The organism is Mesorhizobium tamadayense, from assembly GCF_003863365.1.
GTDB lineage: Bacteria > Pseudomonadota > Alphaproteobacteria > Rhizobiales > Rhizobiaceae > Mesorhizobium > Mesorhizobium tamadayense.
Genome location: NZ_RQXT01000034.1, coordinates 1 through 57671, shown reverse-complemented (window position 1 = coordinate 57671; position 57671 = coordinate 1). Strand labels below are relative to the sequence as shown.

The 57671-nt window shown below is 63.9% G+C and carries 48 protein-coding genes and 5 pseudogenes (1 of these 53 running past the window's edge); 29 read left to right on the top strand and 24 right to left on the bottom strand.

Annotation, left to right across the window (positions count from 1 at the left end):
• A protein-coding gene (mmsB, locus tag EH240_RS24050; protein ID WP_125003256.1) for a 3-hydroxyisobutyrate dehydrogenase crosses the window boundary here: on the top strand, positions 1 to 502 show its 3' portion. It extends 383 nt beyond the left edge of the window; 502 of the gene's 885 nt are visible here — the last part of the coding sequence; the start codon falls outside the window, past its left edge; its stop codon occupies positions 500 to 502.
• Between the two features lie 327 nt (positions 503 to 829).
• Here mmsB and EH240_RS24045 read toward each other — a convergent pair whose 3' ends face one another.
• The 3 genes from EH240_RS24045 to EH240_RS24035 are packed head-to-tail and all read right to left on the bottom strand — an operon-like array spanning position 830 to position 4543.
• Positions 830 to 2209, bottom strand: coding sequence for an aspartate aminotransferase family protein (locus tag EH240_RS24045; RefSeq protein WP_125003254.1), 1380 nt, complete (start codon positions 2207 to 2209; stop codon positions 830 to 832).
• A 51-nt stretch (positions 2210 to 2260) separates the two neighbouring features.
• Entirely contained in the window at positions 2261 to 2383 is a 123-nt protein-coding gene (locus EH240_RS24040; protein ID WP_066999731.1) for a capsid protein, read from the bottom strand.
• Between the two features lie 51 nt (positions 2384 to 2434).
• Positions 2435 to 4543, bottom strand: a complete 2109-nt coding sequence (locus tag EH240_RS24035) for a prolyl oligopeptidase family serine peptidase (RefSeq protein WP_125003251.1) — start codon at positions 4541 to 4543, stop codon at positions 2435 to 2437.
• A 134-nt stretch (positions 4544 to 4677) separates the two neighbouring features.
• Between EH240_RS24035 and EH240_RS24030 the strand changes: the two genes are divergently transcribed.
• Positions 4678 to 5214: a hypothetical protein gene (locus tag EH240_RS24030; protein WP_125003249.1), complete on the top strand. Its 537-nt coding sequence runs from the start codon at positions 4678 to 4680 to the stop codon at positions 5212 to 5214.
• Positions 5215 to 5223: 9 nt separating this feature from the next.
• Here the strand turns inward: EH240_RS24030 and EH240_RS24025 are convergent, their stop codons facing one another.
• Positions 5224 to 6384 carry an MFS transporter gene (locus EH240_RS24025; protein ID WP_125003247.1) on the bottom strand — a complete coding sequence of 387 codons (1161 nt, stop codon included), beginning with the start codon at positions 6382 to 6384 and terminating at the stop codon, positions 5224 to 5226.
• Between the two features lie 296 nt (positions 6385 to 6680).
• Here EH240_RS24025 and EH240_RS24020 point away from each other — a divergent pair, with 296 nt between their 5' ends.
• The 4 genes from EH240_RS24020 to EH240_RS24000 all read left to right on the top strand — a co-directional run bounded on the left by EH240_RS24020 (position 6681) and on the right by EH240_RS24000 (position 14002).
• A complete protein-coding gene (locus EH240_RS24020) occupies positions 6681 to 8258 on the top strand; it encodes a trimethylamine methyltransferase family protein (RefSeq protein WP_125003245.1) in 1578 nt (525 codons plus the stop codon).
• 160 nt (positions 8259 to 8418) lie between these two features.
• Entirely contained in the window at positions 8419 to 10989 is a 2571-nt protein-coding gene (locus EH240_RS24010) for a GcvT family protein (RefSeq protein ID WP_125003243.1), read from the top strand.
• 253 nt (positions 10990 to 11242) lie between these two features.
• Positions 11243 to 12646: an ArnT family glycosyltransferase gene (locus EH240_RS24005; RefSeq protein ID WP_245436329.1), complete on the top strand. Its 1404-nt coding sequence runs from the start codon at positions 11243 to 11245 to the stop codon at positions 12644 to 12646.
• Positions 12647 to 12655: 9 nt separating this feature from the next.
• Positions 12656 to 14002, top strand: a complete 1347-nt coding sequence (locus EH240_RS24000) for a M24 family metallopeptidase (protein ID WP_125003239.1) — start codon at positions 12656 to 12658, stop codon at positions 14000 to 14002.
• On the opposite strand, the gene EH240_RS23995 is transcribed toward EH240_RS24000, so the two are convergent.
• On the bottom strand, positions 13964 to 14791 hold the full coding sequence (locus EH240_RS23995; protein ID WP_125003237.1) for a phosphate/phosphite/phosphonate ABC transporter substrate-binding protein: 828 nt from the start codon (positions 14789 to 14791) through the stop codon (positions 13964 to 13966). The genes EH240_RS24000 and EH240_RS23995 overlap by 39 nt on opposite strands.
• Positions 14792 to 14866: 75 nt before the next feature.
• A complete protein-coding gene (locus EH240_RS23990) occupies positions 14867 to 15877 on the bottom strand; it encodes a fatty acid desaturase (RefSeq protein ID WP_125003235.1) in 1011 nt (336 codons plus the stop codon).
• Between the two features lie 228 nt (positions 15878 to 16105).
• Here EH240_RS23990 and EH240_RS23985 point away from each other — a divergent pair, with 228 nt between their 5' ends.
• The 3 genes from EH240_RS23985 to bmt all read left to right on the top strand — a co-directional run bounded on the left by EH240_RS23985 (position 16106) and on the right by bmt (position 18748).
• The gene (locus EH240_RS23985; protein WP_125003233.1) at positions 16106 to 16963 is read left to right on the top strand and encodes a helix-turn-helix domain-containing protein; all 858 of its coding nucleotides are present in this window, start codon (positions 16106 to 16108) and stop codon (positions 16961 to 16963) included.
• 66 nt (positions 16964 to 17029) lie between these two features.
• The gene (locus EH240_RS23980; RefSeq protein WP_125003231.1) at positions 17030 to 17626 is read left to right on the top strand and encodes a DUF1989 domain-containing protein; all 597 of its coding nucleotides are present in this window, start codon (positions 17030 to 17032) and stop codon (positions 17624 to 17626) included.
• A gap of 99 nt (positions 17627 to 17725) precedes the next feature.
• On the top strand, positions 17726 to 18748 hold the full coding sequence (bmt, locus tag EH240_RS23975; RefSeq protein ID WP_125003229.1) for a betaine--homocysteine S-methyltransferase: 1023 nt from the start codon (positions 17726 to 17728) through the stop codon (positions 18746 to 18748).
• Between the two features lie 11 nt (positions 18749 to 18759).
• Here the strand turns inward: bmt and EH240_RS23970 are convergent, their stop codons facing one another.
• The 6 genes and pseudogenes from EH240_RS23970 to EH240_RS23945 all read right to left on the bottom strand — a co-directional run bounded on the left by EH240_RS23970 (position 18760) and on the right by EH240_RS23945 (position 25357).
• Positions 18760 to 19047 carry a hypothetical protein gene (locus EH240_RS23970; RefSeq protein ID WP_125003227.1) on the bottom strand — a complete coding sequence of 96 codons (288 nt, stop codon included), beginning with the start codon at positions 19045 to 19047 and terminating at the stop codon, positions 18760 to 18762.
• A gap of 134 nt (positions 19048 to 19181) precedes the next feature.
• Positions 19182 to 21320, bottom strand: coding sequence for a vWA domain-containing protein (locus EH240_RS23965; RefSeq protein ID WP_125003225.1), 2139 nt, complete (start codon positions 21318 to 21320; stop codon positions 19182 to 19184).
• Between the two features lie 2 nt (positions 21321 to 21322).
• On the bottom strand, positions 21323 to 21877 hold the full coding sequence (locus EH240_RS23960; protein ID WP_125003223.1) for an RNA polymerase sigma factor: 555 nt from the start codon (positions 21875 to 21877) through the stop codon (positions 21323 to 21325).
• A 294-nt stretch (positions 21878 to 22171) separates the two neighbouring features.
• Positions 22172 to 22902 (bottom strand): annotated as a pseudogene (locus tag EH240_RS23955) (dienelactone hydrolase family protein).
• A 101-nt stretch (positions 22903 to 23003) separates the two neighbouring features.
• Positions 23004 to 23693 (bottom strand): hypothetical protein, encoded by a 690-nt coding sequence (locus tag EH240_RS23950; protein WP_125003221.1) that lies wholly within the window; start codon positions 23691 to 23693, stop codon positions 23004 to 23006.
• Between the two features lie 89 nt (positions 23694 to 23782).
• Positions 23783 to 25357, bottom strand: a complete 1575-nt coding sequence (locus EH240_RS23945) for a trimethylamine methyltransferase family protein (protein WP_125003219.1) — start codon at positions 25355 to 25357, stop codon at positions 23783 to 23785.
• Between the two features lie 274 nt (positions 25358 to 25631).
• On the opposite strand from EH240_RS23945, the gene EH240_RS23940 reads away from it, so the two are divergent.
• A complete protein-coding gene (locus tag EH240_RS23940; RefSeq protein ID WP_125003217.1) occupies positions 25632 to 26330 on the top strand; it encodes a corrinoid protein in 699 nt (232 codons plus the stop codon).
• Positions 26331 to 26420: 90 nt separating this feature from the next.
• Here EH240_RS23940 and EH240_RS23935 read toward each other — a convergent pair whose 3' ends face one another.
• On the bottom strand, positions 26421 to 26561 hold the full coding sequence (locus EH240_RS23935) for an entericidin A/B family lipoprotein (protein WP_125003215.1): 141 nt from the start codon (positions 26559 to 26561) through the stop codon (positions 26421 to 26423).
• A 56-nt stretch (positions 26562 to 26617) separates the two neighbouring features.
• Between EH240_RS23935 and EH240_RS23930 the strand changes: the two genes are divergently transcribed.
• The 10 genes and pseudogenes from EH240_RS23930 to EH240_RS23880 all read left to right on the top strand — a co-directional run bounded on the left by EH240_RS23930 (position 26618) and on the right by EH240_RS23880 (position 35904).
• Complete coding sequence (locus tag EH240_RS23930) at positions 26618 to 27244, top strand: DUF1638 domain-containing protein (protein ID WP_125003214.1); 627 nt, start codon at positions 26618 to 26620, stop codon at positions 27242 to 27244.
• Between the two features lie 24 nt (positions 27245 to 27268).
• A pseudogene (locus tag EH240_RS23925) lies at positions 27269 to 27846 on the top strand (DUF4893 domain-containing protein).
• A gap of 64 nt (positions 27847 to 27910) precedes the next feature.
• Positions 27911 to 28693: a formyl transferase gene (locus EH240_RS23920; RefSeq protein ID WP_125003212.1), complete on the top strand. Its 783-nt coding sequence runs from the start codon at positions 27911 to 27913 to the stop codon at positions 28691 to 28693.
• Between the two features lie 505 nt (positions 28694 to 29198).
• Entirely contained in the window at positions 29199 to 29501 is a 303-nt protein-coding gene (locus tag EH240_RS23910) for a virulence factor (RefSeq protein WP_125003211.1), read from the top strand.
• Positions 29494 to 30093 (top strand): methylenetetrahydrofolate reductase C-terminal domain-containing protein, encoded by a 600-nt coding sequence (locus tag EH240_RS23905; RefSeq protein WP_125003209.1) that lies wholly within the window; start codon positions 29494 to 29496, stop codon positions 30091 to 30093. Before EH240_RS23910 ends, EH240_RS23905 begins: the two co-directional genes overlap by 8 nt.
• On the top strand, positions 30090 to 31181 hold the full coding sequence (locus tag EH240_RS23900) for a methylenetetrahydrofolate reductase (RefSeq protein WP_125003207.1): 1092 nt from the start codon (positions 30090 to 30092) through the stop codon (positions 31179 to 31181). Before EH240_RS23905 ends, EH240_RS23900 begins: the two co-directional genes overlap by 4 nt.
• 79 nt (positions 31182 to 31260) lie before the next feature.
• Complete coding sequence (locus tag EH240_RS23895) at positions 31261 to 32235, top strand: methyltetrahydrofolate cobalamin methyltransferase (protein WP_125003204.1); 975 nt, start codon at positions 31261 to 31263, stop codon at positions 32233 to 32235.
• Positions 32186 to 34347 (top strand): annotated as a pseudogene (locus EH240_RS23890) (ASKHA domain-containing protein). Before EH240_RS23895 ends, EH240_RS23890 begins: the two are co-directional and overlap by 50 nt.
• Positions 34348 to 34525: 178 nt before the next feature.
• The gene (locus EH240_RS39175) at positions 34526 to 34711 is read left to right on the top strand and encodes a hypothetical protein (protein ID WP_245436327.1); all 186 of its coding nucleotides are present in this window, start codon (positions 34526 to 34528) and stop codon (positions 34709 to 34711) included.
• 227 nt (positions 34712 to 34938) lie between these two features.
• Complete coding sequence (locus EH240_RS23880) at positions 34939 to 35904, top strand: alpha/beta hydrolase (RefSeq protein WP_125003198.1); 966 nt, start codon at positions 34939 to 34941, stop codon at positions 35902 to 35904.
• A 1-nt stretch (position 35905) separates the two neighbouring features.
• Here EH240_RS23880 and EH240_RS23875 read toward each other — a convergent pair whose 3' ends face one another.
• Positions 35906 to 36805: a LysR substrate-binding domain-containing protein gene (locus EH240_RS23875; protein WP_125003195.1), complete on the bottom strand. Its 900-nt coding sequence runs from the start codon at positions 36803 to 36805 to the stop codon at positions 35906 to 35908.
• Positions 36806 to 37023: 218 nt separating this feature from the next.
• Between EH240_RS23875 and EH240_RS23870 the strand changes: the two genes are divergently transcribed.
• From EH240_RS23870 to EH240_RS23860, 3 genes are all read left to right on the top strand, one after another.
• Complete coding sequence (locus tag EH240_RS23870; RefSeq protein ID WP_125003192.1) at positions 37024 to 37209, top strand: hypothetical protein; 186 nt, start codon at positions 37024 to 37026, stop codon at positions 37207 to 37209.
• Between the two features lie 331 nt (positions 37210 to 37540).
• Positions 37541 to 37675, top strand: a complete 135-nt coding sequence (locus EH240_RS39695; protein WP_082980636.1) for a hypothetical protein — start codon at positions 37541 to 37543, stop codon at positions 37673 to 37675.
• Positions 37676 to 38005: 330 nt separating this feature from the next.
• Positions 38006 to 38944 carry a GlxA family transcriptional regulator gene (locus EH240_RS23860; protein WP_425374827.1) on the top strand — a complete coding sequence of 313 codons (939 nt, stop codon included), beginning with the start codon at positions 38006 to 38008 and terminating at the stop codon, positions 38942 to 38944.
• 12 nt (positions 38945 to 38956) lie between these two features.
• On the opposite strand, the gene EH240_RS23855 is transcribed toward EH240_RS23860, so the two are convergent.
• The 10 genes and pseudogenes from EH240_RS23855 to EH240_RS23810 form a co-directional block, all read right to left on the bottom strand.
• The gene (locus EH240_RS23855; RefSeq protein ID WP_125003187.1) at positions 38957 to 39748 is read right to left on the bottom strand and encodes an ABC transporter ATP-binding protein; all 792 of its coding nucleotides are present in this window, start codon (positions 39746 to 39748) and stop codon (positions 38957 to 38959) included.
• Complete coding sequence (locus EH240_RS23850; RefSeq protein ID WP_167484132.1) at positions 39745 to 40521, bottom strand: ABC transporter permease; 777 nt, start codon at positions 40519 to 40521, stop codon at positions 39745 to 39747. Before EH240_RS23850 ends, EH240_RS23855 begins: the two co-directional genes overlap by 4 nt.
• Before the next feature lie 64 nt (positions 40522 to 40585).
• A complete protein-coding gene (locus tag EH240_RS23845; RefSeq protein ID WP_125003185.1) occupies positions 40586 to 41536 on the bottom strand; it encodes an ABC transporter substrate-binding protein in 951 nt (316 codons plus the stop codon).
• Between the two features lie 158 nt (positions 41537 to 41694).
• The gene (locus tag EH240_RS23840) at positions 41695 to 42036 is read right to left on the bottom strand and encodes a beta/gamma crystallin family protein (RefSeq protein WP_125003183.1); all 342 of its coding nucleotides are present in this window, start codon (positions 42034 to 42036) and stop codon (positions 41695 to 41697) included.
• A 189-nt stretch (positions 42037 to 42225) separates the two neighbouring features.
• A complete protein-coding gene (locus EH240_RS23835; RefSeq protein WP_125003181.1) occupies positions 42226 to 43074 on the bottom strand; it encodes a DUF1194 domain-containing protein in 849 nt (282 codons plus the stop codon).
• Positions 43075 to 43169: 95 nt separating this feature from the next.
• Positions 43170 to 45731 (bottom strand): GcvT family protein, encoded by a 2562-nt coding sequence (locus EH240_RS23830; RefSeq protein WP_125003179.1) that lies wholly within the window; start codon positions 45729 to 45731, stop codon positions 43170 to 43172.
• A 156-nt stretch (positions 45732 to 45887) separates the two neighbouring features.
• A pseudogene (locus EH240_RS39920) lies at positions 45888 to 46646 on the bottom strand (FkbM family methyltransferase).
• An 8-nt stretch (positions 46647 to 46654) separates the two neighbouring features.
• Positions 46655 to 47414: pseudogene (locus tag EH240_RS23820) on the bottom strand (haloacid dehalogenase-like hydrolase); the annotation flags it as partial.
• Between the two features lie 202 nt (positions 47415 to 47616).
• Positions 47617 to 47880, bottom strand: a complete 264-nt coding sequence (locus EH240_RS23815; RefSeq protein WP_125003178.1) for a hypothetical protein — start codon at positions 47878 to 47880, stop codon at positions 47617 to 47619.
• 270 nt (positions 47881 to 48150) lie between these two features.
• Complete coding sequence (locus EH240_RS23810) at positions 48151 to 50640, bottom strand: mechanosensitive ion channel family protein (protein WP_125003176.1); 2490 nt, start codon at positions 50638 to 50640, stop codon at positions 48151 to 48153.
• Between the two features lie 206 nt (positions 50641 to 50846).
• Between EH240_RS23810 and EH240_RS23805 the strand changes: the two genes are divergently transcribed.
• The 6 genes from EH240_RS23805 to EH240_RS23785 form a co-directional block, all read left to right on the top strand.
• Positions 50847 to 52106 (top strand): sarcosine oxidase subunit beta, encoded by a 1260-nt coding sequence (locus EH240_RS23805; protein ID WP_125003174.1) that lies wholly within the window; start codon positions 50847 to 50849, stop codon positions 52104 to 52106.
• Between the two features lie 68 nt (positions 52107 to 52174).
• Positions 52175 to 52468 (top strand): sarcosine oxidase subunit delta, encoded by a 294-nt coding sequence (locus EH240_RS23800; protein WP_125003172.1) that lies wholly within the window; start codon positions 52175 to 52177, stop codon positions 52466 to 52468.
• Positions 52465 to 55473, top strand: coding sequence for a sarcosine oxidase subunit alpha (locus EH240_RS23795; RefSeq protein ID WP_125003170.1), 3009 nt, complete (start codon positions 52465 to 52467; stop codon positions 55471 to 55473). The genes EH240_RS23800 and EH240_RS23795 overlap by 4 nt, the downstream gene beginning before the upstream one ends.
• A gap of 37 nt (positions 55474 to 55510) precedes the next feature.
• Positions 55511 to 56098 (top strand): sarcosine oxidase subunit gamma family protein, encoded by a 588-nt coding sequence (gene soxG, locus EH240_RS23790; RefSeq protein ID WP_125003301.1) that lies wholly within the window; start codon positions 55511 to 55513, stop codon positions 56096 to 56098.
• Between the two features lie 160 nt (positions 56099 to 56258).
• Positions 56259 to 56792, top strand: coding sequence for an MFS transporter (locus EH240_RS39690; RefSeq protein WP_281035151.1), 534 nt, complete (start codon positions 56259 to 56261; stop codon positions 56790 to 56792).
• Positions 56762 to 57671: MFS transporter (locus EH240_RS23785; RefSeq protein ID WP_281035152.1), on the top strand; the 910-nt coding region annotated here is incomplete at its 3' end. The genes EH240_RS39690 and EH240_RS23785, both read left to right, overlap by 31 nt.

Sequence of the window (57671 nt, the reverse complement as noted above, 5' to 3'; positions counted from 1 at the left end):
CACGCTCACCTTCATGGCCGGCGGCTCGGACGCGGCTTTCGCCGCCGCCGAGCCGATCCTGAAGCCGATGGCCGGCCGCATCGTTCATTGCGGCGGCGACGGCGCCGGCCAGGCCGCCAAGATCTGCAACAACATGATCCTCGGCATCTCGATGATCGGTGTCGCCGAAGCCTTCGTGCTCGCCGAGAAGCTCGGTCTCTCGCACCAGGCGCTCTTCGACGTCGCCTCCACCTCGTCGGGTCAATGCTGGTCGCTCACCACCTACTGCCCAGTGCCCGGACCCGTTCCGGCATCGCCCGCCAACCACGACTACAAGCCGGGATTTGCCGCGGCGCTGATGCTGAAGGACCTGAAACTGTCGCAGGAAGCCGCGCAAGGCGCCGGCGCCGTGACGCCTCTGGGCGCCGAGGCGACGCAGCTCTACGCGTTGTTCAACGCGCAGGGCAATGCCGGCGCCGATTTTTCCGGCATTATTAATTTCCTGCGCGGCGATAAAAACTAAGCGACTGCTTTAAAAGGATTATTAGCATATTTTTTCGGCGAAAGCCGGCAAATTTAGATTTGCTTAAGCTCTCGATAACGCACCGGTAACGATGTGCCTTTAAAACGGACTGCGAGGCGGACATCGCAACCGCCCGGCGCTCCGGATCAGGTCTCGCGTACCGGAGCCCGTAAGTTTCGCAAGTCTCTTGTAGCGAAGCGCCATGCGTATCTGGCAAAGCCGCGTTCCCGTTGGGACGCGGTTTTTGCGTTTACGCGACCATGATCCAAGCGTGACGGGTCGGTCGCCGGACATATCGCCAAACGAATGCCCGGCGACCCGCCTCGCTCAGCGCTTCCGCAAATCCGCCTCGGCAAGGTCGAGCGCCTTGGCGATGCGCTCGCAGGCCATGTCGATGGTGTCGCGCGTCCAGATCAGCGGCGGCGACAGGATCATCGTGTCGCCGGTGGCGCGCAGCATCATGCCCTGCGAGATCGCGTGGTCGCGCACGACGACCGCAGCGCTTCCCGACGGCAGGTAACGCTCCTTGGTCGCCTTGTCCTTGACGATCTCGATCGCCCCCATCAGGCCGATCGAACGCACCTCGCCGACCAGCCTGTGACCGGCGATGCGTTCCTGCAGCGCCTGCGCGAAATAGGGGCCGGTGTCGGTCCTGACGCGGTCGACCAGGCCTTCCCGTTCGATGATCTCGAGGTTCTTCAAAGCCACCGCGCAGGCCACCGGATGACCGGAATAGGTGTAGCCGTGGTAGAACTCGCCGCCCTTCTCGACCAGCGTCCTGCTGATGCGGTCGCCGACCAGCAGCGCCGACAGCGGCTGGTAGCCGGAGGTCAGCGCCTTGGCGGTGGTGATGGTGTCGGGCTCGACGTCGAACGTCTGCGCCGCGAACCACTCGCCGGTGCGGCCGTAGCCGGTGATCACCTCGTCCAGCATCAGCAGCACATCGTATTTGCGGCAGATGCGCTGCACCTCCGGCCAGTAGCTCATCGGCGGGATTTTCACCCCTCCGGCGCCCATCACCGGCTCGCCGATGAAGGCGGCGACCTTGTCGGCGCCGCCTTCAAGGATCGCATCCTCCACCGCCTTCGCCGCGCGGATGCCGAAATCATGGTCGCTTTCGCCCGGCAGCGCCAGCTCATAGGCATATGGCATCATCACATGGACGATGTTGGGCACCGCGCCGCCGAGTTGCTTGTGCATCGGCTCCATGCCGCCGAGCGAGGTGCCGGCGATGGTCGAGCCGTGATAGCCCATCTTGCGCGAAATGATCCGGTTCTTCTCCGGCTTGCCTTCCAGCGCCCAGTAGTGGCGCACGAGCCTGAGCGCCGTGTCGTTGGCCTCCGAGCCGGACGAGCCGTAGAAGACCTGGCCGACATGCTTCGGCGCCAGCTCCGCCAGCTTCTTCGACAGCAGCACCGGCGTCGGCGTCGAGCATTTGAAGAAGGAGTTGTAGTAAGGCAGCTCCTTCATCTGGGCATAGGCGGCGTCCGCAAGCTCGTCGCGGCCATAGCCGACATTGACGCACCAGAGGCCCGCCATGCCGTCGAGGATCTCCGATCCTTCCGAATCGTAGATGAACGGGCCGTCGGCGCGGGTGATGATGCGCGAGCCGATCTCTCGCAGTTCCTTGTGGTCGGTGAAGGGATGAAGGTGATGCGCGGCATCGATCTGCTGAAGCTGCTTCAGCGAATAGTTCTGATAGGTCATGGATTTGATCTTTCCTCTTGAACCAATCCGGCAGGAGCCGGGGCGGATTCGTCAGAGGAAGCGGGGCGGCGAGTAGCCGATGCGGGCGCAGAGCCGCAAAAGCTCGGCACGCAGCGTGCGCGGTGACGGCGTCACCGCGACCCCGAAGGCGCCAGAAGTGCTGATGCGGACCATGGCAGGCAGCTTATGCTGCCTGATGCCCCGAATTCAAGCCGTGCCGCGTTTTCAGTCGAGCACCGGATTGTCCGAAAACCGGCTTCCACTTTTCGGTCCAGTGCTCAGCGCCCGCTGCAGAAAGACATAGCGCATCGCCGTTTGCGCCGCTTGCGGCCGCCGATCGCCGCGCCCGCCGTGACCGCCCTCCGTTTCCTCGAAGAACAGCGTCCGGGCATGACCGGCAGCCTGCAGCCGCGCCGCCATCTTGCGCGCATGGCCGGGATGGACGCGGTCGTCGGCGGTCGAGGTCATCAGCAGCACCGGCGGATAGGCGGCATCGGCCGCGACATGCTGATAGGGCGAATAGGAAGCGAGCCAGGCGGCATCCTCCGGCTTCGACGGGTCGCCATATTCGGCGATCCAGGACGCGCCGGGCGGCAGATCGGTGTAGCGGAGCATGTCGAGCAGCGGCACGTCGATGATGACAGCGCCGAACAGCCCCGGCCGCTGCGTCAGCGACACGCCGGTGAGCAGGCCGCCATTCGAGCCGCCCTGAATGCCGAGCTGCGCCGCCGTGGTGATGCCGCGCCTGACCACATCCTCGGCCACCGCCGCGAAATCGTCGAAGGCCTTCTGGCGCTTGCCCTTGAGCGCGGCCTGGTGCCAGGCGGGGCCGAATTCGCCGCCGCCGCGGATGTTGGCCTGCACATAGGCGTTGCCCCTCTCCAGCCAGAGCCTGCCGCGGATGCCGGCATAACCCGGCAAGAGCGGCACTTCGAAACCACCATAGCCGTAGAGCAGCGCCGGCACCGGCCCTTCCTGGTCGCGCCGTCGTACGACGAAATAAGGGATCATCGTGCCGTCCTTCGAGCGCGCCTCGAACTGCTCCGAGACATAGGGCGAGGCGTCGAAGCGGGCCGGCTGCGATTTCGCCGTTTTAACCGTCACACCATCATCGTCCGACCAGATGATCGAGCTCGGCGTCAGGAAGTCGGTGAAGGAGAAGGAGACGCTTGAGCCGAAATGCTCGGCATGGCTGATGCCGACATTGCCATTGCCAGGCAGGCCGACCGGCTTCAGCGACCAGCCCTTGTCGGTGCGATCGCAAACGACCACCTTGCCGCGCACATTGTCCATCAGGTTGATGAACAGCCGGTCCTGCGTCCTGGCGAGACCCGCAATGGAAACGCGGCGCTCCGGTTTGAGCAGCGTCTCGATCGGTTCGAACGTGCCGGTTTCAATCCAACGGTCGAAATCGACGGAGTAGAGCCCGTCGGGCAGGCAGCGCGTGCCGTCGGGCGCCGTCCACGGGCTGCGCACGCCGAAGACGAGCTGTCCCTTGAAGATCGCCGTGTCGGTGGCATCGTCGGGCAGCGGAACACGCCGGTTCTCGCCCGAAGGGAGCCGCAGGAAGCTGTGCGAGGTGAAGAAGTCGATCGTCTTGCCAAGCAGAACATGCCGCTTGTCGCCGTCGAACTCCACGCCGCCGCCGACCGCGAGGTGATGCTTCTCGCCTTCGAAGATCGGCTCAGCATCCTCAAGCCTCGTGCCGCGCCGCCAGAGCTTGATAACGCGCGGATAGCCTGACTGTGTCTTGTCTTCTTCCGCGAAAGCCGCCGAGACGATCACCGTGTCCTTGTCCAGCCAGGAAAAGCCCGACTTCGAGGCCGGCGCACGAAAGCCGTCCGCGACGAAGGACTTCGTCACAATGTCGAACTCGCGCATCTCGCTGGCGTCGCCGCCGTCGGGCGACATGGAGAGCAGGCAGCGGTCGAAATCCGGATAGAGCCGGCTCGCCCCGCCGAACACCCATTTCACGCCCTCCTTTGCCGAGAGCTGGTCGAAGTCGATGATTGTTTCCCACTCCGGCTTTTCGGTCTTGTAGGAGGCGACCGTCGTGCGGCGCCAGAGACCCAGCGCATTGGTCTTGTCCTGCCAGAAATTATAGACATGGCCGGCAAGCGCGGCCCCCACCGGAATGTTGTCCTCGGCGGTCATCAGGTCGAGCGCGGTCTCGAATGCCGCCCGGTAGGAAGGATCGCCCTGCAGTTCGCCGACCGTCAAGGCATTCTGGCGATGAACCCATTCGAGCGCTTCCTTGCTGTTGCGGTCTTCCAGCCAGAGAAAGCGATCTTCGGCGGATGAACCTGGCTGCTTCTGTGCGATCGACTTGGTCATGGAGTCTCCGAAAAATTCGTCACGCTCGGTGCCACAAACATTGGCACGACGCTACCGACATTCAATTGGAACACGTAAATGCGAATGGTCGAATCGCTATGGTAAGGCTCTCGGCATGGACTGCGAGGAACCTCATGCAACGTCTGTACATTGCAACTGAGAAGTTTGATCCATCCCACGGCACGGGATGGGGCGAGTACATAGAGTGGTCGGGCCTCACCCAATTGACAGAGGTGGTCTCACTCGACGGCATCCTCTGTCCGACGGCACTTGCGGAGATAAGGGCTAGCTACTGGCCCCACATCGTGAACGAAGACTTCATGCTGAATTTCTTCGTGGATCTGGAGTTCCTGCTTTCGGAATTGACCGATACGAGCAAGCTCAACATCCTTGGCGTGATCCGAAGGCCTTCGGCAGACGTGCGCTCGTTCGGTTGGGAAGGGTTCACCTTCATGGGCTATGATCTGCTCGACAAGGATGTCGACATCAGTGCATTGACCAATTGCGGCGGCTTCCCCGACGTGTTTGCAAACGCAGAACTATCCCCTGTCGGGCTGATAGATGACTTTGATCGCGCTGTGGAGATTCGAGATTTGCTGTACAAAACACATCCCGAGGAACGGCACGCCGACTGTGACGTGTGGGCAATCTTCAGACGACAAGACAAGTAAGCGGTTACCTCACACCATCCGCCGTCGCGCAACGGTCGCCACCGCCAGCGCCAGGCAGATCGCGCCGAGCGTGACCGGCAGGCCGGACGCGCCGATCACATCCATGACACCGCCGGTAAGCGGCGCGACGAGGATGCCGCCGACGCCCCACATCAGCGAGAAGGTTGCATTGCCGGCGACCAGCGTCGAGCCGCTGAAGCGCTCGCCGAGCTCGATGATCGACATCGTATAGATGCCGTAGGACACCGCGCCCCAGATAAAGACGCAGGGCCAGATCAGCGGCGTCTCGATCAGCACCGGCAGCAGCACGCAGCCGAGGATCGTCACCGACACGCAGCCGAAGCGCACCAGGCGCGCCGTCAGCCGCTCCGCCAGCAGGCCGAGCGGCACCTGCATGGCGATGTTGCCGGCAATCATCATCGACAGCAGCGCCGACATGCGCGCCTCGGGAATGCCGTAGTGGGTGCCGTAGACGGGAAGCAGCGCCAGCACCGCTTGCTCGAAGCCGGCGGCCACGACGACCGTCGACAGTAGCAGCCAGGCCATCGGCATGAAACCCAACACCGAAACCCCGTGCCCGGCCTCGTCGACCCTGGGCAGGCGTCGAAGCACCAGCGCCAGGCAGGCGCCGCAAAAGACGAAGGCGAAGATGCCGACGAGAAACGGCGCCCAGCCTTCGGTGCCGACGGCAAGCAGGCAGAGGGGCCCGGCGGCGAAGCCGGCCGAAATGATCGTCGAATAGACGCCCATGACGCGGCCACGCCGCGACGGCGGCGCCAGCGCGATCACCCAGATTTCGCTGAGCACATAAAGCGGATTGGTGACCACGCCGATCAGGAAGCGCAGCGGGAACCAGAGATAGACGTCTTGCGTCCAGCCGATCAGCGCCAGCACCAGAGCGGAGAGCACAGCGCAGGTGAGCGCCGTGCGCCCTGCCCCGAACCGGCGCGCCAGCCCCGGGATCAGCGGCGAGGACAGGATGAAGCCGACCGGCGTCATCGCCGCCGACAGGCCGATCACAGCCGGCGACACGCCCTGGCGCTGCAGGATGAAGCTCAGCAGCGGATAGGAAAGCCCTTGCGCGATGGCGAAGACGGAAACGGTCGCGATCACGCCTGTGATCGCAGCCCACTGCACCGTCTCGCCGCTTCCTGAGTCCGCCAGAGCCATCATCCCTGCTCCAATCGCTCGAGGCTTATCCGTTGTGGGCGATGGCCGTAAGGCCCACCGCCGGCGAAAGCGCATGCTCCAGCCAATACCTGTCAGGAGCGCGGGCGCTGCGAAGAACGGCCACCAGCAGCGCGTGCAGTCCAGCAATCGCCCGGGTAGGAGCGGTGATTTGGCGAGCCAACCGTCTGCCCCTCCGTCATGTCGCTTCCCTCGCCCTAGTGGTCGCCGCCTCCTTACCGGCAGCATTGCCGCCGGTCCATTATGCCGGCCACTTTCAGATCCTGACGAGGCTTCTCATGACTGCCGCCCTTCATCCCGCCGAACCGGCATTGGCAACCGATCGCGCCCGCCGCGGCGGGCGCGCCGGAAAGCGTGCCGGTGGATCGGCCGCCTTCGAGCAGCCGCCGTTCCGGCAGTTGAAGAACCCGTTGACGCCGACGAAGCTGGTGTCCGACGACGAGCTGGAATCGATCCATGTCGCCTCGCTGCGGGTGCTGAGGGAAATCGGCGTCGACGTTCTGCATGACGAAGCCCGGCGCATCATGAAGGCGCATGGCGCCGACGTGCGCGAAGGCAGCGAGCGCGTGCGCTTCGACAGCGACATGATCCTCGAGCTCGTCGCGCACTGCCCGCCGGAATTCACGCTGCACGCCCGCAATCCGGCGCATAATCTGCGCTTCGGCGGCAACAACGTCATCCTTTCGATGATGGCCTCGGCGCCCAATTGCTCCGACCTCGATCGCGGCCGGCGGCCCGGCAACCAGGCCGACTACCGCAACTTCCTGCGCCTGGCGCAGATGCACAACATCCTGCAATGCACCGGCGGCTATCCGGTCGAGCCGATCGACATCCATCCTTCGGTCCGGCATCTGGAATGCATCCGCGATCTCGCCATGCTGACCGACAAGGTCTTCCACATCTATTCGCTCGGCAAGGAACGCAACGTCGACGGCATCGAGATCGCCCGCATCGCGCGCGGCGTCAGCCGCGAGCAACTCATGGAAGAGCCGTCGGTCTTCACCATCATCAACACCAATTCACCGCTCAAGCTCGACGTGCCGATGATGGAAGGCATCATCCAGATGTCGAGCATGGGCCAGGCTGTGATCGTGACGCCGTTCACGCTCTCCGGCGCCATGGCCCCCGTCACCGTCGCCGGCGCGCTGGTGCAGCAGAACGCCGAGGCGCTTTCCGGCATCGCCTTCGCGCAGATGGTGAAGAAGGGCGCGCCGGTCGGCTATGGCGGCTTCACCTCCAATGTCGACATGAAGTCGGGCGCGCCGGCCTTCGGCACGCCAGAATACATGAAGGCGCAGCTCGTCGGCGGCCAGCTTGCCCGCCGCTATCGAATCCCCTACCGCACTTCGAACACCTGCGCCGCCAACACGGTCGACGCGCAGGCCGCCTATGAAAGCGTGTTCTCGCTCTGGGGCGCGATCCAGGGCGGCGGCAATCTGATGATGCACGGTGCCGGCTGGCTGGAAGGCGGCCTGCGCTGCTCTTACGAAAAGACCATCCTCGACATCGACCTTTTGCAGATGGTGGCGGAATTCCTCACCCCGCTCGATCTGTCGGAGGACGCCCTCGGCTTCAACGCCATCCAGTCGGTCGGCCCGGGCGGGCATTTCTTTGGTACCCAGCACACGCAGGAACGCTACAAGACCGCCTTCTACTCGCCGATCGTCTCCGATTGGCGCAATTTCGAGACCTGGGCCGAGGCCGGCTCGCCGACGGCGCTGGAGCGGACGAACAAGGTGTGGAAGGAGCGCCTTGCTTCCTACGAGGAGCCCTACATGGATCCGGCCATCCGCGAGGAACTCAACGACTTCGTCGAGAAGCGCCGTGCCGAAGGCGGCGCGCCGACCGACTTCTGATCATCCGTATTCATTTGATGAACAGTAGACCCCCACTCCGTCGAGCTTCGCTTGCCGCGCTTGATGGCAGGCCGGCCGAAAACATCGCTGTATCCGATCTCCGCTTTGTCTTCACGCCACGCTCACTCGATTCACTCTCCCAAAAAACGGACCTATCTTCATGAAATCCCACGCAAAAGCGGTTGTCATCGGCGGCGGTGTCGTCGGCTGCTCGGTGCTCTACCATCTCGCCAAGGCCGGTTGGACCGACATCGTGCTGATCGAGCGTTCGGAGCTGACCTCCGGCTCATCCTGGCACGCGGCGGGCGGCTTCCATACTTTGAACGGCGACCCCAACGTCGCCAAGCTGCAGGCCTACACGGTGCAGCTCTACAAGGAGATCGAGGAGCTTTCCGGCCAGTCCTGCTCGCTGCATTTGACCGGCGGCGTGATGATGGCCGACACGCCCGAGCGCATGGACTTCCTGCGGCTGGCTCACGCCAAGGGCCGCTATCTCGGCATGGACACCGAGCTGATCACGCCTTCGGAAGCGAAGGCGATGTTCCCGCTGATGGATGAGACCAATTTTGTCGGCGCCATGTGGGATCCGGTCGAGGGCCATCTCGATCCGTCGGGCACGACGCACGCTTATGCCAAGGCCGCGCGAAAACTCGGCGCCGAGATCGTGTTGCGCAACCGCGTCGTCGAGCTGACGCAGGAGGTCGACGGCACCTGGAACGTCGTCACCGAGCAAGGCACGGTGAAGGCAGAGCATGTCGTCAACTGCGGCGGGCTGTGGGCGCGCGAGATCGGCCGCATGGTCGGCGTCGAGCTGCCGGTGCTGGCGATGGAGCATATGTACCTGCTCACTGAGCCGATGCCGGAGGTCGAGGAATTCAACAAGTCGACCGGCCGCGAGATGATCGGCGTGCTCGACTTCAAGGGCGAGATCTACACCCGCCAAGAGCGCAACGGCATCTTGCTCGGCACCTATGAGAAGGCCTGCAAGCCGTGGTCGCCGGTCAACACGCCGTGGGATTTCGGCCATGAATTGCTGCAGCCCGACATCGACCGCATCGCGCCGTCGCTAGAGATCGGCTTCAAGCATTTCCCGGGCATCGAGAAGGCCGGAATCAGGCAGATCATCAACGGTCCTTTCACCTTCGCGCTCGACGGCAATCCGCTGGTCGGCCCGGTGCAGGGCCTGACCAATTTCTGGTGCGCCTGCGCCGTCATGGCCGGCTTCAGCCAAGGCGGCGGCGTCGGCCTCGCGCTCTCCAACTGGATGGTCCACGGCGATCCCGGCTTCGACGTCTGGGGCATGGATGTCGCCCGCTTCGGCGAATGGGCGACGCTGCGCTACACCAACGCCAAGGTGCGCGAGAACTATTCGCGGCGCTTCTCGATTCGCTTCCCGAACGAGGAGCTGCCGGCCGCGCGGCCCGCGCAGACGACGCCGCTCTACGACACCATGCTCGCCAACAACGCCGTCATGGGTGACTCGTGGGGCCTCGAAACCCCGCTCTGGTTCGCGCCGAAGGGCATGGAGCCGAAGGACATCGTCTCTTTCCACCGCTCGAACGATTTCGGTCCGATCGGCGAGGAAGTACGCGCCACGCGTGAGCGGGTCGGTGTCACCGAGATCGCCAACTTCGCCAAATACGAGGTGTCGGGGCCGGCGGCCGAGGATTTCCTCACCCGGCTGATGACCAACCGTATGCCGAATACCGGTCGCATCGTGCTGACCCCCATGGTCAACGAATTCGGCAAGCTGATCGGCGACTTCACCATCGCCAAGACCGGTGAGGACCGCTTCATGATCTGGGGCTCGTCGGCGGCGCAGAAATATCATATGCGCTGGTTCGAGAAGCATCTGCCGAAGGATGGTTCGGTGCGCATCCACCGCTTCGACCAGACGCTGGTCGGGCTGTCCATCGCCGGGCCGAGCGCGCGGGATTTGCTCCAGAAACTGGTCGACGTCGACGTCTCGACCAAGGCCTTCCGCTTCATGGACTTCCGCGAGATGGCGGTCGGCGGCGCGCCCTGCATGGTCAACCGCATCACCTATACCGGCGACCTGGGTTATGAGATGTGGATGGCGCCCGCCTATCAGCGTCTCGTCTACAGGGCGATCAAGGAAGCCGGCGAGGAATTCGGTCTGGTCGATTTCGGCATGCGCGCGCTGCTGTCGATGCGTCTGGAAAAGAATTTTCCGACCTGGTTTCGCGAGTTGCGGCCGATCTACGGTCCTTTCGAAGGCTCGATGGACCGCTTCATCAAGCTGGAGAAGAACGACTTCATCGGCCGCGAAGCGTCAGCCAAGGAGCAGGCGCAAGGGCCGAAGCTGCGCCGCGTCTCCTTCATCGTCGATGCGGCGGATGCCGACGTGATGGGCGACGAGCCGATCTGGGCCAAGGTCAGCAAGGACTACGGCACGGTGGAAAAGCTGCATGGGTATGGCGCGCCGCGCTTCGATGAGACCGGCAAGGAAGTGCGTGGCTCCAAGGCCGCCGAAGGCGCTTCCGCCGTGCGCGGCATCGTCGACGGCGAGTGGCGCGTCGTCGGCTGGGTCACCTCGGGCGGCTATGCGCATTACGTGCAGAAGTCGATGGCGCAGGGCTATGTGCCGGCAGCCCTCGCGGAAGACGAGAGCGCCGGCCTGTTCGAGATCGAGATCCTCGGTCGCCGCCGTCCGGCCCGCATCAATGTCGAGCCGCCCTTCGACCCGAGCGGCGAGAAGATGCGAGCATAAAGCAATTCCAGGAAAAGTGTGTCGCGGTTTTCCGTCCGGAATTGCGAAAGGCAAAAAGCCAGAGCGGCAACGGCTCTTTGGATCGCGAGGGTGGCCGGCTATAAAGCAACCGGCCACCCATGCATCAGATGAGAAGACGACCCCCTTGCGGCTGCTAGAGAAATGGACCGACTGGCTCTGCGACGGACGGGTCGGCCCTTTCAGCGCCGCGGTCGCATTCGCCCTTGCATATTGCCTTGTGCAGATCGTGGCGATGACGCTCTTGTCCCACTTCGTGGGCACGAGCGTGGGCGTCGACGACTCCGAACAGTTGATGGCGATGCAGTTCCTCGCGGCTGGCTACGGCAGCTCGCAGCCGCCTTTATACACCTGGCTCGGCATCCTCGCGGCCTCGCTGGTTGGAACCAGCATCCTCGCGCTCAAGATCGTCAAATACGCTCTGCTGGCCGGCGGATTGATCGCCTGCTTCGCCGCGGTGCGCCGCCTGAGCTACTCAAACCGCGCGGCGACCGCCGCCATGTTCGGCCTGCTGCTGTTTCCGCAGATCGTGTGGGAGATGCAGCATGCCCTCACCCACTCGGTCGCGGTTTTTTGTTTTTCCTCACTGCTGCTGCTGGCGGTGGTCGAGCTGCAGAAACGGCGCTCGGCAGCCGCCTATGCGCTGCTTGGCCTGGCGGCGGCCGCCGCCATGCTGTCGAAATACAATGTGGTGATCTTTCTCGCCGCGCTGTTCCTTGCGGCGCTGTCGCTTCGCGAAACGCGTGAGGCGATCTTCGACCGTCGTTTCCTGATCAGCATGGTGGTGGCGATCCTTGCCTGCCTGCCGACATTTTACTGGAGCCTCACGCATCTGGGGGACCTGCTGGCGCACAGCGGGGGCTTGGGCGTCGCCGAGGGCGGCAGCGCAGCAAAGACCTTGTCTCGCGGCATCCTCGGGTTGGGCAATGCGATACTCAATTTCGCCGGGTTGCCGGTCGCGATCTTTGCGGTGGCGTTTTTCCTGGCACGCAAAGAACCCGCACCAACGCCCGAGGCCGCACCGTGGCCGGAGAAGCTGGTCTGGCGGGCGATCGCCTTCGCCTTGCTAATCACGCTCGTGGTGGTGCTGGCGGGCGGCGTGACGCAGTTTCGCGATCGCTGGATGCTTCCCGTATTTGTGCTGCTGCCGGCTGCCCTTGCCATGCGGCTGGATGCGATGGGGGAAAGGGGCAGGAAGACGCAAGCGACGATCGTTTTCGTCGGCGCCGTGATCGCCATATTGGCGCTGCCGGTAAGCTGGTACATGCACGTCCACGGCGGCGACAACCGCGGCAGCATCGTGCGGATTGACTACGCTTCGCTCCAGCGTCAGCTGACCGCCGAGGGGCCGGTCGGCACGGTGGTCTCAAACTGGTTCTGGATCGGCAATCTTCGCTTGGTCGATCCCGATCTCGTCGTGCTCGACGACGAGATACCCGATTTCGCCAAGTCGATCCGCGAGCCCGCAGTGCTGGTGCTGGCGGATGACGAAGAGGCGGCATCGGTCATTTTCGACAGGATCACCGAGGCCGGCTACGTCATGGACACCGTTCATCGGCACATCGCGGTGCCGCAGTTGTTCGGGGGCATGCCGCGCCAGGTGACCATAACGAGGCTGCACAAGATCGGGGCGCCGTAGGGGAACCGCATGGACAAGCAACGCTTTGGCCGGCATCGCAAGATCATGCCGTTCGAGCCGGCCTCGGTCGAGGCGCTGCGCGAGGCTTCCCGCGACAAGGCTGCCGCGCTCAACCAGCATGTGCTGGGCTATGGCGCGCAAGCGGAAACCGAATGGGCGGCGGCAGGCATTGCGGCGCCCGACCTGCCGGCTATGCGCAAATACCGGCTGGACCGAATCCGCGCCGAGCTCAAGCGCCGCGACTATGCCGGCGCCCTGCTCTACGACCCGGTCAACATCCGGTACGCGACAGATTCGACCAACATGCAGCTCTGGGTCGCGCACAATCCGACCCGCCATTGTTTTGTGGCGACAGACGGTCCGGTGGTGCTGTTCGACTATTTCTCCTGCGAGCATCTGTCCGACCATTCCGGCGTCGTCGACGAGGTGCGGCCGGCGGTGTCGTGGATATATCTCTACAGCGGCGAGCTGACCGACCGGAAGGTCCGGCGCTGGGCCGCCGGCATCGCCGACCTTGTTGCCGAGCACGGCGGCGGCAATCGCCGCATCGCGGTCGACCACATCGATCCGGAAGGCCTCGGGGAGCTCGCCCGCCGCGGCATCGCGGTCGGCAATGGCGAGGCGGTGATGGAGAATGCGCGCCTGACCAAGTCACCCGACGAGATCCTCTCCATGCGTCGCGCCATCGTCGCCTGTGAGGCGGCGATGGGCGAGATGGAAGCGGCCCTGAAGCCCGGCATTTCCGAGAACGAGCTGTGGGCGCAACTGCATCGCGGCAACATCGCGCGCGGCGGCGAATGGATCGAGACGCGGCTCTTGTCGTCGGGGCCGCGCACCAACCCGTGGTTCCAGGAATGCTCCTCGCGCATCGTCGAGGACGGCGATCTTGTCGCCTTCGACACCGACCTCATAGGCCCTTATGGCTTCTGCGCCGATCTCTCGCGCACCTGGCTCTGCGGCGACGGGAGGCCATCGAACGAGCAGCGCGACCTGTTCCGCATCGCTGCCGACCAGATCGCTTACAATACCGAGCTGTTGCGGCCGGGCATCTCCTTCCGCGACCTGGTCGAGCGTTCGGCGGTGCCGCCCGGCGATTATTTCCCGACCCGCTACGGCGTGCTCTATCATGGCATCGGACTGGCGGATGAGTATCCGACCCTGCCGCATGCCAGCGACTGGACGGACGACACGCCCGACGGCGTGCTCGAACCGGGCATGGTGCTGTGCGTGGAAAGCTATATCGGCCGGCTTGGCGGGCGCGAGGGCGTCAAGATCGAGGAGCAGGTCTTGATCACCGAGACCGGCAACGAAAAGCTCTCAGCCTACCCGCTGGACGAACGATTGCTTGGCGGTTGAGGCGACAGCCTCGCGCATGGACGCAATCACATCCGCCGGCGTTGTCCTGGCGGTGATGAAGGGCAACCCCTTCCGCCTTGCCGTCCAGCCGACCACTTTCACGCGCCGTGCGGCCGGCTCGAAACGCTGCGCCAACGCCCAGCTCTGGCAGTCGATCGCGGCGATATCGGCCCTGCCCTCGGCGATGGCGACGATCGATGAGCGGTGGCCGCCGCTTTCGCTGCGCGAGGCGAAGATGTCGAGGCTTTCGGCCATCGCCTCCAGGTCGCGCGTCAATCCGTGCAGTCCGGACATCGACTCCGGACTGTTGAAGATGAAGCGCTTGCCGCGGATGAGATCGAGCGGAACGACGGCTTTGCCATCTGCGGGCGACGCAAGCGAGGGCCCGCCATCGGCAAGCATGACCAGCGCGCTGGAATAGAGCTCGCCCTGGCCGCCCTCGAATTCGTCGTAGTTCGGCTGGGCAATCACCTGCACATGCCGGGCCAAACCCAGGTCCATCGGCCCCCAGCAGGTCTGTCCGAAGAGCAGCGCCGGGCTCAGCCAAAGCTGATGGAAATCGAACTCGTCCGGGGGCAATGTCGCCGGGTCCGGCGCGATCAGCTTTCCAGCGCCGTCGCGAATGCCGTCAGGCACCGACGGCAGGTCGCGATTGCTGCGCGCCACAGCTTCCGGCGCATCGATGCCCCTCTGCCGGAAGGCGTCGCGGAGCCGCGCCCATTGTGCGTCGACCTCGCCGCGCATCTCGGGCCAGTCATACATCGGCAAGGCCGCAACCAACTTACTCATGACGAACAGCTTCCAAAAACAGGCGCCCTTCGACGCCTGCGTCCCGCGGCGAAAAAGCAGTCGCGGAAAGTCGAATTATTCCTTGGGCGGCTCAGCCGGCACTGGAGCCGTTCCAAGTCCATTCACATTACGCGCTCTGATGCGCGGCTTGAAGGCGCGGCCGGGCTCGGGCGCGCGCCGCAGCACCGGATGCACAACCGGCTCCTTGGCCTTGAAGGCGTAGGATTTGATCAGCGCGAAATAATTCGGATAGACATAGCCGTTGTTCATCCGCAGCCATTCTTCGCGGCGATCGCGAAACATCTTCGGCAGTCTGTACCAGGCGACCGTCGGGCTCTTGTGGTGCACGAAATGCAGGTTGTTGTTGAGGAATAGGAGGGAGAGCGGCGACCGCTCGACAATGATCGTGCGGCCCTCCGGGTGTTCCGACCACTGATGCTCGGCATAGGTACGGACGGAGATCAGTGACTGGCCGAGCCACACCGGCACCAGAATGTAAAGCCAGAGCGGGATGCCGAAACCATAAGTCACGATCGGCACTAGCAAGGCAAGGCCGACGGCGTGCAGCAACCATGCCCGGCGGATGGCCTTGTCGCCGGCGGCGATCTGCTTCGCATCGTCGATGAAGAAGCCGATCGACGACAGCCATGGGCCGAGGATGAAGCGACCGGCCATGGTATTGTTGATCCTGAGCAGGAATTTCATTGCCGGCGGCAATTCCTCATGCATCCACAGCGCCTGATAATAGCTTTCCGGATCGTCCAGCGGATCGGTCAGCCGCTCGTCGGCATGATGGCGAAGATGGATCGTCTTGAAACGGCGGAACGGCCAGACCATGCCGATCGGCAGGAAAACGACGGCTTCGTTGATCCTGGCATTACGGGTTGGATGGCCATGCACCACTTCATGCATCAGCGAGGATTGCAGGGCCGCGATCAGGGCGAGCGCGCCAAGCGCCAGAAGCGGATAGGAAGGCCAGAGCAGGAAGCCGGTGGCGAGCCAGGCGCCGTAGCAGAAGAATGCGAGGAATACGGTCGGCCATTCCACGGCCGGTGCGCTGCTGCGTCTCTTGCTTATGCCAGTCATGCTATCGACCACTGCCTTCCAGTCGCCGGAACCGGTTTGATTCCTGACAATATTGTGTCAGGAGCCTTCCGTTGTCGCAACGCGACAAAGCGCACAAACTGTTGCGAATGCGCATTTCCAGCCGCATATGTTATATATTGTAAACAATCTTGGGGATTCATTTACGCCTGAGCTGCGATCGGAACGGCCTCGGCGCAAATTTTTCCTCTTCCGAACAGGAGCAGCGTGATGGACAAGCGCGATCTGTCGACGACCTTCCGGGAGCGTCTGAAATTGCTCTTGACACGTTCCGACTTGAACCAGTCGGCCTTCGCGGCCGCCGTCGGCATCGACCGTTCGGCGCTCTCGCAGCTCCTGTCGGGCGCCTCGACGCGCCTGCCCCGCGCCGAGACGCTCCTCAACATCGCGGCCGAGTTCAAGGTGTCGCTCGACTGGCTGCTGGGCTTGAGCCAGGACGAAGGCGTCACCGGCGAGATTCGCGAAAGCCTGGAGATCGAAGAGGCGCCGGACGGCTTCGACCGCACGCTGCTTGCCAAGTGGCATGCCGAGGCGGTCGGCACCAAGATCCGCTATGTGCCGGCGGGCATACCGGACCTCCTGCGCACCGAGGCGCTGGTCGAATACGAGGCCGGCATTGCCAACAAGAGCCGCGAGGCGCAGGCCGGCGAAACGCAGTACCGCATCGACTACAACAGGCGGCCGGAGACCGACATGGAGGTCTGCATGCCGCGCCACACGCTGGAGATCTTCGCGCGCGGTCTCGGCGTCTGGGACCGTTTTCCGGAAGCCGAGCGCCGCAGGCAATTGCTGCACATGGCAACGCTCCTCGACGACCTTTACCCGACCTTCCGGCTGTTCCTCTATGACGGCCGCATGCGCTATTCGATCCCCTACACGATCTTCGGACCCTATCGCGCCGCGATCTATGTCGGCGACATGTATCTGGTGTTGAACGCCACCCAACCGGTCCGCACCTTGACCAGCCATTTCGACAATCTGATCCGCGCCGCCGACGTCAACGCGCATGAGGCGGCGAGTTTCACGCAGAGGCTTGCCGGGATGTCCTTCCCCTCAGGCTCTGTCTGAAGGCTGCGATCATCGTCATGTTGGCATGCGGCCAGCCCGGCCGGCGTCGTCGTTTCAGGGAAACCCATGCAAGAACCACATCGTATCGTCGTTCCTCCGCAATCCGGCCGTTCCGTGCGCGTCAAACGCGGCGATCTGATCCGCATCATCGATCCCCAGGGCCAGCAGGTCTCCGACCTTTGGGCCTTCTCGACCGAAGGCGGGCTCGACTGGCTGAGCACCTCGCAGACCCGCGACATCACCGAGCGCTTGTTCCCGAAACCCGGCGACCATTTCTACAGCGCCGCGGGCAAGCCAATGCTCACCCTGATCGAGGATGCCTCGCCCGGCCCGCATGACATGCTCTACCCGGCTTGCGACAGCGCGCTCTACGAGCGTGCCGGATTGCCGAACCATCCGAACTGCCGCGACAATCTGATGAAGGCGCTCGGCACGGAAGGGATCGAACTGCCCTTCGCGCCCGACCCCGTCGACCTCTTCCAGAACTCCATGCCGCAGCCAGACGGCACGCTGGTGGTCGAAGCCTCGATCAATCCGCCGGGCAGCTATGTGATGCTGCGCGCCGAGCAGGACCTGCTGCTCGTCGTCACCGCCTGCTCGGTCGACCATCATCCGACCAATGGCGGCGTCTGCACCGAGATCGAGGTCGAGATTACTCCCTGACCGTAGAGGCGGACACCCTGATTGCGGCCGCAAACTCATTGACTAGACATAAAGACTTCTTTATATCGTTATCCGAATTCCGGAGCGAAAGCCAAAGCCATGACCGCGACCAACCCCATTGACGCGTTGCTTGCCGAAAAAGGCGTGCTGCTGGCTGATGGGGCCACCGGCACCAATTTGTTCGCGATGGGACTCGAGGCCGGCGAAGCGCCGGAGCTGCTCAACGAGACGTCGCCCGAAACCATCGCCACGCTGCATCAAAATTTCGTCGATGTCGGCGCCGACATCATCCTGACCAATTCCTTCGGCGGCACCCGTCACCGGCTGAAGCTGCATCACGCCCAGGACCGGGTGGGCGAACTGAACAAGCGCGCCGCCGAGATCGCCCGCTCCGTCGCCGACAAGGCCGGCCGGAAGGTGATCGTCGCCGGCTCCGTCGGACCTACCGGCGAGCTGTTAGTGCCGCTTGGCGCCATGACCTACGAGGACGCGGTCGACGCCTTCGCCGAGCAGATCGAAGGCCTCAAGGCCGGCGGCGCCGAAGTCGCCTGGATCGAGACCATGTCGGCGCCCGACGAGATCCGCGCGGCGGCGGAAGCCGCGATCCGCGTCGGCCTGCCCTACACCTATACCGGCTCCTTCGACACCGCCGGCCGCACCATGATGGGGCTGCTGCCGAAGGACATCCACGGCGTCGCCGACGGGCTGTCGCAGCCTCCGCTCGGCGTCGGCGCCAATTGCGGCGTCGGCGCCGCCGACATCCTGGCCTCGCTGCTCGACATGACCGACGCGAAGCCGGAAGCGACCGTGATCGTCAAGGGCAATTGCGGCATCCCGGAATTCCGTGGCAGCGAGATCCACTATTCCGGCACGCCGGAGTTGATGGCCGACTATGTCAGGCTGGCGGTCGATGCCGGCGCCAAGATCGTCGGCGGCTGCTGCGGCACCTCGTTCGCCCATCTTGCCGCGATGCGCCAAGCGCTCGACGGCCACAAAAAGTCGACACGCCCGACGGTCGAGACGATCGTCGAGCGCATCGGTCCGATGCGCAACAAGGCGGCGACGGCAAACACCCCCGAGACCAGCGGGGCACGCCGCGAGCGTCGCCGAAACCGCGCCTAAGCAGGCCTGCTTTATTCGCTGTTTTCGGCGTAACGCGACAGTGCTGTATTGAGGTCGGTAGCGGCGCGACCGCTGTTGTTGCCGGCGCCCATGGTCATCAACGCGCCGGACGCGCGCGGATCGCTTATCTGTTCCAGCATCACGCGGAAGCGATCATTGTTCAGCGCTGAGAGCGCCGTGTTGCGGGCCGCGTCAACGTCATTCCTGATACGCGCGGATTCCGCCGACGGGGCGGACGGCGCTGGCGCCGGAAGGTTGCCCGCCGTCGGTGTCGCGTTCCCCGTGATATGCAATTCCATTCCCTCAAAACCCTCTATCAGCTTTGACTAACAGGAGGGCATTGCGATGAAGTTCCGCAAAAGCCGCGCAATTTAACGATCAACAAAAGTCCGGCGGGTTTTGCCCGCCGGGCTTTCGCTCAATCCGGCCTATGCTATTTGTTGCCGTCCAGCGACGAGGCCAGCCGCACCAGCGACAGGAATTCGGCCCTGTAGCCGAACGGATCGGCGCCGCGGGCGGCGTTGGCGATTTCCAGGATCCGGTCATAGCCGAAATTCGCCGTCTGGTCCTCGTCGCGCAGCTTCTGGCCGAAGGCGGCGACCGCGACCGAGAAGCGCTGGTCGGCGCCAGCCTCGTCGAAGGACGACACCTCGTTGGCGGCGGTCACCGGCGTGGTGATCAGCTTCGAGATGTTCTCGTTCGGCAGCTTGTAGCGGATCTTGACGAAGGCATATTCGCCCGCGTTGGCAACGCCGCCATTGTCGACTTTCGCCTGGCCGTAGCGCAGCGGATCGACCTGCTCGCCGCCGCTGCCCTTCGGCGTGATCTCGTAAATCGCCGTCACCGAATGGCCGGAGCCGATATCGCCGGCATCCACACGGTCGTTGTCGAAATCCTCGCGCTTCAAGGCGCGGGTCTCATAGCCGACCAGGCGGTATTCCGAGACCTTGGCCGGGTTGAACTCGACCTGGATCTTGACGTCCTTGGCGATGGTAAACAACGTCGACGAAGCATCCTCGACCAGCACCTTCTCGGCTTCCGCGAGCGTGTCGATATAGGCGGCCGTGCCGTTGCCGTTCTGGGCGATGGTCTGCATCATCTGGTCGTTCAGATTGCCCCGGCCGAAGCCGAATACCGACAGGAACACGCCGGTCTTGCGCTCTTTCTCGATCAGCCGCTTGAGGTCGTCGTCGTCGGTCTGGCCGACATTGAAATCGCCGTCGGTGGCAAGCATCACCCGGTTGACGCCGTCCCGGACGAATGACTGCTGGGCAAGCTTGTAGGCCTCCTTGATACCGGCCTCGCCGGCCGTCGACCCGCCGGGCTCCAGGTTGTCGATGGCCGAAAGGATCTTCTGCTTCTCAGCCGCCTTCGTCGGCATCAGCACGGTGCCGGCGTTGCCGGCATAGGTGACGATCGAGACGGTGTCGTCGGGCTTCAGCTTGCTGACCAACAGCCGGAAGGCCGACTTCAAGAGCGGCAGCTTGTCCGGCTCGTCCATCGAGCCCGAAACGTCGATCAGGAACACCAGATTGGCCTTGGGTTGCTCGGCCGGCTTCACGTCAAAGCCCTTGATGGCGACATGCATCAGCTTGGTGCGCTCGTTCCACGGCGTCGGCATGACGGTGACGGTCGAGTTGAACGGCGTCGCGGCCGAATCCGGTCCCTTCCAGCCATAGGGGAAGTAGTTGATCATCTCCTCGACACGGACCGTGTCGGGGTCCGGCAGAGCGCCTTGCTTCAGAGAGCGCCGGACGAAGGAATAGGAGGCCGTGTCGACATCGATCGAGAAGGTCGAGACCGGATCCTGGGCGGCCTCGTGCACCGGATTGGTCTTGAAGGTCTCGATGCGGTCGCGGTTTTCCTCCTGCGGCTGCATCTGGTCGGCCGGCATCGGCGAGGGCTGCACCATCAGCTTGGAATCGGCGACGGCGCCAGCAGGCGCTTGGGCGGGCGGCATCGCCGCCATTGGCGCTTGGGCGTTCGCGCGCCCGCCGGTTGCGAGTTGACCGCTCTCCGCCGGCCCCGGCGCGGGCAGCGCCTCGGGCGCCATTTCCTGCTTGGCCAGGCTGTCGACCTCGGTCGCCGGCTTCGGCGGCGATGCCGGCGCGACCTGCGCCTCATCTTCGACACGCCTCTTGCTGTCGGCGTCGGTCTTCTTCTCCTTGGCGGGCGCGGCCGCCAGCGGTTCGTTGGTCGCCAGCCCGTTGGCCGCGGGCTTCTGGGCCGCCGGTTTGTCGGCCAACGTCTCGGTCACCTTACCGTCGTTGCCGCCGATAACGGACGGCTGCTCCTTCAACATCTGAAAAGCGGCATATCCTGCGATGGGCAGCGCAACCAGCGCGGTGATGGCCGGCGTGGCGATGAGTTTCCGTTGCATGATCTCTCTCCAGAGCGTTCTTGCTCGCTCCGTGAGACGAAGGCCTGCTGCCGTTCCTTGGGGGGCGGTCGAAATTTTTTCTTGGCCGTCGAAGGCGTGCATCGCGGTGGCGAAAGCGCGCGCCTTCGCTTCGCCGTCGGGCGCCGGAACTGCGAGGTCGCGCAGCCTTTCGAGTTCGTTGTCGTCGACCATGGTCACACTTCCCCGGCTGAACGCATGAGCATTTTCAGCCGTTTCTTCGCTTCATGGATGTGCCAGGAAACCGTCGTCTCCGAGATCGCCATTACCTCCGCCGCCGCTGCGTGGCTAAGCCCTTCCCCGTAGACGAGCAGTACCGCGTCGCGCTGCTTGTCGGGCAGCATCCGCACCGCTCCCCACAGCGCCTCGGTCGGGTCATGGACTTCCGTCGCCGCAATCAGCGCATAAGTGCCGAAAGCCTCGGTATTGGCGGTGTCGCGCGCCCGCTTGCGCATCATGTCGCGCGCGGCGTTCAGCGTCATGGCGTAGAGCCATGTCGTGAAGGCACCATTGCCCTGATAGTCGCGGATCGCCCGGCCGAGCCGGACACAGACGTCCTGGGCGATGTCCTCGGCGTCTGCCTTGCGGCCGCACCAGCGATAGGCGGCGCGATAGACGAAGCCATAGTGCCTTTCGAGCAGTGTGCCGAAAGCCCCCCTGTCTCCGCCCCTCGCCCGCCCGATCAATTCGGCATCGGAGGCTTCGCTGTCGTCCAGCATCATCGCCGTCATTTGCCTGTTGGACGAAGGCTAATGGCTAATCCTTGGGACGATGGAAAGATCTTTTTTTGCGGAGCCGGTCAGCCCAGCTGACGAGGTGTGTCGAGATTCAGGTCAGGCCGAGCCGAAAGTGGTGGCTTCCGAGAACCGGAGCGGAGCGTACTTGAAGTACGTGAGCACCGGCCTTCGCCGGCCGTAGCCTTAGCTGCCACGCCACTCTCATGTCATGGATGCTTCGACCGGCGAAGGCCGGAAGCGCAGGAGGCCGCCACTTGCAGGCCGGCATCACCTGAATATCGGCACACCTCAGCCCAGTGTTTCGCCGAAAAACGTCGTCAGCCGCTTCCAGTGGCGCTCGGCACCCCCCTCGTCATAGACGCTGTGGTCCTTGATGCACCAGCCATGGCCGACGCCGACATAGTTCTCGATGGTATGATCGACCTCGGCGACCCTGAGCGCCCCGGCCAGCCGCGCCGATTGCTCCGGGGGGAAGCTGCGGCGACGCCGGCGGTGCCAACATAGACGCGCGCCTTGATCGACGCCGCCTTGCGGTGCGGGCTGTCGGCGGCATCGCTTGCCAGATTGCCGCCGTGGAAGCTTGCCGCGGCAGCGATGCGGTCCGGATAGGTCGCCGCCGCATTCAGCGCCCGCGCGCCACCCATGCAGTAGCCGACGACGCCTATCGGCCCGCTGATGCCTTCGGCGGCGAGCGCGTCGAGGAAAGCCGCGCTATCGCGGATGGTCATCTCCTGCGTGGTACCGGTCACCAGCGCCATCAACTTGGTCTTGGTTTCCTCTACCGTGAAGGCAGTCTTGGCATCGAACGGACCATAGGGCGCATTGCGATAAAAAAGATCGGGGACCAGCACGGCATAGCGTTGTCCAGCGAGCCTCTCCGCCATCGCATCGAGCGCCGGGCGCGGCCCGAACGCGTCCATATAGAGGATGACGCCGGCCTTCGTCGCAGCCGCCGGTCGGAAGAGCCCCGCTTTCGCCTTGCCGTCCCTGGTTTCGATCTCGATCTCTTGCTTCGCCATGATGCCCTCTTGATTGTCGCCGAATAGATATCCGGCTGGAGCGACCCGGCAAGACAATCCCGGAGCCCGCCGTTCAAGATTTCGTGCGGACGGCCGTGATCCTACAGCCGGGCAAATGCAGCCATGTGAAAGGCCTGCGCCTCCGGCGGATAGCGATAGTCCGCGCCATAAGGACAGACGTTGCGGTCGAGGCAGCCGCCGGTCCGGCAGGGCGCGCCTGTAGGCCCACGCACATGATCGAGACAGGCTTCATGCGCAAAACCCTGCTCGGAATAGGCATCGACCGGACAGGATTTCATGCAGGGTTTTTCGGTGCATGTGTCGCAAAGGTGAATCGCTGCGTGAGGCTCGGGAAGGAAAATCTCCTCCTCGAACAGCAGCGCTCCGCGATAGGCATGCCAGAGCCCATACTCCGGATGCATGAGGATGCCGAGCGGCGACGGCTTCAACCCTTCCGCCCGCGTCGCCCATTGCTGGAACGGCAGATAGGGCCGATCGGAGGGTGACACCGCGCGGGCGCCGAACTCTCGCGCGACCGCGCCGATCACCTCGCGCGACCATGTGTCGAGCGGATTGGCGACAGGGCGCGGCTGCCTCCCGAGCCAGCGCTGGAAATGCGGCCAGGGTGCGGCGCCAGCCTGCCCGACCAGCAGAGCTGAGCTTGCCGGGCTGCCGGAAGCTCCGCCCGGTGCTGCTTCGTCGCCGTCAAAGCGGAAGCCGCCGCGAAGGATCAGTCCATGGGCAGCTAACGCGGCCGCGATTCCATCAATCGTGCCGCGCGAAACAATCATCCCTTCCGGTCCGGGTCGGAGAACGCGCTCCGCCAGACTTCCTTGTGAATGATGTTGGCGACTTTAGCCCGGCCTGACTCGGGCTCCTTTCAAGTGAAGGCGTCGGGCATCGAGCCCTTCTTCCTGGCGATGAAGTCCTTCAGCGCCTCGTCGATGGCGGGATCGAGATGCGGCGCTTCATAGCTTTCCAGCCAGCGGCGGGCGAGCTCGTTGGCGCGCTGCGGCGCGGTCTTCTCGCCTTCGGCCAGCCATTGCTCGTAGGAATTGTTGTCGGCGATGTTGGAGCGATAGAAGGCCGTCTGGAAGTTCGCCTGCGTGTGGTCGCAGCCGAGATAGTGGCTGCCCGGACCGACCTGGCGGATGGCATCCATCGCCTGGCCGTTTTCCGACAGGTCGACGCCCTCGGAGAACTTTTGCGTCATTCCGAGCTGGTCGATGTCCATCATGAACTTTTCGTAGCAGGAGGCGAGACCACCCTCGAGCCACCCGGCCGAGTGGAGCACGAAATTGGTGCCGGCGAGGATCGTCGAGTTCAGCGTGTTGGCGCTCTCATAAGCCGCCTGCGCATCCGGGACCTTCGAAGCGCAGAGCGAGCCGCCGGTGCGGAACGGCAGGCCGAGCCGGCGCGCGAGCTGCGCTGCGCCATAGGACACCAGCGACGGTTCCGGCGTGCCGAAGGTCGGCGCGCCCGACTGCATCGAGATCGACGAGGCGAAGGTACCGAACAGCACCGGCGCACCAGGACGGATCAGCTGCGTGAACGAGGCGCCGGCCAGCACCTCGGCCAGCACCTGCGTCAGCGTGCCGGCGACCGTCACCGGGCTCATCGCACCGGCAAGGATGAACGGCGTGACGATGCAGGCCTGGTTGTGACGCGAATAGACTTTCAGCGCGCCGAGCATCGTCTCGTCGAACACCATCGGCGAGTTGGCGTTGATCAGGCTGGTCAGCACAGTGTTGTTCTCGACGAAGTCGTCGCCGAACACGATCTTGGCCATGTCGACGGTGTCCTCGGCGCGCTCCGGCGCCGTCACCGAACCCATGAACGGCTTGTCCGAATATTTGATGTGGCTGTAGACCATGTCGAGATGGCGCTTGTTGACCGGCACGTCGACCGGCTCGCACACCGTGCCGCCCGAATGATGGATCGACGGCGCCATATAGGCGAGCTTCACGAAATTCTGGAAATCCTCGAGCGTCGCGTAGCGCCGGTTGCCGTCGAGGTCACGCACGAAGGGCGGGCCATAGACCGGCGCGAACACCGTGGCGTTGCCGCCGATCTGCACCGAGCGCTCGGGATTGCGTGCGTGCTGGGTGTAGATCGAAGGCGCGGTCTTCAAGAGCGAGCGGCAGAGCCCCTTGGGGAAATGCACACGCTCGCCCTTCACGTCCGCGCCGGCTTCCTTCCACAGCGCGAGCGCCTCTGCGTCGTCGCGGAAGATGATGCCGATCTCTTCCAGGACCGTGTCGGTGTTCTTCTCGATCAGCGCCAGGCCTTCCTCGTCGAGGACCTCATAGACGTTGATCTTGCGCTTGATGTAGGTGAGCTGGGTGCCCGGACCGCCGCCGGCGCGCGCCGCGCGTCTGGCCGCCGCGCCGCCGCTGGCACCGCGTCCGCGTCGGCCGCCCGACGCTTCCTGCTCGACTGCCGCGTTATCGCTCATGATCGTTCTTCCTTAAGATTTGGCCCGAATTGGCTTGCGGCCCATCAGAGCCGCCGCTTCTTGCCGGATCGTAGTCATGCACCCTATTGGAAACGGCCCGCCAGCGCCAACGCCTGTCGCAAAATCGACAAGAAAAGCGGCAACTTTTCAGTCGCTTTCCTTTTGCGGGAAGTCGCAAATCAGCTATGGCTACCCAGCCCTCGCGGGTTAGGTATTGGCCCATCGATTTTTAAGCTGCAGCGAGCATTCCGAGCTGCAAGGAGCCCGAGGAAAAATGGCCGACGACGAGATCATCCTTTCCGAGCTTTCCGACGACGAGCTCGTGCAGCAGATGCACGACGACCTTTATGACGGCCTGAAGGAAGAGATCGAGGAAGGCACCAACATCCTTCTCGAGCGCAACTGGGCGCCCTACAAGGTCCTGACCGAGGCGCTGGTCGAAGGCATGCGCATCGTCGGCGAGGATTTCCGCGACGGCATCCTGTTCGTGCCGGAAGTGCTGCTCTCGGCCAACGCCATGAAGGCCGGCATGGCCATCCTGCGTCCGTTGCTTGCCGCCACCGGGGCGCCCAAGCAGGGCAAGATGGTGATCGGCACCGTCAAGGGCGACATCCACGACATCGGCAAGAACCTCGTCGGCATGATGATGGAAGGCGCCGGCTTCGACGTCATCGACCTTGGCATCAACAACGCGGTCGAGAAATATCTCGACGCCATCGAGCAGCACCAGCCGGACATCGTCGGCATGTCGGCGCTGCTCACCACCACCATGCCCTACATGAAGGTCGTCATCGACACGATGAAAGAAAAGGGCATCCGCGACGACTATGTCGTGCTGGTCGGCGGCGCGCCGCTCAACGAGGAATTCGGCAAGGCCGTCGGCGCCGATGCCTATTGCCGCGACGCGGCGGTGGCGGTCGAGACCGCCAAGAGCTACATGAAGCGCAAGCACAACGTTCGCGCTTCCGCCTGATACCAAGGCATACAACATGGGCCGACAAGAAAAGCCGCGCCTTGCAGCGCGGCTTTTTTGTTCCCAGATGATGGAGGATCTGCGTGCGGATCAGGGCTTGGTGACGGTGTCCTCGACCGCCTTGGCCGTCGATTTGACGTCCCTGCCGACGCCCCGGACGGTGTTGGCGCAGGCCGTGAGAGCAAGCGCGCAGGCGAGAATGGCGACGGGGCCAAGGCGCAGCAGTTTCATGGACAGGTGTCTCCCTCGTTTAACAAATTCGATCCACCGCCGGCTCAGCTGAATTGATGGCCAAGATGCAAAAAACGCAACCGAATCAAGCAGACAGGCTTCTGGTCATTGCCTGCGGGATGATTGCGCGTGAAGTTCTGGCCGTCAAGCAGCAGCTCAAGCTCGACCATCTGGAACTGACCTGCCTGCCGGCCGAGTTCCACTTCTATCCGGACCGCATCGCGCCGGCCATGGACAAGGCGATCGAGAAGGCCAAGGCGGAAGGTTATCGGCGCATCTTCGTCGGCTATGCCGATTGCGGCACCGGCGGCTTGCTCGACCGCGTCATCGAAAAGCACGGCGTCGAGCGCATGGCCGGCCCGCATTGCTTTGCCTTCTACCAGGGGATGGACGCCTATGCGAAGGTCGCCGACGACGACATGATGTCGTTCTACATGACCGACTTCCTCTGCCGTCAGTTCGAGGCATTCTTCATCAAGCCGCTCGGCCTCGACCGGCATCCCGAACTGATCAAGGACTATTTTGGCAACTACGAGAAGCTGATCTATCTAGCCCAGACCGACGATCCCGAACTCGACAAGGTCGCCGAGAAGGCCGCCAAAATGCTCGGCCTCGCCTACGAGCGGCGGCCGACCGGCTATGGCGACCTGACGGGCGAGTTGGCACGGGCGGCAGCCAGCTGACCAACTGACCAAGGGGGAATTCCGATGCATGCCCGGCCTTTGCTTCTGTTTGCGTGCCTGAGCCTCTGCACTATCGTGCCCGCTTACGCCGATGGCGAGGTGCAGAAGCTGATTACTGCCGCCACAAGGCGCGGCTCGACAAATATGGCGAGACGCGCAAGGCCGCGCTTGACGAAGCGAAGACTGGCGACCCGGCCGAGGTCGGAGAGCTCGATGGGTTGCTCGCCAGGCCGTTGGTCGCTTTCTCCGACAAGGACCTGACCGGCAATTGGAAATGCCGCGCCATCAAGGCCGGCGGCTTGAGCCCGCTCGTCATCTATGGCTGGTTCAAATGCAAGGTGATCGACGACGGTTCCGGCTGGCGGCTGCAGAAGATCAGCGGCTGGCAGCGCACCACGGGCCGCTTCTTCGACGACGGCGAGAAGCGCGCGATCTACCTCGGCTCGTTCTCGGTCAATGACGACAAGGCCAAGCCCTATGGCAGCGGCCCCGAAAGCGACCAAGTCGGCTACGCCTTCCGCAACAGCGCTACCGAATGGCGCATCGAATTCCCCGCGCCCTATTATGAATCGAAGCTCGACATCATGGAATTCAAGCGCTGACGGCTCACCAAGGATTAACCCGCCCGCCCTAGCATGCGCCCGATGTTGAGAGCGGGTGCTTGCCATGGCAGCGTCGGAATCCAGTCCGCGACAGATTGTGGTCGTCACCGAGGGCGGTCCGCATATCTGGGCCATCCTCAACGTCATCGCCGATCGCGTCGGCCCTGTGAGCGTCATCCTCGAAACCCCTGAATCCAAAAAGCGTTTGCTGCTTGGCCGGGCGCGGCGCCAGGGCTGGATCTCGGCCATCGGCCAGCTCGGCACGATGGTGCTGACCAGGCTCGGCAAGCGGTTCCTTGCCGGCCATACCGCGCGCTTGGTCGCCGAGGAGAAACTCGAGACGGAGCCGCGGCAAGGGCAGGCGATCATCCATGTACCTTCCGCCAACGGGTCGGAATGCCTTGAGGCGATCGGGAAGATCAAGCCGGGCGTCGTGCTGCTTGCCGGCTGCCGGCTGCTGTCGAAAGACACACTCGCGAAGATGCCTTGCCCGGTGCTCAACTATCATGCCGGCATTGCCCCGAAATATCGCGGCATGAATGGCGGCTACTGGGCGCTGGCTTCCGGCGACGCGCAGAATTTCGGCACCACCGTGCATCTGGTCGATGCCGGCGTCGACACCGGCGGCGTGCTGAAGCAGGCGCGCGGCAAGCCAAGACGTGGCGATACAATCGCCAGCTACGCGTTGCGGCAGGCGGCATTCTCGCGCGATATCTGTGTCGAAGCGGCGAGCGATGCGCTGACCGGAAAGCTCGCGACGATCGATCCCGGCCTGCCGTCGAAGCAATGGTATCACCCGACCATTTGGTTCTATCTTTGGACCGGCCTTACGAAAGGCATCTGGTAGACTCGGTCAACACTGTCGTCTCTATGCCATTCTCCTACAGAAAGTGAGTTCTGCCGATGTCCGACACGGCCAGTGTCAGTATCCGTGTCACCTCTGATGAACGTGAGATTCTTCGAGCTGCTGCCGGCAAGCGCGCACCAATCTTAGCGACTTCATCCGGCGCAAGGCTGTGGAAGCCGCCGAAATGGAGGTGCTGGACGGGACTGTCGTGACGATCCAAGCTGGCGAATGGGAGAGTTTGAGGAGTGGGCAACGTCTCCGCCAAAGACCCTTCCCAGACTGCCAAGGCTCGCTGAATCACGGCCAGTGTGGCAGGACTGACAACTCCCCGGTCCCTTGCTATCGACGACGGAGACGCCTCCGTGCTTGCAACGAGATCAGAGATTTTCACCTTTCTTTTTGCGACGTCCAATAGCGTCGCTTTTGAAGGCGCGCGCGTCGTCCCATAACAAGCGGCCCAAGGGCGCATGCGGCAATGCTCGCAGCATCAAGGAGCAAGAGTTTCATGGCCGATCTGATTGTCGTCTATTGGCGCGACATTCCCGCACAGGTCATCGTCAAGAAGGGCCGGCAGAACGCCAAGCGCGAGCTGCCGCTGCGCTTCACCGAGGCGATCGACATGTGCGCCATGCGCACCGGGGCCGGCGGCACCGACGATTATCTCGCCGAATGGCGCAAGGCCGATCCGGTTCCGGTCGGCGACGACATCGAGGCCGAGGTCGAGAAGGCATACAACGAGATCGACGCGAAATATGACCGCGAGCGGCTGGTCGCTCTGGTCAAGGCGGGCGGAAAAGAAAATGTCTGAAAAACAGCCGGCGGTTACCCAGGCCACCCTGGTCAAGAAGGCAGCGCCGAAATCCGACTACAAGCCGGCGGACGTGTCGCCGCAGCGGCGCGTCCAGCGTTCCTTTGCGGTGCGGTTGTGGTCGGTGCGGCATTCGCGATTGCTCGAATGGTTCTATAGCAGGTTCGCGGACGCGTTTTTGCTCCTCCATCCGCTGTGGAAGGGCATCGGCTATGGCCGCGTCGAAGCCCCGATCAAATTCGTCGAGAAGCGCGTCAAGGGCTTCATGTTCGACTGCCGCATGTGCGGCCAATGCGTGCTGTCCTCGACCGGCATGTCTTGCCCGATGAACTGCCCGAAGCAACTGCGCAACGGCCCTTGCGGCGGCGTGCGCGCCAACGGCAATTGCGAGGTCGAGCCGGACATGCCCTGCGTCTGGGTCAAGGCCTGGGAAGGCTCGCGCAACATGGTGCATGGCGACAAGATCCTGGACGTGCAGAAACCCGTCGATCAGTCGCTGCGCGAGACCTCGGCATGGCTCAGGGTTACCGCGCAGGCCGCCGCCGCGCGTGAAGCCGCGCAGAAGCCGCAGAACAACGGAGCTTCGGCATGATCGCCCGCCAGCTTGACGAGAACCCGGCCGGCATCCACCTGCCGCTCGATCCCCTGCCCGGCCATTCTTCGCGCGGCCGGCTGGAGCGCGTGCTTCGGCGCGGCGAGTTCGCGGTGACGACCGAGCTCAACCCGCCAGACAGCGCCGATCCGGAAGACGTCTACAACCGCGCCAAGATCTTCGACGGCTGGGTCGACGCCATCAACGCGGTCGACGCCTCGGGCGCCAACTGCCACATGTCGTCGGTCGGCATCTGCGCGCTGCTCACCCGCATGGGCTATGCCCCGATCATGCAGATCGCCTGCCGCGACAGGAACCGCATCGCCATCCAGGGCGACGTGCTGGGCGGCGCCGCGATGGGCGTCGCCAACATGCTGTGCCTCACCGGCGACGGGGTGCAAGCCGGCGACCAGCCCGGCGCCAAGCCGGTGTTCGACCTCGACTGCATGTCGCTGCTGGAGACCTGCCGCATCATGCGCGACAACGGCAAGTTCCTGTCGGGCCGCAAGCTGACGACGCCGCCGCAGATATTCCTGGGCGCTGCGATCAATCCTTTCGCGCCGCCTTACGATTTCCGCCCCCACAGGCTGGGCAAGAAGATCGCCGCCGGCGCGCAATTCGTTCAGAGCCAGTACTGTTTCGACGTGCCGATGTTCCGCACTTACATGCAGAAGGTGCGTGACCTCGGCTACCACGAAAAATGCTTCATCCTGTGCGGCGTCGGCCCCTTGGCCTCGGCAAAGACGGCCAAGTGGATCCGGTCCAACGTTCCGGGCATCCATATTCCCGATGCAGTCATCAAGCGGCTCGAAGGCGCGCAGGACCAGAAGAAGGAAGGCAAGCAGCTCTGCATCGACATCATCAACGAGGTGAAGGAAATCCCGGGCGTGTCCGGCGTCCATGTGATGGCTTATCGCCAGGAGGAATATGTCGCCGAGATCGTCGATGAATCGGGCGTGCTGAAGGGCCGCCAGCCGTGGAAGCGCGAAATCCGCCGCGACGACCAGCTGGTTGCTAACCGGCTCGACCACATACTGCACGACGAGATTACCGAAACCCAGGTGGACATGGTGAAGACCGCGCATTGAGGCGCGGGCGAAAACCATTCACTTGAACGAAAACAGATAACGATATAAAGAACTCTTTATATCACGACGGAGAGATTTCATGACCCGCACCATCGTCGCCTCGGCGACCCGAGAAATCGTCATCGGCTTCGACCAGCCCTTCTGCGTGATCGGCGAGCGTATCAACCCGACCGGACGCAAGAAGCTCGCCGCCGAGATGGTGGCCGGCAATTTCGAGACCGTCATCAAGGACGCGCTGGAACAGGCCGCCTGCGGCGCCACCATGCTCGACGTCAATGCCGGCGTCACCGCCGTCGACCCCAACGCGACCGAGCCGGCGCTTTTGGTGCAGACGCTGGAAATCGTACAGAACCTGGTCGACCTGCCTCTGTCGATCGACTCTTCGGTGACGGCCGCGATCGAGGCCGCGCTGAAGGTCGCCAAGGGCCGCCCGCTGGTCAACTCCGTCACCGGCGAGGAAGAGAAGCTTGAGGCCATCCTGCCGCTGATCAAGAAATACAACGTTCCGGTGGTCGCCATCTCCAACGACGAGACCGGCATCTCCATGGACCCGGATGTCCGCTTCGCCGTCGCCAAGAAGATCGTCGAGCGTTGCGCCGATTTCGGCATCCCCGCGCATGACGTCGTCGTCGACCCGCTCGTCATGCCGATCGGCGCGCTGGGCGATGCCGGCCGCCAGGTGTTTGCGCTGCTGCGCCGGCTACGCGAGGAGCTCAAGGTCAACACTACCTGCGGCCTCTCCAACATCTCCTTCGGCCTGCCGCACCGCCATGGCATCAACGCCGCCTTCATCCCGATGGTGATCGGCGCCGGCATGACGAGCGCCATCATGAACCCGGTCCGCCCGCAGGAAATGGAAGCCGTGCGCGGCGCCAATGTGCTCAACGGCACCGACGAGAACTGCACCAACTGGATCCGCACCTACAAGGACTACAAGCCGGCCGAAGGCGGGCAGGCCGTCGCGGCGCCAACAGCGGTCAACGCTCCAGGCGAAGGCGGCGGCAATGGCGGGCGCCGGCGCGGCGGCCGCGAGGCCCGCATGGCGAGGGCATAAGGTAGAGATTGTGACTTTTTCGACAGAGGGAGGCATTTGCATATGAACCCTCCCCCGAACATAACCGATCCGCTCGTGCTGTTCATGCCGTCAGGCAAGCGCGGGCGGTTCCCTGTCGGCACGCCGGTGCTTGATGCCGCGCGGCAGCTTGGCGTCTATGTCGAGAGCGTGTGCGGCGGCCGCGCCACCTGCGGACGCTGCCAGATCGAGGTACAGGAAGGCAGTTTCGCCAAGCACAAGATCGTCTCGTCCAACGACCACATCTCGCCGAAGGGCGCCAAGGAAGAGCGCTACGAGCGCGTGCGCGGCCTGCCTGAACGCCGCCGCCTCTCCTGCTCGGCACAGATCCTCGGCGACCTCGTCATCGACGTGCCGCAGGACACGGTCATCAACGCCCAGACCATCCGCAAGGACGCCGACACCAGGGTGATCGCCCGCGATACGGCGATCCGCATGTGCTATGTCGAGATCGAAGAGCCCGACATGCACAAGCCGCTCGGCGACCTCGACCGGCTCAAGATCGCCTTGATGAAGGATTGGGGCTTCAAGAACCTCGAATTCGACTTCTACCTCATGCCGCAGGTGCAGAGCATCCTGCGCAAGGGCAACTGGACCGCCACCGCTGCCATCCACAAGGATGCCGACAGCGACATCGCCCGTGTCATCGCGCTCTGGCCCGGTCTCAAGAACGAGGCCTATGGCCTTGCCTGCGATATCGGCTCGACCACGATTGCCATGCATCTGGTGTCGCTGCTGTCCGGCCGGGTCGCCGCTTCGTCCGGCACGTCCAATCCGCAGATCCGCTTCGGCGAGGATCTGATGAGCCGCGTCTCCTACGTGATGATGAATCCGGACGGCCGCGAAGGCATGACGGTCGCCGTGCGCGAAGCCGTTTCCGGCCTCGTCGACAAGGTCTGCGCGGAAGGCAATGTCCAGCGCAACGACATCCTCGACGCGGTGTTCGTCGGCAATCCGATCATGCACCATCTCTTCCTTGGCATCGATCCGACCGAGCTCGGCGGCGCGCCGTTTGCGCTCGCCGTCTCCGGCGCCGTGCGCATCAAGGCCTCCGACCTCGGCCTGAAGCTGAACCAGGGCGCGCGCCTCTATATGCTGCCATGCATTGCCGGCCATGTCGGCGCCGATGCCGCCGCCGTGACCCTCTCCGAAGGCCCGCATCGCCAAGACGAGATGATGCTGATCGTCGATGTCGGCACCAATGCCGAGATCGTGCTCGGCAACAGCACGCGCGTCGTGGCCGCCTCCTCCCCCACCGGTCCGGCTTTCGAAGGCGCGGAGATCTCCGGCGGCCAGCGCGCCGCGCCCGGCGCCATCGAGCGCGTGCGCATCGACCCCGAAACGCTCGAGCCGCGCTACCGCGTCATCGGCTCGGAGCTCTGGTCCGATCAGCCGGGTTTCGCCGAAAGCGTGCAGGCGACCGGCGTCACCGGCATTTGCGGGTCCGGCATCATCGAAGTGGTGGCCGAGATGTATCTCGCCGGCATCATTTCCGAGGACGGCGTCGTCGATGGATCGCTGGCGGCGCGCTCGTCGCGCATCGTCTCCCATGGCCGCACCTTCTCCTATGTGCTGAAGGACGGCGAGCCGAAGATCACCATCACCCAGAACGACGTGCGCGCCATCCAGCTTGCCAAGGCGGCGCTCTATGCCGGCACCAAGCTGTTGATGGAAAAGCAGCACACCGACCACGTCGACAGCATCCATTTCGCCGGCGCCTTCGGCTCCTTCATCGATCCGAAATACGCCATGGTGCTGGGCCTGATCCCCGACTGCGACCTCGACAAGGTCAAGGCCGTCGGCAACGCCGCCGGCGCCGGCGCTCGCATGGCGCTGCTCAACCGCGGCTACCGCCGCGAGATCGAGGAGACGGTGAGCAGGATCGAGAAGATCGAGACCGCGCTGGAGCCGAAGTTCCAGGAGCACTTCGTCTACGCCATGGCGCTGCCGAACAAGGTCGATCCATTCCCGAAGCTGGCCGCCGCGGTGAAGCTGCCGCCGCGCAAGGCGGTGGGCGAGGACGGCGCCGCTGGCGATGCCACCCCACGCCGGCGCTCACGCGAGGAGCGCGCGGCACGGCGCGGGCGCGAATAGACGGGCTCTCGGCCAGTATTTCAATTTCATTTGTATGCAAATGTTTCCGGATCTGCCTGATCCGGAAACCAAAACGCTGTTTTCGCGAAATCCCTCCGATACATGCGTGAGACATTTAGCAGACATCGAACGGCGGCCGCGGATAATCCTCGGCCGCCGCTCTTCAAGGGAGACGAAAATGTCGATGTTCGAAAATCTCGGCCGCTTCGGCGTGTCAATCCGGCAGGCCCATGCCCGTGACAAGGCGATCCGGGCGCTGAACAGCATGCCGGCGCATGTCCAGAAGGATATTGGCTGGCCGGCCTCGCCGCCGAGCGACCCGCAGGCAGCCCTTCACGCGCTGCTCCTGGACACGCCGCGCTGATGACCTTCGCCGACAAATGCAAGCTGCTCGGCAGGCGCCGGGGCCGGCAATCGGCCTCGGCGACCGGCGGCAACAAGCTACGCGCCGCGCTGCTGCCAAGGCGGTGAGGCGCAGCCATCGGGATCACGCCGATGTGCCCGTGGTGGAACCTTGACATTTTCAGTTAAGGTACAATCTTCGAATAGTAGGGGGAATTCTCTTAGTCGGCTCTGCCGAACGTGTATCCGATGCCCAGTCTGAAAAGCCACGTCGTCTCGTTCATTCTCAGGCACAGCCGCAAGCAGGCATTTTCAAGCCCCGAGAGTCTGCAGCGCTGGATCACATATGCTCGCAAGACCGAGGACTATCGTCCGCCGGCGTCGCTGAAGGCGCGACTCGACATCGCCGAGACCAGCATCGACGGCTTTCCCGTCTACGAGATCGCGCCGAAACCCGGCGAGCGCCGGCGCATCCTCTATTTGCATGGCGGCGCCTTCGTCTTTCAGATCACGTCCTATCACTGGGTGCTGATCGCCGAGATGGCGGAGCGGCTGGGTTTCGGCGTCACCGTGCCGATCTATCCGATCGCACCGGAGCATCATTTCCATGACATGTTCGGCATGGTCGGCGACGTCTACCGGCGCATGCTGGAAGAGACCGATGCCGAGGACATCATCTTCATGGGCGATTCCGCCGGCGGCAACATGGCCGTCGTGCTCACCATGATGGCGGCGCAGCAAGGCCTGCCCTTGCCGGCGCGTCATGTGCTGATCTCGCCCGGCCTCGACATGTCTTTGTCCAATCCGGAGGTGTTCGAGGCCGAGCGCAGAGATCCGTGGCTCGGCATTTCCGGCGGGCTCGAGGCGATCCGGCTCTACAGCGCCGGCATCGACCGCGCAGACTGGCATATCAGCCCGCTCTACGGCGATCTCTCGGTGCTGCCGAAGACGCTGCTGCTCACAGGCTCGCACGACCTTCTCAGCCCCGACAATCTGATCTTCGCCGCGAAGGCGCGCGCCGCCGGCGTCGAGGTCGATGTCGTCTACGAGGAAGGCATGTTCCACGTCTGGCCGCTGATCGATATGCCGGAGGCGCGACGCGCGCGCGACAGCATTGTCGACTTCCTCAGGGGCGAACCGCCACCGCGGCGAGCCCCCGCGCCGCGTCAAACCGAAACTGCCTACGCGGCGCGGCCTGCGGCGGCGGCCGAATAGCTCAGAATTTGCCGGTTTCCCGGAACAGCTCGAAGGTCGCGCGGATGTGGTCGGCGACGGCCTTGACCGGCGCGCTGGCGTCGGGCGCCACCACCATGGCGAGATTGTAGCTGCCGATATCGGGCATGCCGTCCTTCGCGCCCAGCGAGACCATATCGTCGCCGAGGAAGGATTTTGGCAGCGGCGCCACCGCGAGATCAGCCATGATCGCGGCGCGCTGACCGGCGGTGTGGGCGCTCATATAGGCGATGCGGTAGTTGCGGCCTTCGCGGCCGAGCGCTTCCAGGGCGCCGGCCCGCCAGGCGCAGCCTTCTTCCCATAGCGACACCGGCAGCGGCTCGCGCAGATGCGCGCAGCCGCCCTTGGCGCCGGCCCAGACGATTGGTTCGGTCAAAAGCACCTCGGCGCCGAGCGCGCTGGTCTTGTAGGAATTGGTAAGCAGCGTGATGTCGAGCGCGCGGTCATCCATGCGGCGGCGCAGATTGATGCTCTGGTCGATGGTGACGTCGACGGCGATCGACGGATGCGACTGCGCGAAGCGCTTCAACACATGCGGCAGCACGCGCTCGCCATAGTCATCGGGAGAGCCGAGCCTGACCACGCCGACAATGTCGGGAATGATGAACTTCGACACCACTTCGCGGTTGATCGACAACAGCCGCCGGGCGTAGCCGAGCAGCATCTCGCCATCGGTGGTCAGCGTCACCGAGCGCGCGTCGCGCGCGAAGACCGAGCGGCCGAGAATGTCTTCCAGCTTCTTGATCTGCATGGAGACGGCCGAGGGCGTGCGAAACACCGCGTTGGCCGCGGTGGTGAAGCTGCCGGTCTCGGCGATCGCCACGAAGGTGCGCAGCACGTCGAGATCGAGCAGCGGCAGAGGATGGTTGAGCGGGGCGTTCATCGGCTTGCCTTCAATTTTTCTGATGCAAACGATCATTCCATTTCGTTTGATTGAACATCACTTCAGGCGCATAGTCAACTCGATCGATGCAGGATGCTGCCAAAAGCAGGGATTGAACGACCATGACACGGACCTGCATCGATATGAAATGAAGCTGAAACAGACCTGACGTAAACGCATTGCCGGGCGCCCCCCTGCCCGCGTAGAGGAGAAAGAAAATGTCTATCCTGTCGTCCATCGGTCGGCTCGCGACCGAATTCAGCGCGGCCCGCGCCCGCTACCAGACCGAACGCGCCATCCATTCGCTGCCGATCGAGCTGCAGAAGGATATCGGCTGGCCGGAAGCTGCTGATGCCAAGTCCGGTTCTCGCCTCGGCGTCGGAAGCTGGGCCGGAGCAAAGTAACAAAGTGTGCGGTCAAACCTGAAGGTCTGCCGCGTCAGCTCGGCAGGCCTTTTGTTTGCATTCAAACGAATATTCGAGCCATGCCGCCGCTGCATGACGCATATGAACCACTCGCATAGCGCGCAATTCTCCATTTAACGCATTGTAAATAATCATAAATTTCGGGCATCTGCCCAAATATGTCGCGAACTATGTCGCTTTTCATATCAAGTGCTTCGCTTTTGCGATTTAGTTTCTGCTGAAGCGAGCCTATATCAGCGCGAGCCAAAACGAGCTGCCCCACTCCATCAAGCGAAGGCGACCCGTCTGAGCAACCCGAATGGAGATGACAATGAAGCTCTTTGCCCGCCTTTTTCCCCGCCGCGAAATGAACCTGACGACCGCTCTCGAGCGTCAGCGTCTTGCCAAGACCATGCCCGGCCAGACCGGCGCCATGGCTGCTGCTCGCCTCGGCTTCGTTGCCTGAGACAGCCTTTTTTCGAACGGCATTTGCTGCCGTCGCGCTGAATGGAATTCGACGCCGCCCGGCCTAGCCGCGGCGGCGTTTTCATTTTCATCGGGCTTTCGTTGCATGGGCGGCGGCGCCGACCTCAGACCAATTGCCCATTTGCGACCCGTGTCGCAAATTTAATCTTCACTTAGCCGCCTACCCGATTGACAGGAATGGTTTTTCCTGATGACGCTATGCTGTTCGCGACATTCTGTTCGCGTCATGGCTGCGTGAGGTTTCCCCGTGAATGCCGTAAAGCATCCGATCAAAAGATCGTTTGTGTTCTTCCTCGTCCCCGACTTCACCATGATCGCCTTTGCGACGGCGCTCGATCCGCTGCGCTCGGCCAACCGGATGCTCGGCTACGAGGCCTATCGCTGGCGCCTGGCCAGCATCGACGGCAAGCCGGTGCGCGCCTCGAACGGCGTCGAATGCGCCGTAAACACCTCGCTCGAGGAAGAGCGCAGGAAGATGGCCGGGCCGGACAGGCCGAACATGGCGATCGTGTGCAGCGGCATCAATGTCGAGCGCTACCACAACAAGTCCGCCTTCGCCTGGTTGCGTGAGGAATACAACCGCGGCGTCGCCGTGGGCGGTCTGTGCACCGGCGCGCATATCCTGGCCGCCGCAGGCCTCTTATCCAACAAACGCTGCGCCATCCATTGGGAGAACCTGCCGGGCTTTTCGGAGGCTTTTCCGAAGGCCAATGTCTTTGCCGACCTCTTCGAGGTCGACCAGAACGTCTACACCTGCGCCGGCGGCACCGCCGCGCTCGATATGATGCTGAAGCTGATCGGCGACGACTTCGACGAAAGCCTCGTCAACCGTGTCTGCGAACAGGTGCTGACCGATCGCGTGCGCAGCCCGACCGATCGCCAGCGACTGCCGCTGCGCGCGCGCCTGGGTGTGCAGAATTCCAAGGTGCTGACCATCATCGAGCTGATGGAGGCGAACCTCTCCGAACCGCTGTCGCTGATCGAGATTGCCGACCATGTCGATCTGTCGCGCCGGCAGATCGAGCGCCTGTTCCGCACGGAGATGGGCCGGTCGCCCGCCCGCTACTATCTGGAAATCCGGCTCGACCGCGCCCGGCACCTGCTCATCCAGTCGTCGATGCCGGTGGTCGAGGTGGCGGTAGCCTGCGGCTTCGTCTCGGCCTCGCACTTCTCCAAATGCTACCGCGAGCTTTATGCACGCTCGCCGCAGCAAGAGCGCGTCGACCGCAAGCAGCTTCTGGCGGCTTGAGCCGTCGAAAACCTAAGCGGATTGCGCCTGCGCGGTCCGCATCGCCTCGACGCGGATATCTTCGGTCAATTGCGCCTTCAGCGCCGAGAATTCCGGGCTGGTCTTCAGCGTGTAGTGGCGCGGATGCGGCAGGTCGACCGGCACGTCGGACTTGATGCGGCCAGGCCGCGCGCTCATCACGATCACCCGCGAGGCCATAAAGATAGCCTCCTCGATGTCGTGCGTGACGAACAGCACTGTCTTCTTGCGCCGCTCCCAGATGCCGAGCAGCAGTTCCTGCATCAGGCCGCGCGTCTGGTTGTCCAGCGCGCCGAACGGCTCGTCGAGCAAAAGGATCGCGGGGTCGTTGGCCAGAGCGCGCGCAATCGCGGTGCGCTGCTGCATGCCCCCGGAAAGCTGCTTCGGCCAATGGTTCTCAAAACCCTTCAGCCCGACGAGATCGACATAGGAAGCGACGATCTCGCTGCGCTCGCGCTCGGACATGTTCCGCTCGCGCAAGCCGAAGCCGATGTTTTCCGCGACCGTCAGCCAGGGAAACAGCGTGTAGGACTGAAAGACCATGCCGCGATCGGGGCCTGGCCGGGTGACGGCGTTGCCATCGAGCAGCACTCGACCGGTGCTCGGCGCCTCCAGCCCGGCAACGATCCTGAGCAAGGTCGATTTTCCGCAGCCGGACGGGCCGAGGATTGTGATGAAATCATTGGCTGCTACGGCAAGGTCGACAGGCTGCAGCGCCTGCACCGGCTGGCCGCCGCGCACCCCGGCAAAGGTCCGCGAGACGCCCTCGATGACAAGCTTGCTCACGCCAGGCTCCATGGATAGAGCCAGCGGTTGAGCGCCTTGAAGGCGAAGTCGGACAACAGCCCGATCAGGCCGATGACGATGATGCCGAAGATGATTTGCCCGGTCGCCAGCCGCGACTGGCTGTTGATGATCATGTAGCCGATGCCGGACGAAGAGCCGATCAGTTCGGCGACGATGACATAGGTCCACGCCCAGCCGAGCACCAGCCGCAGCGTCTCGGCGATCTCCGGCGCATTGGCGGGCATGATAACCCGCTTGACGATGCCGTTGTCCGTGGCGCCGAGCGTATAGGCCGCCTCGACCAGGTCGCGCCTTGTGCTGCCGACCTTGACGGCGATGATCAGGATGACCTGGAAGACCGAGCCGACGAAGATCACCAACAACTTTTCCAGCTCGCCGATACCGGCCCACAGGATGAGCAGCGGGATGAAGGCGGACGCGGGCAGGTAGCGGGCGAAGGACACGAACGGCTCCAGGAACGCTTCGACCGGCTTCCAGGCGCCCATGACGATGCCGATCGGCACGGCGACGATCGAGGCCAGCACGAAGCCGCCGAAGACGCGCCAGATGGTGATCAGGATGTCGAGCCAGAAACGGTCCTCGACCAAAAGCCGCCAGCCGTCCTTCAACATCGACAGCGGATCGGCGAGGAAGATCCGGTTCACATGGCCGCCGAGCGTGATCCACGCCCAGAACGCCACGAAGAGCACGAAGAAGGCGATGCCGAGCACGGTTCGCGTGCCCGGCGGAACGGGATGCAAGGGACGCAGCATCAGGCACTGTCCTTGGGAAGCAAGAACGGCGGCTTGTCGCCGCCGTCGATCGAAAGATATGGGATCAGTTGGCAACCGCGCTGGTGTCGGCGAGCGTCGTCACGCCCGGAGCTTCCTTGATCAATCCCATCTGCAGCAAGAGCTCCGCCGCGGTCTTGGAAAAGTCCTGGAACTCCTTGGTGAAGAACTGCTTGTTCTCCTCGCGGTCCGCCCATTTCAGGTACTTGGCCGAGTCCTCGAATTCCTTGGCCGACTGTTTCACGTCGGCGCCCATGATCTCGTAGGATTTCTGCGGCTCCTTCTTGATCATGTCGAGGGCGTCGAAATAGCTGTCGGCCAGCGCCTTGGCGGCGTCGGGGTTGGCCTTGAGGAATTCCGGCGTGCAGCCGACAGTATCCAACACCATCGGATAGTCGAGCGTGGTCGCCAGGATATGGCCCTGGTCGGCCTTGTCGCGCACGGCGGAGATGAAGGGCTCATAGGTGACGGCGGCATCGTTCTGGCCGGCCAGGAAGGCCTGCGCCGCCGCATCGGGCTCCAGATTGACGACGGTGACGTCCTTCGTCGACATGCCGTTCTTGTTGAGCACCCAGGCTAGCAGGAAATAGGGCGACGTGCCGGGCGCGGACGACGCGACGTTCTTGCCCTTGAGGTCGGCGACCGTCTTGATGTCGTTGCGCACCACGATGCCGTCGGCGCCGTAGGATTTGTCGAGCTGGAAGATTTGCTTGGTGGCGACGCCGCTGGCGTTCCACACCATCCAGGTCTCGACGGTGGTCGCCGCGCATTGCAGATCACCGCTGGCGATGGCCAGCGGACGGCTCGCTTGCGGAACTTTCTTCAGCGTGACGTCGAGCCCATGTTTCTCGAAAAGTCCGGCCTGCTTAGCTAAAGTCAGCGGCGCGAATCCGGTCCAACCGCTGATGCCGATGGTAAGCGACGTCGCGGCCATGGCCGGCGCCGACAATCCGGCGACGGCCGCCAGAGCCGCCGCGAAAATGCTGGTTCTGTTCATCGTGGTTCCCCTTTTATGTGGTGAGAAGAAATTGTCTCACAGAGCCCAAAAGGCTTGTCAATGAAGCAGGACCGGTCATGGACCATGGTCTAACGCAGCGGGGGAGAGCCCTGCGCGCCTGACCGGCTGCGGCCGCTCGCCCGAGACGCCGCCGGCGTTCAATACCGGTCGCAATAGCACTCCGCCGACGAGATGCGGTCGTTCCAGCCGGAACCGCCGAAATCGCGGACCCTGCGGTCGAGCTCGATCGAGCGGCCGCGCCTTCCCGAATTCTCATAGGCAACCAGCGTGCAGCCCCGCCGCACGAGCACCGAAGAGACGCGATCGTTCCAGAACCCGCCCCGGAAATTCACGGCGTCGTCGGGCCCCATTTCAAGCGAGCGACCGCGGAAGTTTGCATTCTCGAACAGCACGCAGGCGGCCTCGCCGTAGAATTGGGCGCTAGCGCTGCCGGCGCAAAGCAGAGACGCAAATATGGTCGGGATGAACAGGCGTTTCATTGTGACTTTCCTCGTTTGGTCGCTTCGGGCAGTTGCGCCGACCCCACGGCAGTTTGCCATCGTGCCATCGCTGGAAGCAAGCCCGCGTCCGGCAATCCTCGACGGTGGTTTCCAGACTGAAAACCCCGGCGCACGTCCCTGGAAATGTGTTCTTTGCCTGCGCAATACGGGCGGAAAACTGGAAACGATTCAGCGGCTGTCCAGCATCCAGCCGCGGTTGCGCCACATCTTCTCGCCGGCCAGGCAATCGGCGGCCGGCCTGTCGTCGGCGAGCACCACCGGCAGGTGAGCGGCCTCTTGCGCCGCCCATTGCTGCGAGGCCGGACCGGCAAGCTCAAGCACCAGCTTGCGGCGGATCGCTTCCGGAAACTGCGTCCAGTCGTTGACCGGGATCATGAAGGCGCCCGGCCCACCGATGACGCAGTCGCTGTAGTAGCGGTCGAGATTGTCGACATCGAAGGCGCCGCTGAAACCACCGCGCGTCATCAGCGGCAGCCCGTTGATGGTGATGCCCTGCTTGACCACCTCGTCGCGCGTGATGTCGACCGGCGCGCCCTGGTTGTTGGGTCCGTCGCCCGAAACGTCGATGACGCGCTTGGTGCCCTGAAAGCCGCTTTCGGCGAAAAGGTCGCTGCCGAAGGTCAGCGCACCGGAGATCGATGTACGTCGCGCGCTGCCTGGCGGACGCGCATTGAGCTGCGCGACGACCCGTTCGGCATCGGCACGATTGGCGATCACCGTCCACGGCACGATGACCCGCTGCCATCTGGTGCCGGCCCACTCGACATAGGTGACCGCGATCTTGCCATAGGCGCCGTCGGCGATGGCCTTCAATACATTGTCATGCGTGAGCGCAGCGGCATAGCCGTGGCGCTGGATCTCGAGCTCGGCCGGCGACATGGAAAGCGAAACATCGACCGCCAGGACCAGCTCGACATCGACCTGCTCTATCGCCGTCGATCGCGCGGTCAGGCCGAAGAGCAGCGCCAGCGCGGCGACGCCGGAAAGCCAATGCCCTGTTCGGCCGAAAGCGGACATGACGCGACGGTAAGCGATAATCGTGCACCAACAAAGTAAAAAGGCCCGGCGTCGACCGGGCCTCTTTTTGAAATCTGCGTGAGGCGAGCGCTCGCTTAGCTGCGCGGCTTGAGGTTCTCCGGGTCGTAGAGCGGCTTATAGCCGACGCCGGCGACCTCGACCGGATAGGTCTCGCCGAAATACTCCACCTGCAACTTGCGGCCTTCCTGGCAGTAAGCCCAGGGCAGATAGGCGAGCGCGATATTCTTGCCGATCGTCGGGCCATAGGCGACCGACGTGGTGAAGGAGCGCCGGCCGAGCTCATCGACCAGCGTCTCGCCGGTCGCGGGATCCTGCACCGGCATGGTGCCGACCGGATAGCGGGCGACGCCCTTGGAATCGGTGTTCTCGGTCATGACCAGCGTGCAAAGCATCGCTGGCTGGTGCTCGCGGGCGCGGTACTCCAGATGCTTGGCCTTGCCGCAGAAGTCGTTCTCCTTGACCTTCGGCCGGGCGAGATCAGCCTCCAGCAGATTGTATTCGGTCAGGAGATCGGCGTTCTGCAGCCGCAGGCTCTTCTCCATGCGGCGCGTGTTGGCATAGGTCTCGACGCCGAAAGGCATGACGCCGGTCGAGCGCAGCTCGTCCCAGACGGCCAAGCCGTCCTCGTAGCGCATATGCAGTTCCCAGCCCTGTTCGCCGACATAGGAGATGCGGAAGGCAGTGACGTCCTTGCCGCCGATCCTGATCGGCTTGATTGCCGCGAAGGGGAAGTTCTCGGGCGTCAGCCCGTTCGGATCCTCGATCACCTTCTGCAGGGTCGTGCGCGCGTTGGGCCCCCAGATGCCGATGGTGACGTATTTCTCGGTCACATCGGTGATGGTGACATCGAAACCTTTGTCCTGCGCGGTGCGCTGCATATAGCGGAAGTCGCGCGGACCGGCGTCGGCGCCGTCGATGACGCGGCAGCGGTCCGCCATGCGGATGACGGTGAAGTCGGCGCGCACCATGCCTTCCTCGTCGAGGAAGTGGGTGTAGATGCCTTTGCCGATATTGTTGTCGCCGCCGATCTTGGCCGCGCACAGCCATTCCAGCAGCGCGACATGGTCGGGCCCCTCAACATCGTACATCGAGAAATGCGAGAGGTTGACGATGCCGCAATCCGCGCTCATCGCCAGATGCTCGGCATTGGAGACGCGCCAGAAATGGCGGTTGTCCCACTCGTTCTCGCGCACCGGCACGCTGTTGCCGTATTTTTCTAAGAGATGCTCGTTGGCGGCGTAGCCGTGGGCGCGCTCCCAGCCGCCCAGTTCCATGAAGTAGCCGCCGAGTTCCTTCTCGCGCTCCCAGAACGGCGAGCGGCGGATGTTGCGGCTTTTGGAGAAGGGCTCGCGCGGATGGACCGCCGGATTGTAGACCTTCATCGCCGTCTCGGTGCAGCGATCCCAGATGAACTGTTCCTGCGTCTGGTGCGGATAGAAGCGCGCATAGTCGATCGCGTGATGGTCGATCGAGGTGCGGCTGTCGGTCATCCAGTCGGCGATCAGCTTGCCCATGCCGGGGCCGTCCTTGACCCAGATGGCGACAGCGTACCACAGCCCCCTCACCTTCTGGCTTTCGCCCATCGACGGGCCGCCGTCGGTCGTCACCTGCAGCAGGCCGTTGAAGGAATGGCCCTCGTTGTAGCCGAGCTCGCCGAGGATCGGCGTCAGCTCCATGGCGCGCTCCAGCGGCGCCATGATCTGCTCCATGTCGAGATCGCGCTGCGACGGCGAGAGCCGCGCCTGGTCCTTCTCGAGCAGGTCGCGGGGATGGCAGAGCCGCGGGTTTGTCTCCTCGTAATAGCCCCATTCGATCTGCCCGCCTTCGGCGGTCTTGGGATCGCCGGTGTCGCGCATATAGGCGGAGTTGCCCTGGTCGCGCAGCAGCGGCCAGCCGATCTCCTTGCCGGTGCCGGCGAACTCGTTGTAGGGGCCGAAGAAGGTGAGCGGATGGTCTATCGGCATGACCGGCAGGTCCTCGCCCACCAGCGCCGCGGTGAGTCGACCCCAGATGCCGGTACAGACGATGACATAGTCGGCTTCGATGGTACCGCGCTCGGTCACCACGCCCTTGATGCGGCCGCCCTCGACGATCAGCTCCTTGGCCGATGTATTGGCGAAGGCCGTGAGCTTGCCGGAGGCGACACCCTGGTCGACCAACTTGCCGGCCACCGTCTGCGAACGCGGGATGACGAGGCCGGCATCGGGATCCCACAAGCCGCCCTGCACCAGATGCTCCTCGATCAGCGGGAACTTTTCCTTGATCTCGGCCGGTTCGATCAGTCGGGCGCGGGTGCCGAAGGCCTTGGCGGAAGCGATCTTGCGTTTGATCTCCTCCATGCGGCCATCGTCGCCGACGCGCGCGACCTCGAGGCCGCCGATTCGAGCGTAATGGCCCATCTTCTCGTAGAAATCGATGGAGTAGAGCGTCGTCCAGCAGGACAGGAAATCGTGGCTGGTCGTGTAGCAGAAGTCCGAAGCATGCGCCGTCGAGCCGATATCGGTCGGGATGCCCGACTTGTCGATGCCGACGATATCGTCCCAGCCGCGCTCGATCAGGTGATGGGCGACCGACGCGCCGACGATACCGCCCAGACCGACGATGACGACCTTCGCCTTTTTCGGAAACTCTGCCATGGCCCGCGACTCCAAATTGGTAAAGCGGGCGCGCCGGCGCCCGTTCGAATGGCGCACAATATGCAGAGGACGCGGATTGAGCTACCGCCTGTTTGCGACACGCCGCAGGTGCGGCGCGACCCGGCGCGCAAGCTCACCCGCTGGATGCGATTTCGCTCAGGCGAAGGCCCAGATGTCCTCGGCCTGGAAGCCGACCTGGTAGCCGGCGGTCTTGAGCTTGACGACGACTTGGCCGATCTCGGCGGCCGGCAACGCGCCGACCTCGATCTTGATCATGCCGGGACGATAGCGCTCGAGGTCGAGCTGGTGGAACACCATCCAGTCGGCGCCTTCGCAGTCTACCAGGAAAGCGTCGATAGAGGTGATGCCGTTGCGGTCGAACAGCGTCTGCAAGGTCTCCGACGGCACCTCGATGTCCTTCAGATGCGGCGCGAACTTGTTGAAGTTGGCGTCCGCCTCGCCCCAGGCGTTCTTGCCCGACATCAGATTGGTGTCGGTGACCGACGAGCAGCCGATGAACTCGATCGGCAGCGTACCCGCTTCGAGTGCGGCGGCGGCGAAGGTGTGGACGGTGATGGTGCCCTTTGTCCTGGTCACCGCCACCGGTTCGATCACAAAACGTTCAGCGTCGGGATAGTTCGCGCGCAGCCGCTTCTGGTTGTAGGGGATCGGCTAGACGAGCAGTGCGCGCGCCCGAGGGATGCGGTGCAGCCAGGGCGTCACGTCGTCGAACAGCGCGCGTTCGCAGGCGCCGACATTGACCATCTGGAACGACCGGCTATTGCCGCCGAAGCGCGCCTTGAGCGCCGCCTTGGCGAGGAACTTCGTGCCGCGCAGCGCCGGTCCGCGATCGAGCAGCCCGGCCGGAAAGCCGAACGACAACAGAACGCGCGCGAGGCTGGAAACCGAGCTCATGACTTGTCTCCGGCAATGGAGCGCGAGGTCGAAGAAGTCGTTGACGATGTAGATGGCGGACGCCACGGCGCTGAACGAAACGAACGCCAGAACGCACTGCCAGATCATGCCGATGTTGAAATATTCGTGCGACAGCACCATCGGCACCGCGATCAGCGAATTCTTCAGCCACTGATGCATCCTCAGCATCTTGACGTAGGTCTTCAGCGTCCGCTTCGGCGCCGGCATGGTCTCGGCGCCACGCGCCGCTTGCCAGCGCTGGGCGCTGCGGTCCGGTGCCACGACGATGGCGTTGCGTGCGGCGTCGAACACCTTGAGATCGTGGCGGCTGTTGCCGGCATAGTCGAAGCCGGCGTCGCCGTAGGCGGCGACCAGCGAGGCGCGCTTCCTGCCCGACGTCAGATTGTGCGGTCCGTCCGTCGCCAGCACGCGGTCGAAGATGCCGAGATGGGCGGCGATCGCCTCGGCGAGCTTGCGCGGCGTGCCCGTCGCCAGCACGATCCTGCGGCCTTCCCCATGTTCGGCGCGGAGCCGCTCCAGCAATTCAGCCCGATAGGGCAGGCAAGCCGGATCGATGTCGACGCGCGCGGCGATTTCCCGCTTCAGCCGCGCCGGACCGCCGGTCAGCCAAAGCGGCAACAGAAAGAGATAGAGCGGGTTCTTCTTGAGCAGGATGAACAGGCCTTCCCACAGAAGGTCCGTTGCAATCAGCGTGCCGTCGAGATCGACTGCAAGCGGAATTGCGTTCCTGTCCGACCGCGCGTCCATTGTCGTCCTGCCCTGCTCACCCCGCGCCGCGTTTCGGCGTCTTCGCAACGGATATAACGGGGATGGCGGAGCGAACGTTAAAACGCCCGGTTGCAGCGCGCTGTGCCGACAGTATTTCCGGCGCCATCGTTAAGCGGCGGCTACCGGAAACGATAAAAGGCCGGACATTCGCCCGGCCTTTGCCGATCGCGTCTAAGTGCAATTACTTGATGCGGGCGACGCCGCCCGAGATCTCGACCGTTTCCGAGCCGGTCAGCGCTTCAAGGTCGCCATTGGGCAGGGTGACAAAGCAGCCATTCGGGCAGAACTCCACCGTCTCGCCGGCGGCCAGCGCCAACTCGGTCTTGCCGCCGCCTTCGGTCACGATCAGCGTGCGCGTCTGGGCGTCCTTGTTGACCGCGCTGGCGGCAAAAGCCGAACCGCCCAGGGCCAGGAAAGCGACGGCGGCAACGACAGACTTCCACATTGCAATTCCGGTGTTTCCACACCGCCTCTTGTTGCATTTCGCAAGGCATTCTCGCCCTTTGCGTGAGAGCTTATATGAGATGTAATCTGAACAGCAACTGAATGCCGCATTCATGCCACAATCGGATTTGGCCGGCCTGCAAACCCAAAACAATTCCAGGAAAAGTGTCAAACGGTTAGGCTCGGCGACTTCGCCGTAGCCTTCCGTCCGGAATTGCGTGAAAACAAAGAGATAGAGCGGTTCAGCGTTTCCGTGAAACGGCGGACCGGTCTAGTCGGGGTCGGGTTTGCGGCCTTTCCTCTTCGTCTTGGCCAAACGCTCCCGCTCGGCCGCGGCTTCCGCCTCCAGCCGCTCGCGCTCGGCGAATTCGGCCTCGATCTTGTCGTCGTCGATCGGCCACGACTCATGCTTCTTCGTCTCGACCACGGCGCGCGGCGTCGACGGGATCTCGATATGCTCGTCCTCGAAGATATCGAGGATCGCGAAGCGGATATCGTTCTGGACGATGCTGCCGTTCATCACGTCGGCCACGAACACGCGGATTTCGAATTCGAGCGCCGCCGGCCCGAAATTGGCGAAGAGCACGAAAGGCTCGGGATTCTTGAGCACCATGGGATGCTTGCGCGCGATATCGAGCAGAAAGGCATGGACGCGCTTGATGTCGCTGCCATAGGCGACGCCCACCTTGATTTCGACGCGGCCGAGCTTGTTGCGGTGCGTCCAGTTGCCGACCGCATTGTTGATGAGGTTGGAGTTGGGCAGGATCACCGACTGCCGCTGGAACGTCTCGATCTCGGTCGCGCGCACGCTGATCTTCTTGACCGTGCCGCTGATGTCGCCGGCGACGATCCAGTCGCCCACCTTGAACGGTCGCTCGGCAAGCAGGATCAGGCCTGAGACGAAGTTCGAGACCACGTTCTGCAGACCGAAGCCGATGCCCAGCGAAAGCGCGCCTGCCACCAGCGCCAGATTGGAAAGATCGATGCCCGCCGCCGATATGCCGATGAGCGCTGCAAGCGCGACGCCGGCATAGCCCACCGCCAGCCGGATCGAGTTGCGCACGCCGGTGTCGACCTTGCCGCGCGCCATGACCGAGCCGTCGAGCCAACCCTGGAACCAGCGCGTCAGGAAATAGCCGATGACGAATACGACGATGCCGGTGAGGATGCCGAGCACCGAGATGGTGACGGACCCGACCGTGACGCCTGTCGCCAGCTTGTAGGCCCAGGCTTCGATATCGCCGGGCTGGAAGCCCCACATCAAGAGGATCAGCGGCAGGAACACCAGCACGATCATCAGGTTGATGGCGGTGCTGACAACCAGGCCGAGCTGGTCGAGCGCGGTGTCCTCATAGCTGGAATTGGCCGACAGCCAGCGCCCGACCGAAGTGTCGGCGAAGCCGCCCTCCTCGCCGATCGCCCGCGCCGACAGGAAGCCGATATAGGCGGTGACCAGGGTGGTGCCGGTGACCACGACCTGAATCGAGACGAAAAGCGCAAGACCGATATAGCCGAGCAGCGCCGCGGCAATGGTGGAGAGGCCGAGCCCGATGGCAAGGAAGCGAAGCCATGCCGGCCACGGCCGCCACGAGCCGTCCTTCGCCCTAAAAGGCCTCAGCGCGCCCATCAGGATCAGGATGACGCCCACGATGACGGTGGCAACGAAGCTCCTGGCAATCGTCAGCGACAGCGGCGAGCCCATCTTCTCGTTGACGACCGACAGGAAGTAATTGAAGCCGAGAACCACGGCCATGGCAGTGGCCAGCCGCACCAGCCAGCGCGCGGCGCCGGTCTCCACCGGTATAAGCCGCCAGTTCGGCAGCCGCGGCTCGAGTGCTGCGTTGGTCAGCCGGTTGACGCAGAACACCACCGCGACGACCGACAGCAGCGCGTTGAGGAATTCGCCGATGTCGCCGCGCAGCACGTTGTAATAGTTGAAGAAGAACACGGTCGAGGCGAGGAACGCGCCGAGCGCCACGGTCGGCAGCAGCGTCGACCAGAACGCCACCGAAAGCCGGCTGAGGTAGGACGGCTCTTCGACCGAAGGATCGGCCTCGAAGATGCGGCCGAACAGGCGCCTGCCGCCGATCAGCAGCACGGCCGCCAGCGCCAGCGCCATCAGCGTCGCCGCAAGCATGGCCTGGAACTTGAACTTCAACGCGAAGGTGAGCCATGACGCCACCGCCTTGTAGAGGCCGGTGAACTGGTCGTGCGCGTCGGAAAGGGCCTGCGGGCTCAGCGCATCGGTCAATTGGTAGCGTTTCGTCAAAACGCTGCGGAAAATCTCGCTGCGCATGGTGGCGATCTTGTCGACCAGCCCGCTGATGCGGATCGAGAGATTCTGCGCGCTGGCGACCACGGCATTGATCTCGGCCTTCTCTGCCGTAAGCGCCGCCCGCTCATTGGCGACGATCGCAGGCTCCGGCGGTTGCCCCTGCGCCGGCGGCGGCCCCAATACCTTGATGCGAGCATTGATGTCGTTGAGCCGCGGACGGAACGCGAGCGCGCTGTTCAGCGCCGCCCGTGAAATATCCTCGAGTTGCAACCGGATATCGACAAGGCCGGCATCGTCCTGGTCGGGGGCGCTTAACTTCTTCTCCAGCCCGTCGGTCTTCGCCGTCAGGTCCTGGATGACGTTGGTCTGGTCGGCGACGAGCTGCGTGGAGCCCTGGCCGATCGCCTGCGCCAGCGCGTCGAGCGACGGCTGCGCTGCGACGGCGACAATGGCGACCAGGATCAGGCGTAGCAGTCGGAAAATCATGACGTGATGGGCGACTCGCGGCCGAAAAATCTTCGAAAATCCCGCCCTTGATAAAGACCGGCATATCAGGCGGCAAGCCGTTCCGATCATCAGGCCGATGCGGCGGATCGAAGTCGGCCTGTCGAAAAGCGATGGCGCAATCTTGGCTTTGCGCTTCTCGCCTGCTCTATAGTCTGCCGCCTCGCACCAACAGGACGATGGGAAGAATGGCGGAATATTCAGCCTTTTCGCTGCTCAAGAACGCGCTGGCCGGCAACCAGGACTGGAAGCCGGCCTGGCGCAAGCCGGATCCCAAGGCGTCCTATGACGTGATCGTCATCGGCGGCGGCGGTCATGGCCTCTCGACCGCCTATTATCTCGCCAAGGAACACGGCATCACCAACGTCGCGGTGCTGGAGAAAGGCTGGTTGGGCTCGGGCAATGTCGGCCGCAACACCACGGCGGTGCGCTCCAATTATCTCTTGCCGCAGAACACCCGCTTCTACGAGCATTCGATGAAGCTGTGGGAGAACCTGTCGCACGACCTCAATTACAACGTCATGTTCTCGCAGCGCGGCTGCCTGAACCTCGCGCACACACCCGCCCAGCTTGACGACTATGCAAGGCGCGGCAACGCCATGCGCCATCTCGGCGTCGATGCCGAGCTGATGAGCGTTGACCAGATCAAGCGGCTTGTTCCGGCGCTGGACGTCTCGGGTTCGGCGCGCTTCCCCGTCCTTGGCGGACTGATGCAGCCGCGCGCGGGCACCGCCCGGCACGATGCCGTCGCCTGGGGCTATGCGCGCGGCGCCGACCGGCGCGGCGTCGACATCATCGAGAATTGCGAGGTCACCGGCTTCCTACGCGACGGCGACAAGGTCATCGGTGTGACCACGAAGCGCGGCGATATCCGCGCCAAGAAGGTGGCGCTCGCCGTTGCCGGCAGTACCGGCCAGGTGATGCAGCTTGCCGGCATTTCGCATATGCCGATCGAAAGCTACGTTCTGCAGGCCTTCGTGTCGGAATCGCTGAAGCCGATCATCAACACCGTTCTCACCTTCGGCATGGGTCATTTCTACATCTCGCAGTCCGACAAGGGCGGTCTCGTCTATGGTGGCGACCTCGATGGCTACAACAGCTACGCGCAACGCGGCAGCCTGCCGGTCGTCGACGAGGTGATGAGCGAGATGCTGGCGCTGTTCCCTGGCCTGGCGCGGGTGCGCATGCTGCGCTCCTGGGGCGGCGTTTGCGACATGACGATGGACGGCTCGCCGATCATCACCACAGGACCGCTGCCCGGCATGTATCTCAACTGCGGCTGGTGCTATGGCGGCTTCAAGGCGACGCCGGCGTCGGGCTGGTGCTTCGCCTGGACCATCGCCAAGGACGAACCGCACGAGTTCAACGCGCCCTTCACGCTTGACCGTTTCTACCGCGGCCTCATCATCGACGACAAAGGCCAGGGCGCGACGCCGCGGCTGCATTAGGCCATGATCCCAAAAAGTGGAACCCGGTTTTTGGAAAAGGTCATGGTCGAACGAAAAGACATAATCGAATGCTGATCACTTGTCCCTATTGCGGCCCGCGCGACGTCATCGAGTTCACCTATCAGGGCGACGGCAACCGCACGCGGCCGCAGCCGGCCTCGCAGGACCTCGACGCCTGGAATGCCTATGTCTACGACCGGCTGAATCCGGCCGGCGATCACAACGAGATCTGGCAGCATTCCGGCGGCTGCCGCGCGCATCTCAGGATCGTGCGCAACACGCTCACGCATGAAATCCTGAGCACCGCCTTCGCCCGTGGCGGACACAAATCCGCCGGCCACAAAGCGGGAGGCAACCAGTGAGCCCTCGCCGCACAGAAACCGGCGGCCGCATCGATCGGCTGCGCACCATCCGCTTCACCTTCGACGGCGCGCCCTATACCGGCCATGCCGGCGACACGCTGGCCTCGGCGCTGCTTGCCAAGGGCGTCACGCTGTTCGGCCGCTCGTTCAAATATCACCGTCCGCGCGGCCTGCTCGCCGCCGGCGTCGAGGAACCGAACGCGCTGGTGACGGTGCTGCGCGGCGACGTGCGCGAGCCCAACATCCCGGCCACGATGGTCGAGATCTATGACGGGCTCGTCGCCGTCAGCCAGAACCGCTTCCCGTCGCTCGCGTGGGATGTCAGCGCCGTCAACCAGCTCGGCGGCAAGATCCTCTTGGCCGGCTTCTACTACAAGACCTTCATGGGGCCGGTGATCGGCCCGCTGAAGGGCACGCGCTTCTGGATGTTCTGCGAGCATTTCATCCGCCGCGCTGCCGGTCTCGGCAGGGCTGGCACCGCACCCGATCCGTCGCGCTACGAGCGCATGAACGCCTTCTGCGACGTGCTGGTCGTGGGCTCCGGCCCGGCCGGGCTGACGGCGGCGAAGGCGGCGGCCGACCAGGGCGCGCGGGTGATCCTCGTCGAGCTCGAGCCGCGTTTCGGCGGCACAGCGAACTGGTCGGGCGAGACAATTGACGGTGCGCCGGCTTCCGACTGGGCGGGACGCATCGTCGGCCAGCTCGAAGGCTATGACAATGTCCGCCTGCTGCCGCGCACGACGGTCTGGGGCTACTATGACGGCAATACCCTGGCCGCGCTTGAACGGGTGACCGACCATAAGGAAGTGCCGGCCAAGGGCGAGCCGCGCCAGCGCTATTGGGCGATCCGCGCCAAGACGGTGGTTCTCGCCACCGGCTCCTTTGAGCGCCCGCTGGTGTTTCCCGGCAACGACCGTCCGGGCGTCATGCTGGCGCATGCGGCCGAACGCTACGCCAACGAATATGGCGTGCTGCCGGGCGAGCGGATCGCGCTGTTCACCAACAACGACAGCGCCTATCGCTCGGCCGTTGCCTTGAAGAAGGCTGGTGCGGCGATCGTCGCCGTCATCGATGTCCGCAGCGACGTGTCGAACGAGATGAGCAGGCTGGCGAGCGAGGCCGAAGCTGAGCTGCTTGCCGGCCATGCCGTGGTCGCAACCGAAGGCGGCAAGGCGCTCGCCGGCCTCAAGGTGCAGCGCTTCGACATGATAAGCGGCGCGCTCAGCGGCGACGAGCGCAGCATCCATGCCGACTGCCTGCTGATGTCGGGTGGCTGGTCGCCGACGATCCATCTCGCCAGCCAGGCCGGAGCGAAAGCTGAGTGGGACCCGGGCAGGCAGGCCTTCCTGCCGCCGCGGCCGACTCAGCGTTGGCCAACTCAGCAATGGATCGGCGCCGGCGCTTTCACAGGCAGTTTCTCGACGGCGGAAGCCATTGCCGAGGGCCGCGCGGCCGGCCTTCAGGCTGCCGGCGGAACGGCGTCCTTGGCGGCTCTGCCCGTTGTCGGGGCTGCTCCTGGCGATCCCGATCCGGCGCCGGTCTTCGAGATCAAGGCCAAGGGCAAGAGTTTTGTCGACTTCCAGCACGATGTGACCGCCGAGGACGTGCGGCTCGCGCATCGCGAGGGCTTCGTCTCGGTCGAGCATCTGAAGCGCTACACCACGCTCGGCATGGCGACCGACCAGGGCAAGAGCTCAAACGTGCCGGGCCTCGCCATCATGGCCGAAGCGCTCGGCAAGCCGATCCCGGAAGTCGGCACGACGCGTTTTCGTCCGCCGTACACGCCAGTATCAATCGGCTCGCTGGCGGCCGAGCGCTTCGGCGATCTGAAGCCCGAGCGGCTGACGCCGATGCATGACTGGCATATCGCCAACGGCGCGACCATGTATTCGGCCGGCCTCTGGTACCGCCCGATGATCTACGGCCTTGCCGGCGAGACGGTCGAGCAGGCCTATGTCCGCGAGGCCAAGGCGTCGCGCGAGAGCGCCGGCATCGTCGATGTTTCGACGCTCGGCAAGATCGCCGTTCAGGGCCCGGACGCGGCGGAGTTGCTCGATCGCGTCTACACCAACGTGTTTTCCACTTTAGCCATCGGCAAGGCCCGTTACGGCTTGATGCTGCGCGAGGACGGCCTTGCTTTCGACGATGGCACCACCTGGCGGCTCGGCGAGCAGGATTTTTTGATGACCACCACCACCGCCAATGCCGGCAAGGTGATGCAGCATCTGGAATATTTCCTCGACGTCATCTGGCCCGAGTTGAAGGTCACGGTCACCTCGGTGACCGACGAACGGGCGGGCGCGGCGATCGGCGGACCGAACGCGCGTGCCATCCTTGCGTCCTGCGTCACCGGCACCGCCGTCGACAACGCGACCCTTCCGTTCATGGGCATCGTCCACGGCCAGATCGCCGGCGTGCCGGTGATGATCTGCCGCCTGTCCTTCTCCGGCGAAATGGCTTTCGAGGTCTATTCCGGCGCCGGCCACGGAACGCGGGTGTGGGAAGCGCTGATCGAGGCCGGCAGGCCTTTCGGCCTGGTCACTTACGGGCTCGAGGCGCTTGGCACCATGCGCATCGAGAAGGGCCACGTCACCGGCGCCGAGATCGACGGCCGCACCACGGCGCGCGATCTCTATCTCGACTGGATGCTGTCGAAGAAGAAGCCCTTCATCGGCTCGGCCATGATGGACCGCGAGGGCCTGATCGCTCCGGACCGGCTGCAGCTCGTTGGCCTCATCTCACTCGACAACCGGCCCTTCAACGGCGGCGCGCATATCGTCGAGGAACTGGACGAAGCCAATCCGCACGATTCGATCGGCCACATCACCGCCTGCTGCTATTCGCCGGCGCTGGGCAAATACATAGCGCTTGCGCTGGTCAAGGGGGGTAAGGCGCGGCATGGCACGCGCGCCTTCGTCTCCGACCCGCTGCGCAACCGGTACGGGCCAATCGAGATCGTCTCCAATCATTTCTACGATCCGGACGGGAGCCGCATGCATGGCTGATCGCCAATTGCCCGAACGCCAATCGCCCGAGCGCCAATTGCCCGAGCGCTTGTCGCCGCTTGAGCCGGTCTACCACCCCGGCTCGCACGGCAATTTCGAACACGGCGTCGACGTCATCCTGTCCGAGACGCGGCCGGGCTCGATCCTGCAGCTCGCGGCATGGCCGGGTGAAGAGAAGCGGCTAATCGATGCCATCCGCAAGGTCACCGGTCTCGCCCTGCCCGACGGCGCCGGAGGCGGCATAAGCAATGGCGGTCGCGCCGCCTTCGGCTTCGCGCCGGGAAAGTTCACCGTGGTCGACGAGGCCGAGGGCCTTGCGGCGGCCTTCGCCGGCGTCGTCACGCCGGCCATCGGCACGCTCACCGATCTTTCGCATGGCCGCACCGCGATCCGCATCGCCGGGCCGAAAGCGGAGTGGGTGCTGGCGAAATTCTTCGCCATCGACTTTGCCTTGCCGGCCTTCCCGCTGGGCGCCGGCCGCTCGACCAATCATCACGATGTCTTTGCTCAGATCCAGCGCAGCGGCGCCGACCAGTTCGACATCTATGTCTTCCGCTCCTTCGCGCGCTCGTTCTGGAAGGCCTTGTGCCACGCCAGCGAGGAAGTCGGCTACGAGGTGCACTAGGACCAGGCATCTGGCACTATCGACGGCCACAACTGCTGCTTGAGCGCTGGCCAGCAGAGGCGATAGGTAAGGAATCACGGGGCACTTGTCGGAGCAGGCGTCCGGTCAGGCAACCAGTTCACCATACCTTCCCATGACTGCAGAGATTTCGGCGACAGCCATGACCCGCTTTGCTCCGGCGGGCGAGCCATCGATGCTGTTGCCGGCGACCGTCGCCTGCGGCGTCTTCATGACCAGCCTCGACCAGAATGTCGTGGTGACCGCGCTGCCGGGCATCGGCGAAAGCCTGGCTCGCCCGCCGAGCCAGCTCGGCCTTCTGATCACCGTCTATGTCGCGAGCCTCATCGTCACGATGCCGCTCGGCGGCTGGCTGGCCGACCGCTTCGGCCTGCGCAACGTCTATTGCTTCGCGCTGCTGGTCTTCGCCAGCGCTTCGGCGCTCTGCGGCCTGTCGGAGAACATCTGGATGCTGGTCGGCTCGCGCGCGCTGCAGAGCTTTGGCGGCGCGCTGATGGGCACGCTCGGCCAGGTCGTGATCCTCTCGAGCTTTCCGCGCGACCGCACGCTCAGGATCAACATGTATATTTCGCTCGCCGGCCAGTCCGGGCCGCTGGTCGGGCCGCTCGTCGGCGGCGCGCTGACCACCTACGCTCCTGGCGCTGGATCTTCTACATCAACATACCGATCGCGCTGACGGCCGCTCTGCTAGCGGCTTCGCTGTTTCCTTCGACCACCAAGCCGGTCCGCACGCCGTTCGACTTTCCGGGCTTCCTGCTCGTTAGCGGCGGCATGGCGCTGCTCGTCTTCGGCATGGATTCGCTTGCCGCGAAGGATGCCGCGAGCAGCATCATCGCCGGCGAGCTTGGACTGGCGATCGTCATCCTCACCGTCGCCGCCTTCTACTGCCTGCGCGCCCGCAATCCGCTGCTCGACCTCAACCTGCTGCGCATCCGCACCTTCCGCATCAGCTTCCTCACCGGCGGCGGGCTCGACACGATCGGCCTGAGCTCCGTCGTCTTCCTGCTGCCGCTGATGTTCCAGCTCGGCTTCGGCATGAGCGCGGTGCAGGCCGGATCGCTGACCTTCGTCGCCGCGATCGGCTCACTGCTGATGCGCTTCTTCATGCCGCGCATCTTGAATCGCTTCGGCTTCAAGCGCGTTCTGGTCGCCAATACGCCGATCGCCGCGTTGCTGGTCGCCGGTTTTGCTTTGATGCAGGAAAGCACGCCCACCTGGATCGTGCTTGCCCACATCTTCGTCTTCGGCCTCTTTCGTTCGGTGCAGTGGGCCTCGACCGGCAATCTCGCCTACTCGGACATCGCGCCGGAACAGCTCGCGCGCTTCAGCGCGCTCTACTACATCCTTTGGCAGCTGGCGGTGGCGATCAGCGTCGGTCTGGCGGCGGCGCTGCTCTCGCTGCTCGCCGGCGGCGGCCAGGCCAGCATCAACGACTACCGCATCCTGTTCATTGTCGAAGGCTTGATCACGCTTTGCGCGCTGCTCGCCTATCTCAGGCTCACGCCGCAGGACGGCGCCCATGTCAGTGGCCATGGCGCTCATATGAGCACGGATT

Bases quoted from the DNA above. Each gene is read 5' to 3' on its own strand.
- EH240_RS23830 (WP_125003179.1), bottom strand. From the start codon at position 45,731: ATGGCAGAGTTTCCGAAAAAGGCGAAGGTCGTCATCGTCGGTCTGGGC.
- EH240_RS23995 (WP_125003237.1), bottom strand. From the start codon at position 14,791: ATGAGTAAGTTGGTTGCGGCCTTGCCGATGTATGACTGGCCCGAGATG.
- EH240_RS23845 (WP_125003185.1), bottom strand. From the start codon at position 41,536: ATGAACAGAACCAGCATTTTCGCGGCGGCTCTGGCGGCCGTCGCCGGA.
- EH240_RS23895 (WP_125003204.1), top strand. From the start codon at position 31,261: ATGACCCGCACCATCGTCGCCTCGGCGACCCGAGAAATCGTCATCGGC.
- EH240_RS23970 (WP_125003227.1), bottom strand. From the start codon at position 19,047: ATGGAATTGCATATCACGGGGAACGCGACACCGACGGCGGGCAACCTT.
- EH240_RS23920 (WP_125003212.1), top strand. From the start codon at position 27,911: ATGGCAGCGTCGGAATCCAGTCCGCGACAGATTGTGGTCGTCACCGAG.
- EH240_RS23880 (WP_125003198.1), top strand. From the start codon at position 34,939: ATGCCCAGTCTGAAAAGCCACGTCGTCTCGTTCATTCTCAGGCACAGC.
- EH240_RS23840 (WP_125003183.1), bottom strand. From the start codon at position 42,036: ATGAAACGCCTGTTCATCCCGACCATATTTGCGTCTCTGCTTTGCGCC.
- EH240_RS23850 (WP_167484132.1), bottom strand. From the start codon at position 40,521: ATGCTGCGTCCCTTGCATCCCGTTCCGCCGGGCACGCGAACCGTGCTC.
- EH240_RS23870 (WP_125003192.1), top strand. From the start codon at position 37,024: ATGTCTATCCTGTCGTCCATCGGTCGGCTCGCGACCGAATTCAGCGCG.
- EH240_RS39175 (WP_245436327.1), top strand. From the start codon at position 34,526: ATGTCGATGTTCGAAAATCTCGGCCGCTTCGGCGTGTCAATCCGGCAG.
- EH240_RS23805 (WP_125003174.1), top strand. From the start codon at position 50,847: ATGGCGGAATATTCAGCCTTTTCGCTGCTCAAGAACGCGCTGGCCGGC.
- EH240_RS23860 (WP_425374827.1), top strand. From the start codon at position 38,006: ATGATCGCCTTTGCGACGGCGCTCGATCCGCTGCGCTCGGCCAACCGG.
- EH240_RS24035 (WP_125003251.1), bottom strand. From the start codon at position 4,543: ATGACCAAGTCGATCGCACAGAAGCAGCCAGGTTCATCCGCCGAAGAT.
- EH240_RS23835 (WP_125003181.1), bottom strand. From the start codon at position 43,074: ATGTCCGCTTTCGGCCGAACAGGGCATTGGCTTTCCGGCGTCGCCGCG.
- EH240_RS24010 (WP_125003243.1), top strand. From the start codon at position 8,419: ATGAAATCCCACGCAAAAGCGGTTGTCATCGGCGGCGGTGTCGTCGGC.
- EH240_RS24020 (WP_125003245.1), top strand. From the start codon at position 6,681: ATGACTGCCGCCCTTCATCCCGCCGAACCGGCATTGGCAACCGATCGC.
- EH240_RS39690 (WP_281035151.1), top strand. From the start codon at position 56,259: ATGACCCGCTTTGCTCCGGCGGGCGAGCCATCGATGCTGTTGCCGGCG.
- EH240_RS24045 (WP_125003254.1), bottom strand. From the start codon at position 2,209: ATGACCTATCAGAACTATTCGCTGAAGCAGCTTCAGCAGATCGATGCC.
- EH240_RS23990 (WP_125003235.1), bottom strand. From the start codon at position 15,877: ATGACTGGCATAAGCAAGAGACGCAGCAGCGCACCGGCCGTGGAATGG.
- EH240_RS23980 (WP_125003231.1), top strand. From the start codon at position 17,030: ATGCAAGAACCACATCGTATCGTCGTTCCTCCGCAATCCGGCCGTTCC.
- EH240_RS24040 (WP_066999731.1), bottom strand. From the start codon at position 2,383: ATGGTCCGCATCAGCACTTCTGGCGCCTTCGGGGTCGCGGTGACGCCG.
- EH240_RS23875 (WP_125003195.1), bottom strand. From the start codon at position 36,805: ATGAACGCCCCGCTCAACCATCCTCTGCCGCTGCTCGATCTCGACGTG.
- EH240_RS23815 (WP_125003178.1), bottom strand. From the start codon at position 47,880: ATGTGGAAGTCTGTCGTTGCCGCCGTCGCTTTCCTGGCCCTGGGCGGT.
- EH240_RS23935 (WP_125003215.1), bottom strand. From the start codon at position 26,561: ATGAAACTGCTGCGCCTTGGCCCCGTCGCCATTCTCGCCTGCGCGCTT.
- EH240_RS23930 (WP_125003214.1), top strand. From the start codon at position 26,618: ATGGCCAAGATGCAAAAAACGCAACCGAATCAAGCAGACAGGCTTCTG.
- EH240_RS23900 (WP_125003207.1), top strand. From the start codon at position 30,090: ATGATCGCCCGCCAGCTTGACGAGAACCCGGCCGGCATCCACCTGCCG.
- EH240_RS23800 (WP_125003172.1), top strand. From the start codon at position 52,175: ATGCTGATCACTTGTCCCTATTGCGGCCCGCGCGACGTCATCGAGTTC.
- EH240_RS23985 (WP_125003233.1), top strand. From the start codon at position 16,106: ATGGACAAGCGCGATCTGTCGACGACCTTCCGGGAGCGTCTGAAATTG.
- bmt (WP_125003229.1), top strand. From the start codon at position 17,726: ATGACCGCGACCAACCCCATTGACGCGTTGCTTGCCGAAAAAGGCGTG.
- EH240_RS24005 (WP_245436329.1), top strand. From the start codon at position 11,243: ATGACGCTCTTGTCCCACTTCGTGGGCACGAGCGTGGGCGTCGACGAC.
- EH240_RS23960 (WP_125003223.1), bottom strand. From the start codon at position 21,877: ATGACGGCGATGATGCTGGACGACAGCGAAGCCTCCGATGCCGAATTG.
- EH240_RS23950 (WP_125003221.1), bottom strand. From the start codon at position 23,693: ATGATTGTTTCGCGCGGCACGATTGATGGAATCGCGGCCGCGTTAGCT.
- EH240_RS39695 (WP_082980636.1), top strand. From the start codon at position 37,541: ATGAAGCTCTTTGCCCGCCTTTTTCCCCGCCGCGAAATGAACCTGACG.
- EH240_RS24025 (WP_125003247.1), bottom strand. From the start codon at position 6,384: ATGGCTCTGGCGGACTCAGGAAGCGGCGAGACGGTGCAGTGGGCTGCG.
- EH240_RS23940 (WP_125003217.1), top strand. From the start codon at position 25,632: ATGGCCGACGACGAGATCATCCTTTCCGAGCTTTCCGACGACGAGCTC.
- EH240_RS23810 (WP_125003176.1), bottom strand. From the start codon at position 50,640: ATGATTTTCCGACTGCTACGCCTGATCCTGGTCGCCATTGTCGCCGTC.
- EH240_RS23965 (WP_125003225.1), bottom strand. From the start codon at position 21,320: ATGGTCGACGACAACGAACTCGAAAGGCTGCGCGACCTCGCAGTTCCG.
- EH240_RS23945 (WP_125003219.1), bottom strand. From the start codon at position 25,357: ATGAGCGATAACGCGGCAGTCGAGCAGGAAGCGTCGGGCGGCCGACGC.
- EH240_RS24000 (WP_125003239.1), top strand. From the start codon at position 12,656: ATGGACAAGCAACGCTTTGGCCGGCATCGCAAGATCATGCCGTTCGAG.
- EH240_RS24030 (WP_125003249.1), top strand. From the start codon at position 4,678: ATGCAACGTCTGTACATTGCAACTGAGAAGTTTGATCCATCCCACGGC.
- EH240_RS23910 (WP_125003211.1), top strand. From the start codon at position 29,199: ATGGCCGATCTGATTGTCGTCTATTGGCGCGACATTCCCGCACAGGTC.
- EH240_RS23905 (WP_125003209.1), top strand. From the start codon at position 29,494: ATGTCTGAAAAACAGCCGGCGGTTACCCAGGCCACCCTGGTCAAGAAG.